At 55.7% G+C, this 57671-nt stretch carries 42 protein-coding genes and 2 pseudogenes (1 of these 44 running past the window's edge); 17 read left to right on the top strand and 27 right to left on the bottom strand.

Features of this window, described 5'->3' with window-relative positions; translation table 11 throughout:
- From VSR72_RS32575 to VSR72_RS32560, 4 genes are all read left to right on the top strand, one after another.
- Positions 1 to 214: the 3' end of an MFS transporter gene (locus VSR72_RS32575; RefSeq protein WP_342956375.1), read on the top strand. It extends 1100 nt beyond the left edge of the window; only the last 214 of its 1314 coding nucleotides appear in the window; its start codon lies off the left edge, out of view; it ends in the stop codon at positions 212 to 214.
- 160 nt (positions 215 to 374) lie between these two features.
- Positions 375 to 1955, top strand: coding sequence for a carboxylesterase family protein (locus VSR72_RS32570; RefSeq protein WP_342956374.1), 1581 nt, complete (start codon positions 375 to 377; stop codon positions 1953 to 1955).
- A 148-nt stretch (positions 1956 to 2103) separates the two neighbouring features.
- The gene (locus tag VSR72_RS32565; RefSeq protein ID WP_342956373.1) at positions 2104 to 3186 is read left to right on the top strand and encodes a porin; all 1083 of its coding nucleotides are present in this window, start codon (positions 2104 to 2106) and stop codon (positions 3184 to 3186) included.
- Between the two features lie 155 nt (positions 3187 to 3341).
- Complete coding sequence (locus VSR72_RS32560; protein ID WP_342956372.1) at positions 3342 to 4040, top strand: response regulator transcription factor; 699 nt, start codon at positions 3342 to 3344, stop codon at positions 4038 to 4040.
- A 288-nt stretch (positions 4041 to 4328) separates the two neighbouring features.
- Here VSR72_RS32560 and VSR72_RS32555 read toward each other — a convergent pair whose 3' ends face one another.
- Positions 4329 to 5945 carry an MmgE/PrpD family protein gene (locus VSR72_RS32555; protein WP_342956371.1) on the bottom strand — a complete coding sequence of 539 codons (1617 nt, stop codon included), beginning with the start codon at positions 5943 to 5945 and terminating at the stop codon, positions 4329 to 4331.
- Positions 5946 to 6147: 202 nt separating this feature from the next.
- Between VSR72_RS32555 and VSR72_RS32550 the strand changes: the two genes are divergently transcribed.
- A complete protein-coding gene (locus tag VSR72_RS32550) occupies positions 6148 to 7347 on the top strand; it encodes an alpha/beta fold hydrolase (protein WP_342956370.1) in 1200 nt (399 codons plus the stop codon).
- A gap of 112 nt (positions 7348 to 7459) precedes the next feature.
- Here the strand turns inward: VSR72_RS32550 and VSR72_RS32545 are convergent, their stop codons facing one another.
- The 9 genes from VSR72_RS32545 to VSR72_RS32505 all read right to left on the bottom strand — a co-directional run bounded on the left by VSR72_RS32545 (position 7460) and on the right by VSR72_RS32505 (position 19346).
- A complete protein-coding gene (locus VSR72_RS32545) occupies positions 7460 to 8461 on the bottom strand; it encodes an amidohydrolase family protein (RefSeq protein WP_342956369.1) in 1002 nt (333 codons plus the stop codon).
- 124 nt (positions 8462 to 8585) lie between these two features.
- Positions 8586 to 9935 carry an MFS transporter gene (locus VSR72_RS32540; RefSeq protein WP_342956368.1) on the bottom strand — a complete coding sequence of 450 codons (1350 nt, stop codon included), beginning with the start codon at positions 9933 to 9935 and terminating at the stop codon, positions 8586 to 8588.
- A 333-nt stretch (positions 9936 to 10268) separates the two neighbouring features.
- The gene (locus tag VSR72_RS32535; protein WP_342956367.1) at positions 10269 to 11426 is read right to left on the bottom strand and encodes a porin; all 1158 of its coding nucleotides are present in this window, start codon (positions 11424 to 11426) and stop codon (positions 10269 to 10271) included.
- Between the two features lie 349 nt (positions 11427 to 11775).
- Positions 11776 to 12702, bottom strand: coding sequence for an NAD(P)-dependent oxidoreductase (locus VSR72_RS32530; protein ID WP_342956366.1), 927 nt, complete (start codon positions 12700 to 12702; stop codon positions 11776 to 11778).
- 18 nt (positions 12703 to 12720) lie between these two features.
- Positions 12721 to 13098, bottom strand: coding sequence for a carboxymuconolactone decarboxylase family protein (locus tag VSR72_RS32525; protein ID WP_342956365.1), 378 nt, complete (start codon positions 13096 to 13098; stop codon positions 12721 to 12723).
- Positions 13099 to 13263: 165 nt separating this feature from the next.
- Positions 13264 to 14586, bottom strand: a complete 1323-nt coding sequence (locus VSR72_RS32520; RefSeq protein WP_342956364.1) for an MFS transporter — start codon at positions 14584 to 14586, stop codon at positions 13264 to 13266.
- 1126 nt (positions 14587 to 15712) lie between these two features.
- Positions 15713 to 17047 carry an MFS transporter gene (locus tag VSR72_RS32515; RefSeq protein WP_342956363.1) on the bottom strand — a complete coding sequence of 445 codons (1335 nt, stop codon included), beginning with the start codon at positions 17045 to 17047 and terminating at the stop codon, positions 15713 to 15715.
- A 130-nt stretch (positions 17048 to 17177) separates the two neighbouring features.
- Entirely contained in the window at positions 17178 to 18332 is a 1155-nt protein-coding gene (locus tag VSR72_RS32510; RefSeq protein WP_342956362.1) for a porin, read from the bottom strand.
- 255 nt (positions 18333 to 18587) lie between these two features.
- Positions 18588 to 19346, bottom strand: coding sequence for an alpha/beta fold hydrolase (locus tag VSR72_RS32505; RefSeq protein ID WP_342956361.1), 759 nt, complete (start codon positions 19344 to 19346; stop codon positions 18588 to 18590).
- Positions 19347 to 19843: 497 nt separating this feature from the next.
- Between VSR72_RS32505 and VSR72_RS32500 the strand changes: the two genes are divergently transcribed.
- The 3 genes from VSR72_RS32500 to VSR72_RS32490 all read left to right on the top strand — a co-directional run bounded on the left by VSR72_RS32500 (position 19844) and on the right by VSR72_RS32490 (position 22860).
- Positions 19844 to 20170, top strand: coding sequence for a carboxymuconolactone decarboxylase family protein (locus VSR72_RS32500; RefSeq protein WP_233852965.1), 327 nt, complete (start codon positions 19844 to 19846; stop codon positions 20168 to 20170).
- 49 nt (positions 20171 to 20219) lie between these two features.
- Entirely contained in the window at positions 20220 to 21122 is a 903-nt protein-coding gene (locus tag VSR72_RS32495; protein ID WP_342956360.1) for an NAD(P)-dependent oxidoreductase, read from the top strand.
- A 235-nt stretch (positions 21123 to 21357) separates the two neighbouring features.
- A complete protein-coding gene (locus tag VSR72_RS32490) occupies positions 21358 to 22860 on the top strand; it encodes an aldehyde dehydrogenase family protein (protein ID WP_342956359.1) in 1503 nt (500 codons plus the stop codon).
- Between the two features lie 119 nt (positions 22861 to 22979).
- On the opposite strand, the gene VSR72_RS32485 is transcribed toward VSR72_RS32490, so the two are convergent.
- Positions 22980 to 23885: a LysR family transcriptional regulator gene (locus tag VSR72_RS32485; RefSeq protein WP_342956358.1), complete on the bottom strand. Its 906-nt coding sequence runs from the start codon at positions 23883 to 23885 to the stop codon at positions 22980 to 22982.
- Positions 23886 to 24155: 270 nt separating this feature from the next.
- Between VSR72_RS32485 and VSR72_RS32480 the strand changes: the two genes are divergently transcribed.
- Positions 24156 to 25574, top strand: coding sequence for an MFS transporter (locus tag VSR72_RS32480; RefSeq protein WP_342956357.1), 1419 nt, complete (start codon positions 24156 to 24158; stop codon positions 25572 to 25574).
- Between the two features lie 348 nt (positions 25575 to 25922).
- Here VSR72_RS32480 and VSR72_RS32475 read toward each other — a convergent pair whose 3' ends face one another.
- The 4 genes from VSR72_RS32475 to VSR72_RS32460 form a co-directional block, all read right to left on the bottom strand.
- Positions 25923 to 27947, bottom strand: a complete 2025-nt coding sequence (locus VSR72_RS32475) for an acyl CoA:acetate/3-ketoacid CoA transferase (protein WP_342956356.1) — start codon at positions 27945 to 27947, stop codon at positions 25923 to 25925.
- A 582-nt stretch (positions 27948 to 28529) separates the two neighbouring features.
- A complete protein-coding gene (mdtD, locus tag VSR72_RS32470; protein WP_342956355.1) occupies positions 28530 to 29957 on the bottom strand; it encodes a multidrug transporter subunit MdtD in 1428 nt (475 codons plus the stop codon).
- Between the two features lie 257 nt (positions 29958 to 30214).
- Positions 30215 to 30976: an alpha/beta hydrolase gene (locus VSR72_RS32465; protein WP_342956354.1), complete on the bottom strand. Its 762-nt coding sequence runs from the start codon at positions 30974 to 30976 to the stop codon at positions 30215 to 30217.
- Positions 30977 to 31311: 335 nt separating this feature from the next.
- Positions 31312 to 32118, bottom strand: coding sequence for an SDR family NAD(P)-dependent oxidoreductase (locus VSR72_RS32460; protein WP_342956353.1), 807 nt, complete (start codon positions 32116 to 32118; stop codon positions 31312 to 31314).
- Positions 32119 to 32427: 309 nt separating this feature from the next.
- Between VSR72_RS32460 and VSR72_RS32455 the strand changes: the two genes are divergently transcribed.
- Together VSR72_RS32455 and VSR72_RS32450 are read left to right on the top strand one after the other, a co-directional pair.
- A complete protein-coding gene (locus tag VSR72_RS32455; protein WP_342956352.1) occupies positions 32428 to 33249 on the top strand; it encodes an SDR family oxidoreductase in 822 nt (273 codons plus the stop codon).
- Positions 33250 to 33369: 120 nt separating this feature from the next.
- The gene (locus tag VSR72_RS32450; protein WP_342956351.1) at positions 33370 to 34362 is read left to right on the top strand and encodes an amidohydrolase family protein; all 993 of its coding nucleotides are present in this window, start codon (positions 33370 to 33372) and stop codon (positions 34360 to 34362) included.
- Here VSR72_RS32450 and VSR72_RS32445 read toward each other — a convergent pair.
- Both VSR72_RS32445 and VSR72_RS32440 read right to left on the bottom strand, forming a co-directional pair.
- On the bottom strand, positions 34355 to 35254 hold the full coding sequence (locus VSR72_RS32445; RefSeq protein WP_342956350.1) for a LysR family transcriptional regulator: 900 nt from the start codon (positions 35252 to 35254) through the stop codon (positions 34355 to 34357). The genes VSR72_RS32450 and VSR72_RS32445 overlap by 8 nt on opposite strands.
- Positions 35255 to 35905: 651 nt before the next feature.
- The gene (locus VSR72_RS32440; RefSeq protein WP_342956349.1) at positions 35906 to 37681 is read right to left on the bottom strand and encodes an NAD(P)/FAD-dependent oxidoreductase; all 1776 of its coding nucleotides are present in this window, start codon (positions 37679 to 37681) and stop codon (positions 35906 to 35908) included.
- Between the two features lie 440 nt (positions 37682 to 38121).
- On the opposite strand from VSR72_RS32440, the pseudogene VSR72_RS32435 reads away from it, so the two are divergent.
- From VSR72_RS32435 to VSR72_RS32425, 3 genes and pseudogenes are all read left to right on the top strand, one after another.
- A pseudogene (locus tag VSR72_RS32435) lies at positions 38122 to 38316 on the top strand (isocitrate lyase); the annotation flags it as partial.
- Between the two features lie 411 nt (positions 38317 to 38727).
- Positions 38728 to 39051, top strand: coding sequence for a DUF4148 domain-containing protein (locus tag VSR72_RS32430; protein WP_342956348.1), 324 nt, complete (start codon positions 38728 to 38730; stop codon positions 39049 to 39051).
- Between the two features lie 128 nt (positions 39052 to 39179).
- Positions 39180 to 39476 (top strand): antibiotic biosynthesis monooxygenase, encoded by a 297-nt coding sequence (locus VSR72_RS32425; RefSeq protein ID WP_342956347.1) that lies wholly within the window; start codon positions 39180 to 39182, stop codon positions 39474 to 39476.
- Positions 39477 to 39597: 121 nt separating this feature from the next.
- On the opposite strand, the gene VSR72_RS32420 is transcribed toward VSR72_RS32425, so the two are convergent.
- Positions 39598 to 39837, bottom strand: coding sequence for a hypothetical protein (locus VSR72_RS32420; RefSeq protein WP_342956346.1), 240 nt, complete (start codon positions 39835 to 39837; stop codon positions 39598 to 39600).
- 1175 nt (positions 39838 to 41012) lie between these two features.
- Here VSR72_RS32420 and VSR72_RS32415 point away from each other — a divergent pair.
- The gene (locus VSR72_RS32415) at positions 41013 to 41216 is read left to right on the top strand and encodes a hypothetical protein (RefSeq protein WP_342956345.1); all 204 of its coding nucleotides are present in this window, start codon (positions 41013 to 41015) and stop codon (positions 41214 to 41216) included.
- A 239-nt stretch (positions 41217 to 41455) separates the two neighbouring features.
- Here the strand turns inward: VSR72_RS32415 and VSR72_RS32410 are convergent, their stop codons facing one another.
- Entirely contained in the window at positions 41456 to 42229 is a 774-nt protein-coding gene (locus VSR72_RS32410; RefSeq protein ID WP_342956344.1) for an SDR family NAD(P)-dependent oxidoreductase, read from the bottom strand.
- A gap of 430 nt (positions 42230 to 42659) precedes the next feature.
- On the opposite strand from VSR72_RS32410, the pseudogene VSR72_RS32405 reads away from it, so the two are divergent.
- Positions 42660 to 43300 (top strand): annotated as a pseudogene (locus VSR72_RS32405) (transposase); the annotation flags it as partial.
- A 79-nt stretch (positions 43301 to 43379) separates the two neighbouring features.
- Here the strand turns inward: VSR72_RS32405 and VSR72_RS32400 are convergent.
- The 3 genes from VSR72_RS32400 to VSR72_RS32390 are packed head-to-tail and all read right to left on the bottom strand — an operon-like array spanning position 43380 to position 46308.
- A complete protein-coding gene (locus VSR72_RS32400; protein ID WP_342956343.1) occupies positions 43380 to 44822 on the bottom strand; it encodes an NAD(P)(+) transhydrogenase (Re/Si-specific) subunit beta in 1443 nt (480 codons plus the stop codon).
- Positions 44823 to 45143, bottom strand: coding sequence for an NAD(P) transhydrogenase subunit alpha (locus tag VSR72_RS32395; protein ID WP_233852938.1), 321 nt, complete (start codon positions 45141 to 45143; stop codon positions 44823 to 44825). It abuts the gene before it with no gap.
- A gap of 19 nt (positions 45144 to 45162) precedes the next feature.
- Positions 45163 to 46308, bottom strand: coding sequence for a Re/Si-specific NAD(P)(+) transhydrogenase subunit alpha (locus VSR72_RS32390; RefSeq protein ID WP_342956342.1), 1146 nt, complete (start codon positions 46306 to 46308; stop codon positions 45163 to 45165).
- A 1941-nt stretch (positions 46309 to 48249) separates the two neighbouring features.
- On the opposite strand from VSR72_RS32390, the gene VSR72_RS32385 reads away from it, so the two are divergent.
- Positions 48250 to 49248: a LysR family transcriptional regulator gene (locus tag VSR72_RS32385; protein WP_342956341.1), complete on the top strand. Its 999-nt coding sequence runs from the start codon at positions 48250 to 48252 to the stop codon at positions 49246 to 49248.
- A gap of 357 nt (positions 49249 to 49605) precedes the next feature.
- On the opposite strand, the gene VSR72_RS32380 is transcribed toward VSR72_RS32385, so the two are convergent.
- The 5 genes from VSR72_RS32380 to VSR72_RS32360 form a co-directional block, all read right to left on the bottom strand.
- Complete coding sequence (locus tag VSR72_RS32380) at positions 49606 to 50451, bottom strand: fumarylacetoacetate hydrolase family protein (RefSeq protein WP_342956340.1); 846 nt, start codon at positions 50449 to 50451, stop codon at positions 49606 to 49608.
- Positions 50452 to 50768: 317 nt separating this feature from the next.
- Complete coding sequence (locus VSR72_RS32375) at positions 50769 to 51911, bottom strand: GntR family transcriptional regulator (protein ID WP_342956339.1); 1143 nt, start codon at positions 51909 to 51911, stop codon at positions 50769 to 50771.
- Positions 51912 to 52080: 169 nt separating this feature from the next.
- Positions 52081 to 53232: an L-lactate dehydrogenase gene (locus VSR72_RS32370; RefSeq protein WP_342956338.1), complete on the bottom strand. Its 1152-nt coding sequence runs from the start codon at positions 53230 to 53232 to the stop codon at positions 52081 to 52083.
- 123 nt (positions 53233 to 53355) lie between these two features.
- Positions 53356 to 54636, bottom strand: coding sequence for an MFS transporter (locus tag VSR72_RS32365; RefSeq protein ID WP_342956429.1), 1281 nt, complete (start codon positions 54634 to 54636; stop codon positions 53356 to 53358).
- Between the two features lie 2031 nt (positions 54637 to 56667).
- Positions 56668 to 57671, bottom strand: a 1004-nt coding sequence (locus VSR72_RS32360) for an aldehyde dehydrogenase family protein (protein WP_342956337.1), incomplete at its 5' end; no start/stop codon positions are given.

Genomic DNA, 57671 nt, shown 5'->3' with positions numbered 1-57671 from the left:
CGCTGTTATCAACTCGATTGGCGCACTCGGTGGCTTTGCCGGGCCATGGTTGATGGGCATCGTGAAGGACGCAACAGGTAGCTTTTCTGGTGGATTGCTGTGTTTGGCCATCGTTGACGTGCTCGCAGTCGCGGCAGTATTGAGCCTTCCGAAGAGTTCGAGTCATGACGCTTCAGAGGACGCATGGGGGTCGGGCGTCAAGAGGACTCGCTGACGCAGACAGTGTCGACGAGGCCCCTTTCGCGCGCCGGATCATTCAACATCTCGCGCACCACCAACGTTGCTGAGAAATTCGAACGGCAGCGTTGTTGAATAGGGGTCTCTAATTTTCGACAGCCTATCTTTAAAATTAAATGAAACAACGGAGACCGGACATGTCACTTAAAGACATATCGATTGCAGTTTGTTTGACCGCAATGTGCACATTTGGCACGGCAACCGCCGCGCAGCCCACCGCGACCATTGACATCGATAGCGGTCCTGTGCGCGGCAGTGACGACGGCACGATGATGACCTATCTCGGCATACCGTATGCCGCGCCACCAGTGGGCGATCTACGTTGGAGGCCGCCGCAAGCACCAGCACATTGGTCGAAGACCCTTGAAGCAAGCACGCCAGGAAACGCCTGCCCTCAAAACGGAGATCTGGGTGCGTTTGCGTCGGCGGGCGGTCGTGAGGACTGCTTGTACCTCAACGTCTATGCGCCGAGCAACGCAAGCTCAGCGAGTGCGCCCAAGCCGGTTCTCGTATGGATTCACGGAGGCAATCTCACGGTCGGGCGGGGAAACGACTACAACCCCAAATTGGTTGTGGCCAGAAATATGGTCGTCGTTACCATCAACTATCGACTCGGGGTGCTTGGATTCTTCTCCAATCCCGATATCGACAAGGAGGGGCATCCGTTCGGGAACTACGGTCAAATGGACCAAACATTTGCACTCGATTGGGTCCAGCGAAACATCGGCAAATTCGGCGGCGATCCTCACAACGTTACCATTGCCGGAGAGTCGTCGGGAGGGACCAGCGTCCTAGCGCAGATTACTTCACCGTGGGCGCAAGGTAAGTTCCAGCACGCGATTGTGATGAGCGGAGCTGCCGAGATCATCCGACATCCCTATTTCGGGGCGTCCCGCCCGGTCGAATATGCTCGCAACGTTGGCGAAAAGTTTGCCGATGCAGCAGCATGCAAGGGCCAAGGCGCAGCTTGCCTTCGAAAGTTGCCGGTTGAGAAGATCCTCGCGCTGCAAAAGGACTATATCGTCAACCAAACGATTATCGACGGTAATTTTATGCCAATGCATCCGGGTGATGCACTACGTACTGGCAAGTTCAACGATGTATCGATTGTCAATGGCACGACGCGTGACGAAGGGACTTTCTTCTCCGCACTGCCCGAGAATGCGACGGGCCAGGCGATGTCAGAAGAACGTTATCAAGGTACCCTCAAGGCCTTCTTTGGCGACAAGTTGGCGTCGTCGGTCGCAAAGGAGTACCCCTCCTCGAATTACGAGACACCTAGTGAGGCATTCGCAGCAGTTGCGACGGACTATCTGTTTTCTTGCCCGGCACTCCAGATTGATAACTGGGCCTCAAAAAAGACAACAGTCCACGCTTACGAGTTCGCGGACAGGACCGCGCCTTCGTATATCCCGCCGACCACCTTCCCTCTCGGGGCTGCACACACATCGGAGCTCGCATATGTATTCGAGGGATTTCACGGAGGTAGCCTTGGCGTCGCCAAACCGTTGAATGCATATCAAAAGAAATTGTCCGACGAGATGTTGCGCTATTGGACAACATCGAGTGACACCTCAAATTGGACGACGTGGCCTAAATTCGAATCGGAGCATCCTCAGATCCTCCAGTTTACCCTTCCAACGGATCGGGTAATAAATAGCGCCTCATACGCAAAATTCCATCATTGCGGTTTTTGGACCACGACTGGCGTATTTTAATCGCGACGTGACGAAATCAATTCTCGCTTGCGAGTAGCAAGCGAGAACCTCGATAGAATTTCCCCCAATAAACGTTCATCTACGACTTTGCTGTCAATTCGATAGAGATCTCGTAACCCTGTATTCGTTTTCGGATCACAAAAATATTATGTACAACGAAATGCGAAAAATTATCATTGCCTCATTTTTTGTCGGAACTGGGATTTGCAGCGTGGCCCACGCCCAAAGCTCCGTTACATTGTATGGCCGGCTAGACTCCGGCCTGGATTTCATTAGTAATGTTGCTCAACCAAATGGGACATCGAGAAATCTCTTCCGCTATGGTAACAATCAATACTGCATCAGTTGGTGGGGCCTGCAAGGATCTGAAGATCTTGGCAGCGGTTTCTCAGCTGTTTTTAGGCTCGAAAGCATGTTTTCCGCGGGTTCAGGTTCACTACCAACTGACGCCCTATTCGGCCGGTACGCATACGTCGGGGTCGCGAGCGATAAATACGGTAGCCTCTGGCTAGGCCGGGTTATGGCACTAACAGATGAGACAGGCTGGTTTCTCGACCCGTTCGGCGAGCAGGCAACTGGTATCGCGAACCTTGCCAAGGGTCGTGCGTGGGGCTCGCGGGCGAATACCGTCACGTATAATTCAAACAAGTACGGTGGTTTTAACTTCCGCTTGCAGAATGGATTCGGTAATCAAGCAGGAAACTTCCGTGGAAGTCGTCAGTTGAGTGCGAGTGCCGCTTACACTCTCACCGGTCTGAGCCTGTACGGTGTGTACGAAGAAATTCGCGACGCGAATGGTAAGTTCTCGAGCCTGTACGAGGCGTCGCAGGAATATATGGTCGGTGCCACTTACTCGTGGGGGCCATTGAAGTTCTATGGTGGCTATCAACAACTGTGGTCATCGGGTTCTGACACTACCGTCACGGCCGACAATCCCTTGGGCGCCACGAGAAATAGTCAGGAGTGGGTTGGGTTGAACTATCAGGCGACGGACGCATTGCAGCTGATAGCAGCAGCCTACCACGCAAGTGTCAATCATAACGGCGGAAGTGCCACGCTTGGTGCAATCGGTGCGAACTACTCCCTGTCGAAACGCACGTTGCTCTACAGCACGGTCGGCATGATGTTCAATCACGGAAACGCGGCATTCCCTGTCGAGGCGCAAGATTCACCGCCGCTGCCGGGTCACAATCAACAAGGTTTCTATTTTGGGATAAACCATTTCTTCTGACAATGCGAGTGCCGTCTCTCACATTAATGTAAATTGTACTTCTCGCGCGGAGAATGGCATCAATATTTCAATCCATGTATTAGTGAAAATCTCCTAGTCTTAACCGCCATTTCCGACGAGAAGTACGAGTAATCCATTGTTAGCTACCGGCTACTATGAGAATAGCTGTACTAGATGCCTGTCCAATCCAGACTGACTTCATCTGCTGGACCTTGGGAGCAGTCGGACACGCCTGCTTTCCGTTTGCCAATGTCGGAGAACTGGCAACGGAATTGCGCCGCCAGACATTCGACCTGCTTGTGCTCGAGTGGAACATGTCGTACATGACCGGCGACCACGCGCTGCACTGGTTCCGACAGAGCCATTCGGCTCGTTTGCCAGTGCTACTCATGGCGAACCGAAGCGATGAGACTGACATTGCAGCGATGCTAAACAGCGGCGCTGACGACTACGTCGTGAAACCGGTATCGGAACAGCTGCTGGTCTCGCGCGTCGATTCGCTACTGCGCCGCGAGTGTCAACCACTGCCCCCCGCGTTGGAGCAGACATTCGGCACGTATAAGTTCGATCTGGAGTTGCAGCAAGCGTCGGTGCGCGGCCGGACGGTCGCGCTCACGCAGAAAGAGTTTGACCTCGCGCTGCTACTCTCTCAGCACCTGAACCGTCCACTGTCGCGCGTGCACATCCTCGATGCGATCTGGAAGCAGTCCAACTATAACCCGTCGCGTACGATGGACACCCATATGTCAAAGCTGCGCTCGAAGCTCGAATTGCGGCCAGAGAATGGCTACCGGCTTACTCCGCTTTACGGCTATGGATATCGCCTCGACCAAGTCGATGGGGATGATGCGTGAGCGTAGGTGATCGCATTCGAGCTAAAGGACGCGTAGCCTGACCGCGGAGGAACATATTGGGGCAAGCCAACTAATCATGGCGACGCTATTCCCGTCCGTATTGACAATCGGCGCGATATGCGGCAAAAGTGTGTGTTTGCTGGACCGCACACCCATGCCGGCACACGTGACGGCAACATAGTCGTGGCCGCGCTAACGAGCTATGTCTATCAACTGCATCATGGCCACTTTCGCGACCATATGCAACGAGTCCCCACCGGTGTCAGGCAACGCCTGTCTCAGCTATTGTTAGCTCTTCGGCCACAAAGAAAGCTTCGGCGGCTCGTTTGAGTCTGCGCGAAGCAAGGGGCCGAGCACGCGGATGTCTGGTTCCTGCTCCAATTTCAGGATTGTTGCAATCAGCGACTCCGCACGCGACGAGCCCAGCACCGGCTCTACCAGGCTTCGAGCCTTCTTCGCAGCCCATTCTCTCGTATAGGGGTGGTTTGGCACGCCTGGCCCCGGAGAGACAGACTCCTGCGAGAGGCGTCTGCCGTCGGATAGGACGATCTGGATAGCCGGATCGTTGGATGTGTCTGACGCATGCGCAGCTCCCGTCGCGCCAATCACTGACCTTTGCTGAGGATCCCCTGCTGTCCGGCGGACAATCTTAATCAACGATCGCAGCCTTACTACTTCAGGATCCGTCAATCGGCTGTAGTCGTGGATAGATTTGAACGTCAGGCTACCGTCGGTAAGCATTAGCGCTACCGCGTGCTGGAGGTTGACGTCCGGTGGGCCGCTATTGTCGGTAATGGATCCTGGCGACCAGTAGGACACGACGATCTCCTTGATCTGCCGGGAGTCAATCGGACCGTGCTTCCTAAGAAGAGCGTCCAACGCGTCCAGCGGTGCCGCTATTGGACCGCCAACAGGCCAGTGCTTGAATAGCGCCTTCCGAATGTAGAAGTCTTCCCCGAGCTTGTAATTGAGCAGCTCTGGGTTGGCGGAGCTTGAGTAGGCTGAGAAGAAGGTCACGTCGCCGGACATGATGTCGCCGACACCGTTGAATCCCGAGAGAACGAGCAGCGCCGAGGTGACACCGTTGCGCGCGCCCATGCCGCCATTCATGAAAGCTTTTTCGATGTGATCCGGGTCGCGGCGGAAATCGTCGATTCCAGAGGATTGCTGCGCGGCATATGCGAGCGCCCACCTGGTCTGCTCTTTGGTCAAGCTGCCGGCGCAGATCGCAGCAGCTGCGGCCCCCCAGTTTCCGCCCATACTATTCGTTGGCGAACGAAAATCCATCTTCACCCCGGTCGCTTGCATGACTCTCGACCCGATGTCATACCCCAATGCGACAGATCGGAGAAAGTGAGTCCCACTGATTCCGTACTTCTCGCCGACCGCGAGCGCTGCAGGGATTACGTTGCAACCCGGGTGCCAGGGCCCGACCAGAACGTCGTCTGTCTCGTCGGCGTGACCCATGGTACCGTTGGCAAGTGCGGCCGTCACAGGGTCGCATCCGGACAGCGCTCCGATGACCGTCGACGTCGGCTTGCCGCCAAATTCTTGAGCAAAGCGAATAGCTGCCCGCCCGGCCTTAAGCTGAGAACCTGAAACAATGGCTCCAAGAGTATCCAGTAGTGCCCACTTCGTCATCTCCAATACGTCTGGAGGAAGAGGCAAATCGCGAGCATTGCTGACATATGTGCTAAACGTTGTTGTCAGCTGGCTTACTGGAGAATCGGCTGCGGTGCCGATGTTGCTGGCCCCCTGAGGCATTGGTCGACTCTGTGCAAAGACGTTCTTGCTACTGCCTAGCGCTGCCGCGGATGCTGCCACCAATCCACCAATACTCTTGAAAGCGCGGCGGCGTCCAGCAAAAAAACCATTCGGAATCGCGTCGTCCTGCTCGTTTGTCATACTGTCTCCCTTTAGGTATCTTCCCGATCGGCACCTTCTCCCTATCGTCCCGACGAAGCATTTTCATTCCTAAATTATATGCAGTCCTAGTTTTACCAATTATCTGGTTGCTGGTAAGCACCTTTGCGGTTTAAGCAAAGTAATCTTTCTCTCGATCGGGTATCGTTGAAGGGTCGGCTAGTGCCGGTCGTAGTGTCGAGCCGTGCACGAAGAAGCCATCGGAGAACCCACAACCGTCCCGCTACTTGCCTTTCCCCTCGCGATCATTGCCGGCGCGGAACAACTGTCGCGTCATCTCAAACGATCCTCCATAACGAAACACATGCAGGGCAAACAGATGCCATTGACGACATCGAACAATCCCATCAGCCTCGCACGGCAGGGAAGCTTTTACGTGGGCGGAAGGCAGGTCACGGCAGCTGGCACTTTTGAATCGACGTCTGCGATGCCAAGTAGTGCCGGTCAGACATACTGGGTCGACCAGATGTATGTGCAGTATCAAATACCCGTCAACCCGCGAAAACTACCCATCGTTCTCGTACATGGTGGCGGTTGTACCGGGCGCGTATGGGAGACGACGCCTGATGGCCGGGAGGGGTATGCGACCATCTTGCTGCGGCAAGGTTTCTCCGTGTTTATCGTAGATCTTCCGCGCGGAGGTCGTTCTGGCTTTCCAAGTTTCACAGGAGAGTTGGGGAAACTGGATGACGAGCAAAGGCTGGTGGAGCAGCGCACGTTCGCGCCAGGAAGGGAGCACGCGTGGACACGCTGGCGTTTAGGGCCTCGATATCCCGGGACTTTCCACAACCAGGCGTTTCCAATGAGCGCTGTCGATTCGTTCCTGAAGGGTATGCGACCATCAGTCACGGACGATCCGAAAGTAATGTCCGATGCGCTCATTTCGTTGCTGGAGGAGATTGGACCGGCCACACTTGTAACTCACAGCAACTCCGGGCTCTACGGCTGGTTGGCCGGAGCAAACTCAAACCTCGTCAGAGGGATTGTCAGCTACGAGCCCGCTTTCGTTTACCCCGAAAGCTGGAAGGCCTCGATTCGGACTGAAGAACGCCCTAGATCGAAAGCTGGAAAGCAACCTGCTGTCACATCGATTTCAGACGACTCATTCGCACGGCTGGTCGATGTACCGATGGAAATTGTGTTCGGAGACAATATTCCCCTCAACCCCGACCCGAATCCCCTTGCTGATGGTCGCCGTATACAGCTCTACGTCGCAGAAGAGTTCACGCAACTCGTCAATGAACAAGGCGGTAGGGCAAGTCTCTTGTCCTTACCGGAAGCAGGGCTGCGCGGTAACTCTCACTTCATGTTCTCCGATATCAATAGCATCGACGTCGCCGCGCTTCTATGCAACTTCCTTTCAAGACACAGGCTTGATGAGTGACTCGGCGAACAAGACACATCCTGCGCGCTGAATCTTGCTGCACCACTCACTTAACAGAGGCCTGATCTCCACGACTAGGCAACGACCATCTCCCGCTCCAGGCCGCCAATATTCATATTTGATAGACGCGTTTCGCAGTACCGGAGAATAATGCGACTTTTTCCGCCTCCGAAATGTCCCGAACACTCCACTTGAGCGCGTTCCATAGCGGTACGAACCCGCAGGAGCGAGCGTCAGCTGAGAAGTTACTTTCCGTCATGCACCGATCCGGACCAAAGGCATCGATTGCCGCCAGCACATAGGGGCGCCACAGCGCCGCAAGCGCCTCATAACCGATAGCTTCGTCTCGCTCTTCAAGGCCAAACCCCCAGTATGGAAGCCCCAACCCACCAATCTTGCACGATACGTTGGGCCTTTCAGCGATCTCACCCAGGCATCGGCGCCAATCGTCAAAAACTGCGGCGCGCCCGTCCGCGTCCATGTCGAGTGCGACTGCAAGCCCCATATGGTTAACAATAATGGGGAGATTGGGGACCGCATCTGCAAGCTTGGCTAGCTCCGGCAGTTGGTGATGAAAAACCGACGCATCGAAGGAGAGTCCACGCTTCTCAAGCTCCTTTAGACCCGCGATGAAGTTCGGATGCTCCATGATTCCGCGCGGAGGGCGCTGCTTAAAATACCGATACACCGCATCGTCAGGATGCTCGTTTGTGACTTGCCGGATCCCGCGAAACCGGTCTGGCGCGATGCTGATTGCTCGGTCCAGGAATTCGCCGATCGCGCTCCCCTCCCGCAGGTCGGCATGCGCCACAATCGCAGAACAAGCCCGGCACTGCCCGTATGCTCCACTGGCCGCCATCGCTGCCATGCCATTCGCGAATTCAATTTCTCCGAGTGGACGGAGTAGCTCCGGGCCATCGGGGCGAATAAACGCCTGCGTCTCGACGTAGACTGATGCGACGATATTGTGACCGGCAGTCGCATCTGAGAGATATTCGTCGAGCATGTACTGCAAGGTCGGGTGCATCCAAAGATGATGGTGCGAGTCGATTATTTCACGCTCAGGTTCAATGATTGGCTCAGCCCTGCCGTCTAGACGTTTATTTCGGGTCACAATGTCGTTTCACCTGCGGTTTAAGAGATAGTGGATCGGGCCTGAATTCGTGGACTGACCGACTCGATAGCAGTTATAGGTGCCGTGATCAAAAGCCAACCTTCAGCGGATCAGCACAAAAGGATCACGGGTTAGGACATTCTTTCTTATAAAGTGCGTCATTTTTCCCACTCTGCTTCGATAGCAGTACGCGAACCAACAAAATGGCAAGAACCGCAAGGGCGTCCATTCCTGCCACGAAGTAGAGACCTCCGGCGAAGCTGCCCGTGGCATCCTTGAGGAACCCCATAATCCACAAGCCAGCAAACCCTCCCAACGCGCCGATCGAGTTGATGACTGCGACGCCACCAGCCATTGCTTTTCCTGACATGAACGTAGAAGGGAGGCTCCAAAAAGCTGGAGCGCATCCGTACGAGCCGAAGGAGACCAAGCTGAAGGCAATCATCTTGACAGTCAAGTCCGACGACAAGGCTGCGATTACAAGCCCCACGGCTGCAACGAACATCGGGACGGCGACGTGAAAATATCGCTCCCGCGTGACGTCGGATCTCCAGCTGACATACAACATTCCGATGCATCCAGCAATGTACGGCAGAGCCGACACAACGCCCGTATTAAAGTGGCTAAGTCCGAAAGAGTTGACAATTTGCGGTAGAAAGAAACCGACACTGTAGACAGTGAGCACAATGTTGAACATGAAGAAACTGAGCAGCAGCACGGGCGGAGACAGCAACGCCTGAACAACGGTGTAGTCGCGAACATGCTCTTGTATGTCAACTGCCTCCTCCCTGAGCTTTTCGGAAAGCCAGGTAACCTCGTCCCTTGCCAACCATTTGCTCGTGGAGGGACTATCGGGAAGGTACTTGAGGACCAGCCCGGCAAGGACGATCGCTGGGATGGACTCGATGATGAACATCCATTGCCAACCCTGCAGACCCAGTCCGCTGACGTACAGCAAAGCTCCAGAAATTGGCGTGCCAATGAGAAATGTCAGAGGACCCGCGACGTTGAGGTAGCCCAGTACTCGGGCTCGATACTCAGAAGGAAACCACTGGGCGAAGTAGTAGACGATGGCCGGATAAAAGCCGGCTTCCGCCGCGCCAAGAAGCGCGCGCATTGCATAAAATCCGATTGGCCCCTTGACAAAGGCCATCGCGCCCGCGACCAGCCCCCATGTGAACATGATTCGGGCAATCCACCGCCTGATGCCGTATCGAAACATGAACAGGTTCGATGGAACCTCCATCGTGAAATACATAACAAAGAACAGGCCTGAACCGAATCCGAACATGGACGCTGTCAGACCGATATCTTTATTCATTTGCAGCGCTGCAACACCTACGTTTGTTCTGTCGAGGTAGGCGAAAAAGTAACAGAGGATCACCAATGGTAGAACCCGCCAGGTTACCTTCTTAATGGTCCTGCGTTCCACTCCGTGATCCAACACAGATTCGCGTTGATTCGATTCTTGCATTTTGTCTCCTGTAGTCACCCACCGGGTTATGCGCCCAGCTTATAGGGCTCCTCGTGCTTCGAGTATAGTGTCTCTATAAGAGCGAATCCCAGAGCGCTGCAGGCGAAGGAGGTCGGCACGACACGCAAAGATCACTGCGGCCGACTCATCGGAAATCGCTGACCTGCGCTTACCAAATGGACTAACGCTGCCATCTCTCCCGTCACAAGTCGTCAAGTTTCGGTAAGCGAGAACTAGGCCTTACACTCGGCTTACAATTCAGCGAAGTTAGACCACGGGGCGGTGACACGCTTTTCACTGTTGCCGCGCCCGCCCCTGATATCGGCCCCGTTTTCAGAATTTATGCCGCATCCCGATGCGGATCAAAGTCTGATTCTTGCTTGTCGATGCATCCGGCGCGAACGAACCACCCGCACCATAGGAGTCTGGCGCAATCGAAGCGAATGGAGCATCGCCTGCAGCTCTTTGATAGACGCCCAGGAGGTAGAGGTCAGTTCGCTTCGTCAAGAAATAATTTGCGATCAAGCCGATTTGATGATATTTGGGTTCAGCACCCGAAGCCTTCAGGTGCCCATCGGTAAAGACGTAGCTTCCGCCGAAGAAAATGTTAGGCCGGAAGTAATACCCCACATTGACGTCGTAATTAGAAAACGTCAATGAATCATTGCTCGTGTCAAATTTCGAATGAGTATAAACGAACGAAACCTTAACCGAACTGATTGTATAAGAGGCACCAGCACCAATGTTTTCTTGCCGCTTCACTGGGGTCGTTAGCCCGAGCGGTCCCAATGCAGACGTGGTAGAGAGGTTGAGATAGTCTCCCTGAATCGCACCGACAGTGGTTTCGTTAGGCGTGCTTAACCGAAAATAACCAGCACCGAACTGAAATCCTCCGCCCTGATACGCCGCACCAAGGCTCCAGGCTCGATTGCTTGCAAACCCTGAACCAGTGCCATCGGCATTGGAAGCGGCATTGCTGAAGCCGTATAACCCCCCAAACGTGAAGCCTCGAATGTTGGGGCTCGCATACTTGACGGAATTGTTAATGTGGAATGAGTTAATCAGGTCGTCGTTGTCGAACGGGTGCCCAACCCCGATATACACGTTACCAGAATTCACCGGCTGAACATAATCGACGATAGATTCGTACTGTCGACCGAGCGTCACCGTACCGTATTTGTCACTACTGATTCCGACGTAGGACTGACGTGCGAACATTCGATTAAGCGCTAGACTTCCGTTTGCGGCAGAAAATCCGTTTTCCAACACAAATACCGCTTTCAGTCCGCTGCCCAAATCTTCAGCGCCTCTCAAGCCCCAGCGAGAGCCCTGTAACACGCCACTGGTATTAGTCCAATTTGCGTGCCCATGGTCATTGCTGATGTAGCTGATCCCCTCATCAACAAGCCCGTAGAGAGTCACACTACTCTGCGCGTGCGCCGTACCTGCAAAGAGCGCGATCGCCGAAACACCAAAAATTCGTTTGTCCATAGCCTACTTCCCTCCTCCGTTCTCCAAAATTTTGATAGGTTCAAAAAGAACCGATTTTTTTACAGACTTTCGTTGACGTTAGTCACTCAGATTTAGAACCTAACAGTTCCGATTTGAGCGGTTATAATTAGTAATCCATAACATCTTCTAAGCCGTTTCTCGTATCTTATAATTTTATTATTTAATGATATTTTCGTTACCTTCCTGACCGGAAGCGAAGTTCTTATGCAGTCTTTACTACGGGTGTAACGTCGACGATTCCAGTAGGCGGCGCCTTAGGTCTGCAAGAGCTCGAGCTTTGCAGACGCTGGTGAGCGCGGCTTTTGACAAAGCCGCGCCTGCTTCAAATTTAGGTCTTCTGCAGCGCCGCTTCCAAAGCCTCATGGCTGACAGCGATCTTCACGCCCGCTCGCTCGAGCTGCAGCTTCATGAATGCGCGCGAGTCCTGTTCGCCCCAACCGCGGCCGAGGGCCTCTGTCATCTCTTCGAGCGTGAGATTGGCCAATCTCATCGGTACGCCTAGTTCCTTCGCGAGACCGGTGCCCAACATCATGTCCTTGTGGCCAAGCTTCAGTGCGAAGGCCGGATGCTCGAATTCGCCAGGAAGAAACTGCTTGGTCAACATAAGCAAGGGTGACTGTTTCCCCACCACGCCAAGCCGCATTGCTTCCCAGAGCTCCAGCGGCTCGATGTCGGCCTTGACCGCCATCGAGAACACTTCAGCCATGATGTTGAGGATCATGTAGCCCGCCATATTATTCGCGAGCTTGGCAACCGTCCCGGCGCCAATCGGACCGACGTGCCGGGCCTTATCAGCGAACTTTCGAAGCAACTCGGCGTGTTGCTCGACCACTTTCTTGTCGCCACCAATCCAGATTGCGAGATCACCGGAAGCTGCACCTGCCGGGCCACCGCTAACCGGCGCGTCAAGCATCTGGCCGCCCTTCTTGCTGAACGCGTCATGGATGCGGCGGTTGAGCGATAGCGAACTCGTCGACAACTCGAACAAGACAAGCCCGGGTTTCATGTTCGCGAGTATGCCCTGCGGCCCCAAAACCACTTCCTCAACCTGGACCGGACCAGGAAGCGAGGTGAAGACGACGTCTACTTCCTGTGCAATTTGGGCGACACTGGCCGCTTGATGCGCGCCCGCGTTCACCAATGCCGCGACGGCTTCCGGGTTTGCGTCGTAGACGAGAAGCGATACGTCACTCTTAGCGAGGTTCTTGGCCATACCTTGGCCCATTCGGCCAAGCCCAATAAATCCGACTTTCATACCTGCCTCCAATTTCCCTCAGACCCCAAGTTCTTCGAAAACTTTGCGCGCGACGCGGAAGGCAGTGACGCCCGCCGGCATTCCACAATAAACGGCCACTTGCAACAAGCACTCCCGGATTTCATCCTTCGTCACACCGTTCTTAAGAGCGATCTTCACGTGACCCGCGAATTCTTCTGAACGATTAAGTGCCGAAAGCATTCCGAGGTTCAGGATGCTGCGGCTGCGGCGATCGAGCCCGGGTCGACTCCATACCGCGCCCCAACAAAACTCAGTAAGTAGTTCGTGGAGCGGCACACTGTAGTCGTTGGGGTCACTGAAAACCTTGTCGACATATTCCTTTCCTGCCAGCTCCGTGCGAAGTGCAAAACCTTTCTCAAAATTCTCCGTTGCCATACCTTTCTCCCAACTTAAGTCTCAGAGCCGCGAGCGCCAACGCCCTACGGATGGTGGTTGAAAAACTTCTGTTTCGCGAGTCGCCGTGTTGTCTTGTCCCAACTCGGCCTTACCTCGAGCTGGATAGAGCCAACATGAGTACCCAAAAAGTGTCGAGAAAACGTCTCAGCGAGCTCGCCCAGGAACCAAAGCAGAATCAGGAGCCGCGTGCTCGACGGAATGTCGCAGACTAACGCCCCGGGTTTCAGGAACGAACTGGACTGCAACGAAAGCGAGTATTCCTACGACCGCCGTATAGACGCCCGGGGCTGTGTTAGAGCTAAACTTATTCACGAGCCAAGTAGCAATAAGCGGCGTCGTTCCGCCCATAATTGCGGCGCTCAATTGGAACGAGATCGCATGGCCAGTTCCACGATAGGCCGTGGGAAACACTTCGAGCGTCGCAGTCATCGCGCCGGCGCCATACAGTGCGATGCCTATGGCGAAGATGACCTGCCCGAGCAAAGCACCGGATAACGTTCCAGAGCTCGCCAGCCAAACGCATGGGTAGGCGCAGATTGCAATCCACAGTGAACCGAAATTCAGCAGCTTTTTTCGACCGATGCGGTCGCCAAGCGCTCCCGCAAACACGAAGACGATGCCGATTGTCATGATGCCTGCTGCATTCGTCAAAAGCGCTACTTCGACCGGAAGCTTCACTTGCGTCACAAGGAATGTGTACATGAACCCTTGGAGGAAGTACGCGCTAACTGCGGACAGGGGAACAAGACAGAAGACATACGCCATGCCTCTTGCCCCGGAACGGGCTGCCGTCGCAACAAGGTTTTCAACGCGAGACTCACGTGACGCCTGAACGTATTCGTCGGGGTCGTGAAGACGACGTCGAAACCAAAAGCCGATGAGACCAAGCACGCCTCCGAATACGAAGGGGACGCGCCAGACCCAATCCGCGAACACGGAAGGATCAGTCCACGACTTCAGGAAGAACAGCAGTATCGCAACGAACGTGTTGGACAAATAGCTGAAAAAGTAGATGACGCCAATCCACTTCCCACGCTTATCGTCGGGCGCGGATTCGATAACGTAGGCCGCGCTGCCGGTACTTTCGCCACCCAAGGCCATGCCTTGCGCGAGGCGAAAGAAAACTAAGAGGAGTGGCGCGACAATCCCAATTTGATGGTATGTAGGCAGCAGACCGATGGCGGCGGTAGATCCCGCCATCAGCCATACCGTGGTCGTCAGGACTTTGATCCGGCCGATGCGATCAGCCAACATTCCGAACAGCAGTCCACCAAATGGTCTGGCAAAAAGTGCGACCGCATACACAGCAAACGTACTGAGGATAGCAGCGGTTCGATCCACCCCAGGGAAAAATAGGGCGGCCAGGATTGGTACGGTCAACCCAAATACAGAAAAATCGTAGATCTCAATAAAGTTACCGATTGCGCCAGCGGCTAGCGTGCGCCGCACTTGCTTTTTATCACTCACGTCCCCTCCAAATTTGGAAGCTATGCAACCTAAACGCCGATACGACTGCAATTTCTCAACGCTTCTAATGCAATTTTTGTAGCCGAGAAACCACTCATCAAAACCTACAACAACCGTTGCGCCTCCTATATCTAACAGTTCGTAAATGCGACACGATTGGCAGGGACAGCATTCCACAACCGATGACTAAGCGTCAGCTTGTCGGCGTGTGCGCAGTAAGTATGCGGAGTACAAGGACCGCGTTCTCGGTCCGCGGGGTCTGGATGGGGGATGCAAAGAACCTCGGACACCGGGAGGGGAATCGCGTCAAGGGTCGTACGATACTCAATGATGTGGGACGTCTGACGCGAATTTGTCAGGGTCGACGTCGACCGCAGCGGGCTAAGCCTTTCTTTCCAGCAACAACCGCCACGGCAGGTACCATGAACAGGAATGTATGTGCTGTGAAAGTTTAAGTACACTCGCAGACAAAATTCAGCCCACGTGGTTGGATTAGCCATGCTTTTCTCGATTTAAGAGCCGACTTTTCTCTGCACCGCCCTTCGCACTGTGTCGTGCAATGCGTCTCCAAGCGACAGGGGCGTGCGCAGCCAATGAGTGCGTCCCATGGTACCTATGAGCCCTACATCCATCTACCAAGCAACGTGGCAAGCATCATTGCCTCCTGCGCAAAGGTCTCACGGGATTGGACGGATCAGCCCAACGAATGCGGAACGCATGGTGCTGGATTAGCGGTCAGACGGCCTTGACGCGATTCTTCAATTGGCTCCGAGGTTCTGGTGGCCGTTGACTCGATTTTCCTCAACGCGGAAGAGGAACCAAGACTCCCCAAATATGATTCGTGACCCGCCAAGCCTATTTCACTTTCGATCTGGCGTCCGTACACGTGACCCACTGATTGACTTCCCCTATTCGTGTGGCGTGCGTTTTATGATTGCAATTCGTGAACTGAGGTTCGAGTATGGCGGCGACCAACCGCGCGTGGCGCGTGCTCCTCGAGAAGCACGCGCCTTATACTAAGCAGATAGCACTTGAAGATGCAGGTCCATATGTCGCTGCGTCTTTACGCTCAGTCGCAGCACGTTACATCGGGATTTAGAAACAGGACGTGACGCCTCCATCGCGCCTACCTAGCCACTGCTCCAGTCGGATCTGCCGGACTGCCCTCAATCGACTGACGCAGTCGAATTCCCCTCGTTTCAGGCACAAACTGAATCGCGACGAACGCGATCAAGCCACAGACTGCGGTATAGATCCCGGGCGCCGTCGGAGTACCAAACTTCGCGACAAGCCAAGTCGCAATCAAAGGTGTTGTACCGCCCATTATTGCCGCGGCGAGTTGGTAAGATATTGCGTGTCCGGTAGCTCGATATGCGGTCGGAAACACCTCAAGCGTCGCCGTCATCGACGCGCCTCCATAGAGACCGACACCGATAGCGAATAGAATCTGTCCGAGCATTGCGCCCTCGACCGTTCCTAAACTCACCAACCAAACAGACGGATAAGCGCTGATTGCAATCCAAAGAGATCCGATATTGAGCAGGGCTTTTCGACCGAATCGATCGCTAAGCATCCCTGCAATCAAGATTGTGATTCCGATCGCCATGATACCGGCAGCATTAGTCAATAGCGCGATTTCGGGGGCGACTTTCACCTTCGTCACGAGGAACGTGTACATAAAGCCTTGAATGAAGTAGCCGCCTACTGCTGAGAGAGGTACTAGCAGGAACACATGGAGCATGCCCTTCGATCCAGACCGTGTTGCAGTCACGACAAGATTCTCGACTTTTGCCTCGCGAGTCGCTTCGATGTATTCCTTTGGATCCTCCAACCGCCGCCGAAACCAAAACCCGACGACTCCGAGTACGCCTCCGAAGACAAAAGGAATTCGCCAAATCCAATCCGTAAAGGCAGCAGGATCAGAGAACAATCTAAGTGCAAGCAGAAGCACAGCTACTGCTGCGTTAGGCACGTAGCTGAAAAAATAAATAAAACCAATCCACCGACCTCGCTGACTGTCGGGAGCAGACTCGATGACGTAGCTTGCGCTTCCAGACGTCTCCCCCCCTAACGCAATACCTTGACAGATGCGTAGCAGGACGAGAAGTGCTGGTGCAATGATCCCAAGAGTCTTATAGGTTGGCAGCAGACCAATGAGAGCGGTGCTCCCGGCCATCAACCAGACTGTGGCAGTAAGAACTTTGATTCGGCCAACCCGGTCCGCCATCATCCCAAAGAACAGGCCGCCAACCGGTCGCGCGAAGAACGCGACAGCGTAAACGCCGAACGTGCTCAAAATCGCTGCCATTCTATCGGTGCCTGGGAAGAAGTGCATCGCCAGGATAGGCACCGAAAGTCCGAATACCGAGAAATCGTATACCTCAATGAAATTACCGATCGCACCGGCACCTAGCGTGCGTCGCATAGCTTTCTTTGTACTCACGTCTCCTCCGAGTTTCATAGAACTGCTACAGCAAATAACTAGAGCTTAAGACGGCTCTCAGCAACATCGCGCGCGCTGATCCTTGTTATTCTCGAACCGGCAAGAGCTTCGTGGCTGAGAGCTTCCTCAAATCGCCCTCAGATGACGCTCAGAACTTGTGTCGGATACCAACGCGCACGAGAAGCTGGCTCTTGCTTGTCGAAGCGTCGGGGGCGAAGCTTCCACCCGCACCATATGAGTCCGGTGCGATCGAGGCGACTGGAGCGTCACCCGCAGCGCGTTGATAAACACCGAGCAGATAGAGGTCTGTTCGCTTCGAAGCGAAATAGTCGCCGAGCAAGCCAACCTGATGGTATTTCGGCTGAGCACCGGTTGAGTCGAGCTTGCCATCAGTGAAGGTGTACGTAGCTGCAAACGTAATATCGGGGCGGAATTGATATCCGACGTTCACGTCATAGTTTGAAAACGTCAGATTGTCACCAGCAGACGAAATCTTGCTATGACTGTAAACAAACGCATAACGGACCGCGCTCATCTGGTACGAAATACCCGTAGCGATAATCTCTTGGCGCTGAACAGCACCGACAAGTCCCGCGCTTCCGAGTGCAGACGTCGGCGAGTAATTGTTGTAGTCCCCGACAATGGCGCCAACCGCATTCGAGTTTGGCGAACTCAGGCGCAGATAGCCCGCAGCGAGCATCAACCCGCCAGTTTGATAGTTCGCGCCCACGCTCCACGCTCGATTGCTTGCGAATCCCGAGGTCTCCGCAGTTCCGGGCGAGTTACTGAACCCATACAGGCCTCCAAAGGTTAGGCCGTTGAAGTTCGGGCTGCTGTACTTAATCGAGTTATTAATGCGGAAACTATTGATGAGGTTATCGTTGTCGAACGGATGACCAACGCCGATATAGATGTTCGACGATGGAGTCGGTTGAACGTAGTCGATGATTGAATCGTATTGTCGACCGAGGGTGACGGTTCCGAATCTGGTGCTGCTCAGCCCAACATACGCTTGGCGAGCGAACATACGCCCTTGCGCGAGAGCGCCGCTAGAGATCGAAAACCCGTTCTCGAGCACGAACACAGCCTTCAGGCCACCGCCCAAATCCTCGGCCCCTTTCAGGCCCCACCGCGGGCCGTTCAGCACGCCGCTAGAGTTTGTCCAGTTCGCATGGCCACCGTCGTTGCTGATGTAATTTATCCCCTGGTCCAGCAAGCCATATAACGTTACGCTGCTTTGCGCATGTGCTGCGCTAGCCATGACGCTCACGACTGCTGCTCCAATCAGCTTGCCCTTTTCCATTTCGTCTCCAAGTATTTCGCATAACGTAATATATAAATTACATCTGCGATGGTTTGAATTTTTATTGCCTTCCTGCTGCGACTCGTTCACCGAAAACTACGCCTCCCCCCGTCCATTACAAACCTTGCAGCGAGGGGAGAAATACCGCCACTTTCTCCTATTACTTTTTCTAGCGCCCGGTCCTGTCACTGACTACGCGGAACCTTATTTCTCCGATCACGCAGTTGCCTTTCGCAACAACGTCTGCTGTTCGAACTAGTTGATGTCATCAAGCATACGAGCCAGTTCGTCTGGCCAAGTCAGCATTGCATCATGGCCAGTTTCGATCTCGAGGTAGTTCCACCCTCGTTGACCTCTGGCTACCTCACGCGAATGGGCCGTGTTCGGATGTAGCGGCTTCGTACACGCGATGTATGTCGCCGGAACACCATTACCAAGAGGGTGATGCAAAACAAGCTTGCTAAAATATGCGCCGAACGGATGCGCGGTCACGAGCCTTCGTGCTCGTTCGAGCATATCTGCGTCAGTGATTCCAAAATTCTCTGGAGGTGGTGGCGGCACGCCGATGCCCGTGCTATTGCACTCGCGCGCACGCTCGAGATAGCGTTCGATAATTTCTGGAGGAGCTGTGTCTGCCGGCGCCTGCCCAGACATGAGAACCTGGGCGTCCAAATACACTAAATGACGCAACCGATCCGGCATCCGATCTGCGAGTGCTGAAACGATCGAGCCGGCGAAGCTGTGTCCTACCAGAATTACGTCATTCAGCTCTTCATATATGAAGACCTGCTCCACGTCCTTAATCATTATGTCGAGCGTGGGGCGCGTCTCGATCAGGTGCGATCGCTCGCCGAGTCCGGTCAGTGTTGGGGAATACACCGTATGGCCTTTCGAGCGCAGGTGCGCGGCCACCTCCTTCCAACACCATCCTCCGTGGTAGGCGCCATGGACGAGGACGTAGGTCTTCGTCTTAGTCAGGGGATCCGGTTGAGCCCGGAAGTTCAGACTGGTCATGCTGTTCTCAGTTTAAGAGCCGACTTCACTCCCACGCGCCCCTTGCGCTGTCTCGCGCAGGTCGTGTCTCCGTTCCGACGGGGCGTTCGCAGGTTTATGGACGAGCCCATGGTACTCACCGGTCACCGCGCCTACCAGCAACCAACGCGGCAAGGATCATTGCCTTCTGCGCAAAGATCCAACTCGCGTCTTTCAGCTAGATAAATCTTTGAAGCTCATGCGCTCTGAGTGACGTCAGCACGGCACGACATCCCCTGACGTCAGGCTCGGAGCTACGAAATACGTGGGAAATTGGATGTGGCCCCGTCACCGCGGCCAGCGCAGAAGGGCGCCTTCGGGCTTTGCGCGCCGAGCAAAGCTACTTGCCATGCCGCCACCTCCCCGGTGTACGGAGGCGGCGATAAACTCGGACGGTGCTCAAAAAATCGTAGCCGTCGTACGCGCATACGATACCTCCCCCATCATGAGCACAGCAAATACGCAAATAGGAGACGCAGATGACTGAACTCACACCCTCGCAAAAGGCCAGACAGTCCCTTCAAGAAATCGCACCGAAGTTGGTCGAACTGGGCGACACCGTGCTGTTCGGGGACATCTGGGAACGCCCGCAACTGTCGAAGCGCGACCGAAGCTTGATCACCTGTACGGCTCTCGTCGCCTTTGGCTGGACGGAACAGATGAAGACTCATTTCCCACGTGCAATCCAGAACGGAGTCACGAAGGAAGAGCTCATTGAGATGATCACCCACATGGCGTTCTATTCGGGGTGGCCGAGCGCAAACGTAGCGGCATTCCAAGCCAAAGAGATCTTTGCGAATCTGTAACTGGCATCGCGACAGAGTCGACATCGAATTACGGTACGGAGTACACGGTATGAAAGTTGGTTACATTGGGCTTGGCGAGATGGGCGGAGCTTTGGCTCGGCGGCTTCAACTTCGACAGCCATTGTTTGTTTTTGACCTCAATTCGGCCGCGCTAAAAAGTCTTGCTGAAAGCGGCGCATCGCCTTGTTCCTCGGCACGTGAGCTTGCCGCGTCTTGCGACACGGTCTTCTTTTGCCTTCCGACTAGCGAGCACGTGCGTACTGCCCTATTCGGCGAGAACGGCGTCGCACAATCGCTAAAGCCGGGCACGGTCGTCATCGACCAGACCAGCGGCGATCCGAGCATCACGCGCAGCATCGCTGCTGACCTCGCGAAGCTTCAAGTCAAGTTCGTCGACGCCCCCGTGAGCGGCGGCCCGGAAGGAGCTCAGGCTGGTACGATCGCTATCCTGGTCGGTGCCGAGCCGTCCACGTTCGACGAGGTGCGCCCGTTGCTTGAACTCATAAGCCCGAATATCTCACACGCCGGCGGTGTCGGTGCGGGCCACGTCATCAAGCTGATCAACAATCTGGTCTCGGGCGCACAGAGACTACTGAGTCTCGAAGCCATATCGCTCGCGACAAAGAATGGGATCGATCCAGCGAAGGCTTGCGAAATGCTGGTAAGCGGCAATGCCAGGAATGCATTCCTCGAAAAATACCTGCGACAGCACGTGCTCACTGGAAAGCTCAATTTCGGCTTCACGCTAAGCCTAATGCACAAGGATCTCCGGCTTGCATGTCAATTAGGTAACGATTCCCGGGTACCGATGTTCTTCGGAAATCTGACGCGAGAAATGTATCAGATGTGCATTAGCGAGAAGGGCCCCGATGCCAATGTCCACGCCTGCACCCTGGTTATGGATCGCCTTGCAGGAACGCATCTGGTTCCTGCTGATAACGATCTAGAATAAATCGTAAGTGTCGGGCAAACATGCGATTCCCGACTGGTCGTATGTGCGTATCAAGTTGACGGCTCGCGCCGCCGCCCCCTCCTGTCGAGCAGTTGCCGGGAAGTCCCAGCATCAGACTTTCCCTCGTTGAAGCGTCGCTTGCATGGCTGGCGACCGTAGAGGCGCCGAGGCAACAGCGACACGGTTGGGGGCGCGGACCACGCATACCTTTACTTCCCTTGAGGGAGCAATGAACATGAACTTAGCGAACGCTGGGGAACGACAATCGATTAGCCTTGGCCATCATAAGGCTCTCGAATGGATCAAGGGCGGCCCGAAGCAGCTACTGATTGATGGCAAGTGGGTGAATGCCCAATCTGGGAAAACGTTCACCACCTATAACCCGGCAACAGAAGAAGCGCTTACGACGGTCGCAGAGGCGGACGAAGCGGATGTCGACGCTGCCGTCGCAGCAGCTCGACGTGCCTTTGTTGCGCCCTCGTGGGCCTCAATGACGCCGGACCAACGTACGGTTGCGCTGCTAAAGATTGCCGATGCGATCGAGGAGCACGGCGAGGAGCTTGCGGCCCTCGAGACATTAGATAACGGGATGCCCCTGTGGTACAGCACTAACACCGTGAAGAAGTGTGCGGAAGTGGTGCGATATTACGCTGGATGGCCAACCAAGATTCTCGGAACTACCAACCCGAGTGACCCGTCGTCCTTCATCTACATGGTCCGTGAGCCCGTTGGCGTTTGCGGCCTCATCAACGCGTGGAACACGCCCCTCATGATGGCGTGCATGAAAGTAGCCAACGCGCTCGCTTGCGGGAATACCGCCGTGGTCAAGCCAGCCGAATTGACTCCCCTGTCGACGCTTCGCTTCGGTGAAATCGTTCAGGAAACGGGACTTCCCCCAGGTGTAGTCAACGTTCTGCCGGGGCCCGGCGCAGTCGCAGGCGCCGCACTTGCCGCACATCCTGACGTCGACAAAGTCGCTTTTACTGGCTCCACCGCGGTTGGCAAACAGATTCTCGCAGCCTCGACTGGCAACCTGAAGAAGATCACCCTCGAACTCGGCGGGAAATCGCCGAACATCATTTTCCAGGACGCTGATCTGGATAGCGCAGTTGCGGCTGCGGTCCGAAGCTTCTGTGGAAACTCCGGTCAGATCTGCTCCGCCGGAACACGCCTGTTTGTACACGAGAGCATCCACGACGAGGTGGCTCGGCGGGTCAGCGAACTCGCGGCGACCTACAAGGTCGGTTCCCCGTTCGACGCTGACACCAAACTCGGCCCGCTCATCTCTCAGGATCAGCTACATCGCGTGATGTCATATGTAGATGCCGGAACCACTGAGGGAGCTGACCTCCTGCTCGGCGGTTCGCGCGTTGGCGATGTCGGCCACTTCATCCAGCCGACCGTCTTTGGCTCAGTCGCGAACTCGATGAAGATTGCCCGAGAAGAGATTTTTGGCCCAGTCCTCTCGGTCATTCCGTTCAGTGACGAGCAGGATGCAATCGCGAAGGCCAACGATACGCCATACGGCCTCGCAGCCGCGGTATGGACCCGTGACTTGACCCGCGCCCATGCCGTATCACGCGCGATCAAAGCTGGTCGCGTATGGGTGAACACATATGGAGAGGCACACCCGGTAATGGCTTCTGGCGGCTACAAGCAGTCGGGGCTCGGTCGGGAATTCGGTGCAGAATCCCTCGAGGCATACACGCAGACGAAGGCCGTTCTGGTGCGACTTTGATCGCAAGAGGTAATCCAGACTCAACGATCGACTAGGCGAGCAACAACAGGCGGCTATCATGACGGATGGTAAGCCGCCTGCTTTCTCCTCGTGACGCGAAGCGAGTCGCTACAGAACGCCTACGTCCTCGGCAGTGCAGGAAGCTTGAGCGCGCTGATAAGGAGTGCAAGAGCGGCGGAAGGCTGCTTTCTGTTGGCGTAATACAAGTGGAAGCCGGAATACGGGGCACACCAGTCCGAAAGTACACGCTCCAACGCACCATTAGTCAGGTCTGCGTTCACGTAATCTTCCGGGATGTACGCAACACCGTGTCCGGCTCTTGCGGCATTCAAGGCTGCCACCATGTTGTTGAACGTGAGTTGGCCTCCCACGCGAAGCCTCGCCTTCTTGTTACCGAGCGAGAACTCCCACGGCACCACCCTCCCCGTCATCGGCCGTCTGTAATTGATACATAGATGATCCGACAGGTCGTACGGCGTCGTTGGCCGTTGCCTTCCTGAAAAGTATTCAGGTGATGCCACAACGGCCATTCGCAACTCCGGTCCGAGCGGGACAGCGATCATGTCCTTCGGAACCTCGCGCCCGAGTCTTACCCCTAGATCGAACCTCGCATCGACGATGTCGACATCACCCGCGTTGAGCTCGACCTCCAGCTTGATAGAGGGGTGTCGACGCATGAATTCACTGAGTTTCGGCCAAAGGACGGTCGTAAACGCGTGCTCTGGTGTGCTGATCCGTATTGTTCCACTGGGTTCGCTCCCAAGCCGTTCAATAAAGCTCAACTGCTCGGCTATTTCCTCGAACGAGGTCCGGAGAGTCTCCAGTAGAAGCTGCCCTGCTTCCGTCGGTGCAACACTTCGCGTTGTCCGATGCAAAAGGCGCACACCGAGTCGCTCCTCCAGTCTTCGAACCGCGTAACTAATCGCCGACTGGGAGGTCCCGAGCCGCACCGACGCACGGGTGAAGCTCCGCTCTTCCGCGACAGCGGCAAAGGCGTTCAAGTCGACAAGTGCTTCCCGTTGCATGATTCGTTTCCAGGCCAAAAAGGGATGATGATCGAGCTATAAGTTTGGAACCGATGCTTGTTGGCTACAAGCGATTTATGAAATGCGGATATAGCCGCAACCCGAGGTGCAGAGTTACTCGTGAAGAGATAACGCCGTAAACTTTGAAGGCGCCGGCGACCGCGTTCGACCCGAAACAACGCGTCAACTACCCTCCTCGCAAGCCCGCACGTTTCAGCAGGACCTCCTCCACTTCTATCGGAACCTACTAAGGTGGCGACTACAGGCAGTATGAGCATCGACCAACGCAAACAGCGCACTGCTTCGCTATTGGTCATTATCGGCAGCTACCTAATGATTGTACTGGACACCTCGATCGTCATCGCAGGGCTCCCACACATCCGCGCCGACCTCGATCTCACACCTGCGCAACTCTCCTCCGTTCAAAGCGTCTACACGCTTTTCTTCGGAGCGTTCTTGCTCTTCGGCGCCCGTTGCGGAGACCTCGCCGGGGCGCGACGCATCATGCAGGTCGGTCTATCAGTATTCATCGTGTCCTCTGCAGCCATCGGAATGGCCCAGGACTCCCTTTGGCTGATAGTAGCGCGTGCGGTCCAAGGAATCGGTGCATCGCTCATCGCACCCTCTGCTCTCACCCTGCTGTCCCAGAACTTTGAAGAAGGCGAGGCGAGAAACAGCGCACTCGCGTGGTATGGGTCGACAGCAGGAATTGGCGCAAGCGTCGGCCTCGTGCTGGGAGGCGTGTTTGCGGAGACCCTTTCATGGCGCGCTGGATTCTTCCTTAATATTCCCGTAGGCATAGCCCTTCTTTGCATTACGCGGCGTTCTCTCAATGAGAGCCCGCGCTTCCCTACGCGCCTTGATACCTGGGGAGCGCTTCTCTCTACATTGGGGTTTGGCGCGATCATCCTCGCTGTAATGCGAACTGAAGTCGAGGGATGGTTGAGTGGCGGTGTGCTGCTGCCCGCAGCCATCGGCGTGGTAACCATCGTGGCTTTTCTATGGCATGAACGTCGAACTAGCCAACCTTTGATGCCAATGCGCGTATTCGCGCATCGTCGCAGGCTCGGAGCCTACATCATTCGCTTCCTGTTTCTGGGGCCGATGGTCTCCTTCTTCTTCTTCGGATCGCAGTTCATGCAAGACGGGCTGGGGTTTTCCGCAATCGAGGCCGGACTTGGCTTTCTTCCAATGACAATCGTGGCATTCGTCTCTCCCTTCTCTGTTCCAATGTTAGCAAGGCGAATGGGCGAAGATGCTGTTTTGCTCCTAGGTCTGCTCATCACGTGCATCGGCATATTGTGGATGAGCTTCCTGGACATTTCTGCGTCATTTTGGATGTCCATCGGTCTCCCCATGACGCTCATCGGAGCCGGACAAGGACTCAGTTTGGCCCCGATGACGTCTGCGGGCGTATCCGGCGTCGCAAAAAATGAGACTGGCGTAGCCTCCGGTGTACTCAACGTCGCTCACCAACTCGGGGCGTCGCTTGGCCTAGGATTGCTCACGTCCGTTGCGGTGTGGGCACAACGCGGAGTTGCCGACCATCAAACTGCACTCGTACATGGTACGCGAGCAGTCTTCATCGTCGGCGGCGCCATGCTGATCGCAGCAATGGTCGCGGTCGTTATATTTTTGCGCCCGTCTGGGAATCACAAGCCTTGCCTTAAAGCAACCGAATGTCGATGAGGTTCGCTGCGCCTCTTTGTGCGATGACTGGGCTACCTGCCGCAAGCGCGTAGGAATTGTGAAGCAGCCCCGTCCACTTGAGTCGTGCCGAGAGTCGCGCAAGTGGCATTGCCCAGCGCGCCATCCGTCGAACCATCAAAGTCGCACTGAATCTCCTCGACGCTATCCAGAAGGCCCAGATCTCTATCGTAAGTACATTTCGCTTTCAGACGCCGTCTTTAGTCGCGATCGTTACGGCCTTGATCGCCACGATTCTCGCGGAAATGTTGCCGGATTGGTCTCTGCGGTAGCTCGTGAGGATCGAACGCCCACCCAGTTTTCGTCCCCGTGGTGGTCGGGCTTGCTCGATCAGTCGGCACGCTTCATCCCATGCTCACGCGCCTCCTCCGGACTTTCATAGATATAAGGGGCGACGCCCCGGCGCTTGAGCGCATCACCGAGCTTCATTCGCAGAAAACTGCTCGTCGTATAGCGGCTGACGCCGTGGTAATAGTCGCGAACCAGCTGGGTGACCATCTCCGAGTAAGCATCCAGCATGTCGGGACGAATCGAGAAGTTATCGTAGTTCACGATGGCATGTGGCTTGACTGTCACACCGGCCAATTGCTTTTCGACCTCGGCACGGATTGCCTCGACGTCGTTTATATCAGTGACTTCGTGTCCCTCGAAGTTGATGAAGAACAGGTTCTTCTCAGGGTCATAGCTAAAACGCTCGCTTAGTTTGAGCCTGAGCAGAACGCTGCGCAAACTCATTGGTGCATCTCGAAAGATCCGCTCGTCCATCACGCGTGGCGGTGTCTTCATCACAGGGCGAAAGTCCATTTGCGCGATGACATCGCGCTCAACATCGATGCCGGGGGCAACCTCTATCAGCGTCAGTCCTTCATTCGTGAGTTCGAACACGCAACGCTCGGTGATATAAAGTACGACTTGTCCGCGCTCGGCAGCATATCGTCCGCTAAAGGTGCGATGTTCAACTGTATTAACGAATTTTCGGCAATCACCTTCACGACGGATCGCGAGCTTGCCGTGGTCGATTGCAATATCGAGCCTGCCGGCGGTGAAGGTGCCGACGAACACTACCTTTTTCGCAGCTTGACTGATGTTGATGAAACCGCCAGCACCCGCCAGCCTCGGACCGAACTTGCTGACGTTGAGATTGCCTTCCTCGTCTGCTTGCGCAAGCCCCAGGAATGCGATGTCGAGACCACCACCGTCGTAGAAATCGAATTGATACGGTTGGTCAACGATCGCCTGCGTATTTGTTGCGGCGCCAAAGTTGAGGCCGCCCGCGGGAATTCCCCCAATCACGCCGGGCTCTGTGGTCATCGTGAAGAGGTCGATGATCTGCTCTTCGTTCGCAACGTTCGCTATGCCTTCCGGCATGCCGATCCCAAGATTCACGACGCTGTTGGCCATCAACTCGAATGCGGCACGACGCGCGATGACTTTGCGTTCGTTCAATGGCATCAGCGCAATGGAGCTCGCTGCCACTCGCAATTCACTCGAAAACGCCGCGTTGTACTGAGTGCCGAACGTCTGCCAATGATTGGCCTGCTGTGCGACGACAACGCAATCCACCATAACGCCTGGTATCTTAACTTGACGTGAGTTGAGCGTGTTCGATTCCGCCAGCCGCTCGACTTGCGCAATCACGATACCGCCTGAATTGCGTGCGGCCATCGCGATTGCCAAAGCTTCCAACGTGAGCGCTTCTTTCTCCATGGTCACATTGCCATCCATGTCGGCCGTCGTGCCGCGCACAATGGCGACATCGATTGGAAACGCCTTGTAGTAGAGATAGTCTCTCCCGTCGATGGGCATGAGCCGCACGAGTTCTTCCGTCGTACGGGTGTTGAGCTTCCCGCCTCCATTGCGTGGATCGACGAATGTGCCTAGCCCGACCGTCGACAGCTGCCCTGGTCGATGTGCGGCGATATCGCGAAATAACTGCGATATGACGCCTTGTGGAAGGTTGTACGCTTCGATGCGATTTTCGATCGCAAGCTTTTGCAAGCCCGGCACAAGTCCCCAATGACCGCCGACCACCCGTTTGACGAGGCCTTCATGCGCAAAATGATTCAAGCCTTTGTCGCGACCATCACCCTGACCTGCTGCGTAGACTAGCGTTAGATCGGCAATTGGCTCATCGCCCTCTTCCCGTATTTTCTCGCGACCATCGAGAAAACGCTTCTCCAGCGCAATAGCGATTTCTTCCGCGAAACCTATCCCGACGAAACCACTTGTTGCAAGCGTATCGCCTGAGCGAATTAGACGCACCGCCTCCGATGCTGATACGACTTTGCCTCGCTCGACAACGCGCACGGACGAAACGAAAGTATGATGGCGGGCCTGAGTCGAGTTTGTCGTCATGTCTGCCGCGCGTTCGGATGAGCGCGCTCCTTGCAGTTGGTTAAGATCTGTCTGCGCTATCAACGCGCCAACATACAAAGCCCAATGCGCACCCCAAATCAATGACGCGATGGGTCGGCGCTTGCAGATAGACTGCGTCTTCGCCTGAGTTGTAGATCATGAGCGCGAAGAGCCTTTTTCACCATAAGGTCATGCCCGTGCTTGGCGACGGGCTCCGCCGTTGGCGCAGGGAGTGGACTGAAATTTGCGATCCATCTGATTTGCTCCGGAGGATTGCGATGAGCGACGTCGCTCTCAGCCCCTCGCGCTATTGGTCGCCTAGCGATTCATTAATGCAAGACAGGGCAATTACCCTGTTCTAGATCCGCGAAAGCGACCCGCTAGGGTCCCTGCCTTTCGCCCCGAGACCGCGCTCCCGCCCATCATGCTGTGGTTCTTCACTTGGAACTGGGAGGTCATTGCGTTGGTGTACTCGCGTCCGTCTATCCGCGGCTCGAACTCATATTCGCTCTAAGAAACGGCCGCGCGGATCGACCCGACTAAGGCCATGTGAAGAGGTGAGCATTGTCGAATCAGTACTCTTCAAGATCCTTGTTCGCTCGCTCGCGTCGAGAAGATCCAGGCGGACAAGGCGGTAAGCACACCCAAGAAAACGAAGGTTGCGTGAAATGCCGAAAGGATATGCGACGGATTATGCCTCCCGATGAACGCGGTAAGTTGCGTCAGCAACACGCCGGCGACGGTTACACCAAGACTCATGGACAGCATCTGTGTTAGAGAAAAGAGACTGTTTCCGCTTGAAGCACTGTCGTGATCGAGATCCTTTAGGGTAAATGTGTTCATGGCCGTAAATTGAACTGCATTGGCCATTCCGAACAAAGTGAATAGCAACACATGCACAAAAATTGGCTGACCAGGAGAAGCAAGTGCGAGAATCGCCATGGATGCGCCAACCAAGAGCGTGTTGCCAACGAGCACCCGTCGGTAACCAAACCGCGGAATCAGAATGATCGCGACTTTCCTCGAAACGATTCCGGCGGCTGCAACTGGAAGCATCATTAGCCCTGCCTGAGTAGGCGTATAGCCCAGACTCACTTGTTGCACGAGAGGAAGCAGATAAGGCATGCCGCCGCAGCCGATGCGCGCAAAAAGGTTCCCGGATAGCCCAACTTTGAAGGTGGGGATCGAGAACAACTTGAGGGAATACAACGGATCTTGCACAGCGCGTGCGTGCCGTATGTATGCAAGGATGCAGCATACTGCGAGCGCCACAAGGCCGCACACTGCTGCCCCTCGGAGCCCGAGTTCCGAAAATCCGTCGAGCGCGAAAGTGATCAGAAGCATGCTCAATGCCAACAGCGCGTACCCCCTCAGATCAAAAGGAAGAGATGACTTGGCGCTCTTTCCGCCAACCATCTGGGTGACTGTCATTACGCATCCGATAATTCCGACCGGCGCGTTAATCAAGAAGATCCAATGCCATGAGGCAACATCGACGAGCCATCCGCCGAGCATCGGACCAATTAGTGGACCGATCATTCCAGGGATGGAGGCGAAGCCAAGAGCGGCAAGTAGACGCTGGCGAGAAAAGGAATGGAGTAATGCGAGGCGGCCAACAGGGGAAAGCATGCCCCCTCCTACCCCTTGCACAACGCGGTAGATGACTAGTTGCGAGAGCGACTGTGCGTTGGCACAAAGCAGGGAACCTACCGTAAAAACGATGATTGCCCAGAAGAAGATACGACGAGTGCCCAGCCTATCGGCCAAGAATCCAGATAGCGGGATTGTAAGCGCCATCGTTAGCGAATAGGCGATTATTACCGACTGCATATGCAGTGGCGGTTCGCCCAAGCTTCTCGCCATTGCCGGCAACGCCGTATTGACGATTGTCGTATCCAGCGCCTGCATGAAAAACGACGCAGCGACCAACCATAAGGTAATGGTCAGCCGCCGCTCGTCTTGCACTTGATTCCCTTTCTGAATTTTTTCCGAGACCGGAGACTTGGACATGGCTTCAAAGGCTGGTTTCGTCGTTCAAATCCAACGCGAATCGAAGTAAGCGACCATCTCCGCGCGCCATCTCCGCATCCATGCTGGGTCGACAAGAGCGCGACTTGATCGTTAAACAAGGCACTCTTCGAGCTGGCTTGCGACGCCTGCAACAGGCGCTCGTTGTGTAAGAAGAGGACACTTGAGCCCTCCTCCGCGTCGCAAGCTCCATCACGTAGAGGAGTGATAGCTCGGTTGGAGCACCGGCGTTCGGATCTTCAACTAATATCTTCCAACATTCGCGTCAACTCCTCCGGTTCAGTCAACATCGCGTCATGCCCCGTCGCAATCTCTAGGTATCTCCAACCGTCTTGTGCCTTCGCATACTCGCGCGAAGAGGCGATATTTGCAAAATACGGCTTCGTACATGCGATGTATGTGACCGGCTTGCCGTTTCCGAGCGGATGCTCCAAGCTGAGCTTGTCAAAGTACGTGCGGTACGGATGCGGCGTGAGGAGCTTCTTGACCCATTCAATCATCTGTGGGTCTGAAATACCAAAGTTTTCCGGTGGACCGGGCGGGATGCTAACGCCTCCGGTCGCCATTGCTCTTTGCTTGTAGACCTCAATCGCCTCCGGCGGCGCTGTGTCGGCAGGAGCTTGTCCCGATTGCAGCAACTGCGCATCCAGATATACAAGATGTCGTAAGCGCTCCGGCACGCGGTCGGCCAGTGCCGACACAACCGATCCGGCGAAGCTGTGGCCCACCAAGATCACGTCGGAGAGCTCTTCATAGTGCAATACCTGCGCAACGTCCTGGATGAAGGTCTCAAGCGAGGGGTTTGCATGGAGAAGGTGGGAGCGCTCGCCGAGACCGGTGAGCGTGGGGGTGTATACCGTATGACCACTCGCTCGCAGGCGATTTGCTACGGTCTTCCAACACCAGGCGCCGTGATAGCCGCCATGAACGAGAACATACGTTTGCGAGGATTGACCCGCAGGCGCCTCGTCGGTAATGGATTGGTTGAGACTTTCAGGCATGCTTTTTCTCTCTGGATCAACTGATATATGCCTACCAGTTGGCACTTCCCGCAAAAGTGTGACTGTCGTTCTCCACATCGATCGGAGGCGCGAACGACACTAAACTTTATAGAATCGTACCGAACGAGGGTCGCGGCGAACATCAGAGGGGACGGTAAGCATCCTTGCCCCGCGCGCAATGATCGAAGCTCGCGATTCTCAGAGGATTCGCAGGCAAGCGGATGTACCTTACGGTAGCGGGAACGGGATTCTGCGATTGCAGAAGGCAGAAAGGCTGTCACTCCAGACGCAAGACCGGCACCTGAAGGTGCCGATCCCATCCTCTATCTCGACGCTTACCATCCGATCTTGGCGAGGGCCCCACCGTCGACCGGAAGAGATACACCCGTAACAAACGCCGCCTCCTCCGAAGCAAGAAACACAGCTGCGTTGGCAACGTCCCAAGCGCTTCCGCCTTGCTTGCGCAGCGGCACCTTGCTGTTGCGCTCGTTCACGATGTCTTCTCGAGTACGACCACTCAGGCGCATCCGGGTATCAACGGCCATTGAGGTTTCGATAAGCCCAGGAAGAATTGAATTAGCTCGAATACCATACTCCGCGTTGCGCATCGCGAAATACTGAGTGAAAGCAGTCAACCCTGCCTTACTGGTTCTGTACGCAATCAACGGCGTGAAGGTTTCGATGGCAGTGATTGACGACACACTGACGATCGCACCGGAGCCTTGCTTTCGCATAATCGGCTCAACGAATTTCGCCGCCATCACAGCGCCTCGGAGGTTGATCCGATTCACCCGGTCAAACGTTTCATCCGTAATCTGGTCGAGCAACTGCTCCCCGCCCATCACGCTCACGCCAACGTTGTAGACAAGGACGTCGATCCGCCCCCAACGGCTCATTGCTGCGTCCACGGCGGCACTCAGACGCTGCGTGTCCGTGACATCGGCCTCGAAAACATCAGCGTCAACGTTCGCCCCCCCCTGCTCCACGCTTTCCCGCGCTGCTGCTGCGTTGCGGTCGACGGCAAGCACAGCGGCACCCTCGCGCAGGAAGCTGATCGTCGTTGCTCGGCCGATTCCCATAGCTTCACCCGGGCTCTGACCAGCGCCGATGATGATCGCCACTTTTCCCTTCAACCGCTCCATCGAAGACTCCTCCATTCATTATCAATGCGAATACGCGCGTCATTAAAAGCCGACGCTACACAGACAATTATAGGCACGAGCGGGCTTGGAAACCGGATTCACCATTGCGTGCGGAGCAATGATGCTTGCCACTCGCCTGCCTAGTGAGGCGGAGCCTTCATTTCTATAATTTTGTCGTGAATTGAGGCTCGGGAGACGGGCCTTTTCCGCACGCGCAGCTTGCGCGCAATGGAAGAGACTGCACGCTGGGCTGTGCGCAGTCGATGCATCGCGCAGTGGGCGTAGCTCAATTACTATGAGGATATCGACATGCTGGATCTCAGCGGCAAGGTGGCTTTCGTGACGGGCGCGGCCTCCGTAGGTGAGGGTTGGGGCAACGGAAAAGCAACGGCAGTGTTGCTGGCACGTCGCGGCGCGAAGGTCTTCGGTGTTGATATCAACAATGACGCACTGCTTGGCACTTTTTCGGCGATGGAGACGGAGGGCCTGAGCGACCGCTGGAAAGGCCGAGTGTGCAACATGACGTCGAGTGATGATGTCAAGGCCGCGGTCGACGAATGCGTTTCGCAGTTCGGAAAAATCGACATCCTGGTCAACAACGTCGGCGGAAGCGCCCCGGGCGATCCTGTTTCCATGAGCGAGGAGACGTGGGATGGTCAAATGGAACTGAACCTCAAGACGACGTTCCTCGGTTGCAAACATGTGTTGCCTATTATGGAGCGGCAGTTCGCCGACACGGGCAAAGGTGGCGCGATCGTCAACATCTCGAGCATCGGCTACATGAGCCACCAGGTGGGTGGCCGGGTGCATGTGGCATACGCCGCGTCGAAGGCCGGAGTCGTATCCTTCAGTCGCGCAACAGCAATCGCTTATGTGAAGAAAGGCATTCGCGTGAACGTCGTTGTCCCTGGGATGATGCACACTCCGTTGGTTGAGAACCGGCTGATCAAGCAACTCGGATTTGACGACGCGAAAGACCTCATTGCACAACGTCACGCAGCGATTCCTATGGGTCGCATGGGTGACGCGTGGGACATCGCGAACGCTGTCTTGTTTCTGGTCAGCGACGAAGCGAATTACATCACCGCAACCCAACTGGTGGTCGATGGCGGCGTGACTGCTGCTCGCTAGCCTGTCAAGGCAAACAAGCTGATCCGAATTCCAGAAAAATCGTAAATCTCCATGACAAGCGCAGACCCTTTACATTTCGCAATAAGGCCTGATTGGCTTGCTTCGCGACATGAGGAACCAATGGCCGCGACTTTGCCAGTGATAGACGCGCATCACCACTTGTATGATCGCCCGGGTAAGCGGTATTTACTCGAGGACATGCTCGAGGACATTCGCTGCGGACACAATGTCCGGGGCTCTGTGTTCGTGCAAGCTCGAGCAATGCTGCGCGCTGAAGGTCCCGAGGAAATGAAGCCCATTGGCGAAACCGAGTTCGTCAACGGCATGGCTGCGATGTCGGCAAGCGGAACTTACGGAGAATCGCGCTTGTGTGCTGGCATCGTTGGTTATGCCGACCTGCGCTTGGGCCAAGCCATTCGGCCTGTACTGGAAGCTCACATCCGGGCTAGTGGTGGAACCTCGTTAGCCGGAGGTCGATTCTGCGGAATACGTCAACCGGCAACGTGGGACACTGATCCCAGTCTCTTCAATTCCAGCTATCCCACTGCCCCGGATATGTTCGAATTGCCAACCGTCCGTGCGGCGATTGGTGAGCTAGCCGAACTCGGTTTGACCTTCGACGCGTGGGTGCTCTTCGCCCAGATCCCACATGTGACCGCCTTGGCCCGCAGCTTTCCGCAGTTACGGATCGTGCTGGATCACTGTGGTGGCATCGCGCTGAGCGGCCAATACCAAGGCCGTACCGACGAGGTCTTCGCACGATGGAAGGATGCTATCCGCGAGCTCGCGGGATGCCCAAATGTGTCCATAAAGCTCAGTGGTCTTGGCATGCGCCTATCAGCTTTCGGCTTCGACTCACGTGATGCGGCCCCGTCGTCGGCAGAACTAGCCACCGCCTGGCAGCCTTGGGTCGAAACGTGTATTGAGACGTTCGGTTCATCCCGCTGCATGTATGGGAGCAACTTTCCGGTCGACAAGGGCAGCTACGGTTATGGGATTGGCCTCAATGCGCTCAAACTCTTGTGCGAGAAAGCGACGTCCTCTGAAAAGGAGGACGTCTTCTGGCGCACCGCGATGAACTTTTACAATCTACCTCAGAACCTGGTCAGCTGACTTCCTCGAAGATCTCAACGAGGAAGTCGACGAACACCCTTACCTTCCGCGAAAGTCCGCGACTACTCGCATAAACCGCGAATAGGTCGGCATGGTCAGTATGCGGCGCGACGGTATAGTCGCTAAGGACCTTCATCAAAGTGCCGTCGGCAAGATGATGACGCACCATGTAGTCTGGCACAACGATTAATCCCATATCCGCCAGCGCGCACCCAAGAAGCACGATGCCGTTGTCAGCGCGCACCGGGCCACTCACTTCGATTTCTTTGTACTCCTCGCCCTTCGTAAAACGCCATCGATTATCGTACGTTGGCGCGACGAAGACGATGCACTGGTGATTTCGAAGCTCCTCTGGATCTCTTGGCACACCATGTTTTCGAAAATAAGCCGTCGATCCGCACACAATACGGCGTGTCGGACTGATGCGACGGGCGACTATTTCGGCGTCGGGAAGGACGCCCAACCACACTGCAACGTCGATATTGTTGGCGATCAGGTCGCGCCGTTCATCCGTAAGCATCACGTCTACAGTCAACTCCGGATACCGCTCCAAGAGTTTCGGCAATGCAGGGATGATAAAACTTGCGCCGGCAGTAGGTCGAAGGGACACCCTAAGAACCCCCTTTACTTCCTCTTGCAGCGACTTGATCTCGGACTTTATCGAATCAAAGTCATTGACAATGGTCGATGCGCGCTCATAGAGTCGACGGCCTGCTTCCGTTAGAGATAGATTCCGGCTATTGCGATTTAATAGACGGGCACCAAGCTCGTCCTCGAGCGACTTCACCTGGCGCGCCACCGAACTGACTGCAGATGCTTCCCTCGCGGCAGCCGAAAAGCTTCCCGCCTCTACCACCTTTAAGAATGTCCTGACCTGCGTGAACTCATCCATCTAACGTCTCCGTGCCGCCATTGCAAACGGCGGATCATTATTGAGGCGTCGACCTGTCACGAACGACTTTCTGGTCTGAAGCTCAGCCAGCTCATTGCCATCCTTAGACGATGGATTGAGAGAGAACTGCAGCAACTCGGCCGTCAAGCGCTCCGACTGACACATCGCACCTTCTGACTCACTCTCCTGCGTCGGCGTCCGCGCGACGATTGCTCGGTAGTGTCCCCGTTATAGCAAATCAAACGCAAATGCGGGCAAGGGCAGACCTGAGCGGTGATGGCAGGAACCTCCACGTCACCCGCACTGTTCTAAGAATTATACAGGGGACAATACGCATTATCAGCGCGATAGGGAACCCATATTGAGAGGTCGGGCCGTTCGCGGGATAGCCGATCACGGCGCTCTCCAGGACACAAGGAATGTTTCGGCGGAGCGCGACGGGTCGTCGCCTGCGAAATGTTCCTTTCGAAGCGTCGGTCCAGCACGGCAGCGCGACGGATGGCATGCCGCGCAAACGGAAAAACGAACAGCCCAGCGAAGTTTGGCCGATTCGGCCCGAAATCGCAGAGCTGTTCGCCGCCTATCATCTGGACAACAGCAGGTAATTGCGGCTGAGGTCCGGCCCCACTTCTCCGTGGACTGTTACGCGAGTCAGGACACGAGACCTGCTTCGCGCGCCTTGATCTGCAGCGCGACATAGTGCGACCACACGCGACCCTGCGCGAAGCCACCGCCCGTTATCCACAGACCCTTCTGCGCAGTCGGCTTGTACATGTTGGCCATCTCGCCGGTGCTGTCCGTACCCCAGATCGGCCCGATCTTCTGCACAATCTCCTCGCCCAGCAGCTCCCGCACCACGTCCGTTGGCGGGTGATAGCCCGTCGCCGCCACCACCAAGTCCGCCTTCTCGATGTGCCCGTCCTTCATCAGCGCGCCTTCCGGCACGAAGCGGTCGAGGTCCTCGTAGTGAATCAGACCCACGTCGCCGCTGATAATGAGGTCCGAGCACCCCACATTCAGGTAATAGCCGCCGTGGTTGCGGCGAATCTTCATCTGGTGGCCGCCGTTCTCCGGGCCAAAGTCCAGCTTGAACCCCCGCGCCTGCAGGCCTTCAATCAGGTCTTTATCGATTTCAATCATGCGCTGCGTGGCCAGCTTGTACCCGCGCAGCAGCACCTCTGCCGTATTGCTGGTCGCGATCAGGTCGCAGTCCTCCAGCGGCAGATTCTCGTTGTAGTAGATCGCGTGGTTGATACTGGCCGCCTTCACGCTGAACACCGTCAGCGAGCCGCGCTGGATCATCTTCACGTTCGCGCCGTGACCGTGAAGGTCCTGAGCAATATCGTGCGCACTGTTGCCCACGCCGAGCACCAGCACGTTCTTGCCCTTCCAGGGCGCACCGCTCTCGAAGCCCTGCGCGTGGATCACCTTGCCCGCGAAGTCCTTCAGCCCCGGCACCTCAGGCATCTTCGGCTCGCCGACCACTCCGTTGGCGAACACAATGTGACGCGGATGCAGCACGCGCTCGGTGCCGTCCGCACGACGCACCCGCGCCGTCCACTCGCCGCGCGCTTCATCGTAGCGGCCCTGCACAAATGTGGTGTTGGTCCAGACGTTGCATTCCATCGCGACGGCATACGCCTCCAGCCAGTCACCCAGCATGTCCTTGGGCAGGTACTTCGGCCAGCTCGACGGAAACGGCATGTACGGCATGTGGTTCAGATGGATCTCATTGTGCAGCGCGAGCGCACTGTAGCGCTTGCGCCAGACATCACCGACCTTGGGCAACCGCTCGACGACGAGCGCATCCACGCCCAGCAGACGCAGGCGAGCGGCAATCGCCAGACCATTGTGCCCGCCGCCGACAATCAGCACCGCCGGCTCGCGGTCAGCGTACTCCTGTTCCTGTGCGCGCCGCTCACCCCAAGCCTGACCTCCAAAGGTGCGCTTGCTAGCGCCATCCGGACGCTTCTTGTCTACCGGCTCCTCGAAGCCCTTGAGCTCGCGCAACGTGGTGCTGATGATCCATGCCTTCTGTGTCTCGACGATCGGCAGCCGAAGAATACCTACGCAACGACCCACCGCCGTCTCGAACTGGAAAATGGCCTCGATGATCTCCACGCCGGCGCGCTTCACGCGCCGCGGAGGGGTGCGGCCTTCGGCAATCTTGAATGCGTTCGCCTGCACACGCGGCTGCTCGCGCAAAAGCGTCGACACAACCGCCTCCCGGGAATCCGATGGTGTCAGGTTCCACGTGAACGCGAACATATCCCGCCAGTGCGAGTCTTCAATGAACAGCCGCTCCAGCCCGGAACGGTCACCCGCGGTAAGCGCTTTTTCAAAAGACCCCAGCCACAGCGTCACGCTCTCCGCAGGCGTCAACGCACGAGCTTCCTCGAGTTGCGTTTCGGTCGTCGCATCGTACATTTCCAGTTTCCTCTTCCATTATCCCGGAGCAAAGCTTCCGTTGCAGATTGCACGGAACTTCCCGATGTCGAGGATTCTAGAAACCCACCGCCGCGCCAGCTAGATAATCACATGCGAAGGATCATTGCCCGTAGAGCTAAGATGAATCTGCCCAACGCTGGTTACACTCGTGTAACGAATTCGAAGCAATCGTGAAGACGGTGGTGATCGCGTTTCATAACCGCAAACGCTAGGAGATTTGTATGCCGCACTCATACGAGGCAAGCCAACTTCAACAGCTATGGGTAACCGAATCGCGCTGCAAGGGCAGCAAGCGTGGCTACTCAGCTGAAGACGTCGTGCGACTTTTGGGCTCGGTACAAGTCGAACACACCCTCGCGCGGCTCGGAGCGGAAAAACTCTCGGCGTCAATTGACGAACAGCCGTTCGTCAGCCAGAACATGAGCGCGTTCGTCGAAATGCAGCGGGCCGAGTTCGCGGCTGCGGAAACGGGCTTCACCGCTGTGAAGCACCAGCGCGAAGTGGGCACCGGCTACTTCGACGCCGCGACGCAGACGGTCGAGCGCAAGGCCTCGACCACGGCTCCGCACGGCTCGACGGAAGACGAGCAATTCTTCGACGAACGCGGGGCTTAGCGCATCGTCAATTTGAGGACAACCTCCCCGCGAACAGTTAGGCCACCTCCATTTGCCTCATCGTAAAATTCGAGGAAATAAGATTGTTTCCGACCTCGCCTGCTGATATTCCGGAAGATCGCATTAACGAAGTCAGGCTTCGCACTACCAATGTCGGCAAAGGTGTACATCACTGATAAGAGCGACGGGACTTACTGGACAGCTATGCAATCAGCGGAAGAATGAAATTGCCGGCAGGATCATCGACGGCTTCGTCGGCTATTACGTGGCACCCTTGCAGTACTTCAGTATCGCTGTTTCTATATCTCGAACCCGGCGTCGTGATTCACGCCATTTCACTTGACGAAATGGTCGACTCGGCGCGTGTTTCTACAAGGAAAAACTCTCGCGACTGCGAGCTTGGAGGAGCGTATGAAAACGAAGAAACTTTGGATCAGTCTTTGCATCCCTTGTCTAGCAGCTGGGCTTGCGCTAACGCCTCCCGCGAGGGCGCAGTCAACAGCCGAACAGGCGGCGCCTGCATCTCACAGCACACCGTCCAAAGAGGAAGCCAAAGCTCAACGAAAAGCTGAGCGAAAAGCCCATCGCGCAAAGAAAAACGCAGAACTGAAGGAGCTGGAAAAGCACGGATACAGTCCCGGTGGCAATCAGACTCAATATCCTCAAAACCTTCAAAATGCTCAACAGAAGTCTGAAGCCGAGCAAAGAATGAATAAGCCAGCATCGGCACCCTGATTGGGTCATGTTGAATTCTGTTCTTGCGCTGTAGGCGGGAGCCGATGGAAGAGCTCCCGCACGTCTATCACGTATCGTTCGTCCAAAGGCGCTGACGTTACCTTAGGTTCAACGGAAAGGAAAAGAGCATGATAATCGAGCTTGCCGATATCAGGATTCACGTTGATGAACAGGAGACCTTCGAGCGAACAATATCCCACGCGGTGCGGAATATTCTCTCAAAATCAACCGGCTTCTTGAGCTACGAGATTATTCATTCTATTGAGTCTCCTGATAGATACGTTCTGCGCGTATGTTGGGAGACGGTCGAGCACCACACACTCGGATTTCGCCAGTCTACGAATTACGAAGAGTGGCAAAAACTAGTTAGTCCGTTTTTTGCGCAACGCCCCCTCGTAGAGCATTTCGAGATGGTTTCGCGTTGACAGCTTTATTTGCGCGTGGACTGCGATTTAACCGTGTTGGAGCCGCTTAGTGAGCGACTCCAACACGGTCACTGACTCGATGCATTCACCTCTAGCCAGTCACACCCTAGCGTCGCATGAATTAGAACGAGCCTCCACTAGCACTGTCATCTTTGTCTGCACCTGATGTGGCATCAGCCGTCGCTCGTGAACGCTCGCTAACGCGAGCGAGATGGTGCTTTAGAACACGGCCAACTTCGGCATCAGGACTGTTGAGTACTACGCTGATATCGCACGACTCTGCGATGACTTGTGCCGCTTCATCCAGCATACGTGCGAGTTTGCTGTCATGCGACGATTGATTTATTTCTGCATTCGCCATTCCGGATCTCCTTAAGAAAGACTGTGGCATCAGTGCTGGGCAGCGTCGCACGCGAAGAGGCAACTGTCAATTGATGTGGACACTATGTGAGACCCTGTATTGCCCCGAGTCTTGCGTGCGGGAAAGCGAAGTCACCTGTATCTCCCGCGAGAACCGGACCGCTTTGAACTTATGAATTACAGATATAGGCAGATGCAGTAAATATGCATAATTCGGAGAAGCGTCTTTCCGCAATATCGCACCGGAGTCGTCGCAACCGTGTGATCGCGGAGATGTTTTGTGCTGCGCGTTCAAGATCATAAGATGGTCGCCGTTATCTCAGAATTCTGATGGGTCCCCCACATGCAGCTTTCGTGTCGCTCACGGAATCGCCCGTGCAGCAACCTGCCGCTGCCGGGCGGCGATTGTTAGCCTTTTTACATCCGCTTCCAAGACGACACCGCTCCTCAAAATCGATAGTGGCCGGAACAATGAAGTCGCGCTTCGGCATTCCGTGCGCCGCACCGCTTTTGCAACGGCGGGTGGCGACGAAGATAGCTCGTATCGAAACGCTTACTCACCTCACACACTTCATTGACTCCAACTTCATGCCTATTCATCCTTGGGGTACGTTGCGTAGCCGATTCAATGAGAAGGGGCGACCCGCAATGACGGCTTTCTTTGCCGCGCTTCTGGACGACGGCTTCCCAGGGACAGTCGTGGGCAGACTGGCCTGAGCATAAGCCGGGGCAAACCAACCTTATGGATCTACGTCTCCCAACGCCTGATCTGACCGACGGTGTCCGCATCGATCGGTATCACCATTGTGCATTCTGGGCCTCTCTCTCGCAGTGTACTAAGCACCCTGTGTGTGAACCTCCTTTGACTATTCCGACCGTCGAATCGACCCATCCTTCCGAGCTGTTGGTTAGACGGGGATGACACTCGAGAAACATCGTACGCGGCGACCTGCGAAGCGCTGCACGATGCAACGGAAGGTTCCCACCTGACGCAAAGGTCCCTGCCGCAAAAGGAGGTATCAGACCTGCGTGCCGCACACTAGAATTTTCTCTAACAGATCAACAAGTCCAACGGACAGTTGGTCTAAAGCGGTCGATAAACGAATAGTTTTTTGTCCGCACACCCGAGCTATTTCAGTTAATGGCCTACGGGCGCCCCCTTGGAGAGAGGAAGTTATGGCAACCGAACGCCGTTCTCTGAAAGAAGCAGTAGAGACATGGCTAACGCCGAACGGCGCAGTACCGATAGCTATCGAACTGCTGCGTCAACCGGGGCACCGCAGGTACGTAAAGATTGAAGCGAGTCGAGCGACCGAAGCGCTGTTCTTCTACTTTTTTCGCCACCCCGACGGTGCATGGCGCGTTTTTCCTCCCAATTGAGGGTCTCGGGACGCGCGACGCTGTATTCGCTCAGGCGTCAGCTTCGCTTCGGATTTTACGAGCGCGTTTCGGACACCAGACGGTCGCTTCTAGACTTGTGAGTCAGTGCGCTTCGCATAGGAGTAGTTAGGCATCTTACTGACCTGTTCGTAGTGTCCGTTGCCAACGACCGAGCCGACGGTTTCCTGCACGTTCAAGTGCGATAAGAGCTCCACGCACTGAACGTCGTCAGGAGTTGCTCAACGTTGCGCCGTTTGCGGAATACCGGTAGTGGAGCCACCATCCACGGGCAGAACTACACCGGTAATAAAACTCGCATCCTCTGAGAGAAGGAACGCGATAGCAGCGGCGACCTCATCTGGACGTCCCTCGCGGCCGAGAGGATGTGCGGCACGAATACGTTCAACGTCTGCTGGATCTGCGAACATCGGACCCGTCATTGGAGTACGGATAGTACCGGGTGCCACTGCGTTCGCGCGGATACCAAGTGGTGCGAGTTCGAGCGCCATTGCTCTGGTCAAGCCACAAACGCCAAATTTGGAGGCAACGTACCCGAGGCGGCTCTCGATGGCCATTATCCCAGCCGCAGAACTCACATTTACGATCGAACCTGCACTGTTCACTTCTGCAAGTGCTCGAGCAAAGTACTGACAGGTATTGAAGGTGCCATCAAGATTCACGTCGAGCACGCGGCGCCATACTTCGGGCTCAAAACTCAGAAGCCTCCCAACACCACGTACCCCAGCTGAATTGACCAATCCGAACAGGGCTTGCGATTGCCTCCCAGCGGTCGCGATCATTGACTCGACCTGAGCTCGGTTTGACACGTCCGCACAGACGCCAACTATCCGTCCGGCATGTTCGAATTCGCGCACCACCTTGTCTACTTCTTCGGAATTGACATCAGCGGCCACGATCGTCGCGCCTTCCGCGATGAGACGGCTCACACATGCCTTGCCTATGCCACTAGCTGCGCCAGTGACGATGACAGTCTTTCCATCGAATCGATTCATTACAGTCTCCAGAATTCGAGTACCCATCGACGCGTGAGGCGAAACGCCGATTCCTGGCCGTGGTCAAGACCTCTTTCCCTATCGACCAAGACGGATAAACTTCAAAACAAAGCTTTGGACTGGTCTCCTACGCCGGATGAAGCGGCTTGAATGACCGTTTGTGGTTTATTTTATTTGATCGTGCGTTCAGGCAGTAGCCGGCAGAATTGGCATGTACTTATGTATCGGGAGCATGAATCGGCGAGTCGGAGAGAATGAACAACTCGCTCAATTGGCTTTCGATCTCGCGCGCTAGTCGCGCGTTGTGCGGCCGAACAACTCATCATCGCGAACGAGCGCCCGCGCCATCTCGGTTTTTAATAGCTACGCCGCGTAAAGAAAACGCCACGACGGAATCAGCATACGCCCCCCTTAGCTCGGGCGTTTGCCCATGAGCCTGGTGCCTTCGCGGGCAGCCTGGCGCCCGGCCGCCGAGGTCTGCGTAATTCTGCTCACCGAGCAGTGTAGCTGGGTGCGGCACGTGCGCGAGGCGCTGGGGCAGATGAACCACCAGCTTGCAGCGGTGCTCGCCGATGTGATGGGAATGACACGGCAGGCGATCGTCGCCGGCGAGTGCAACCCATAGGTGCTCGCCCGCCCCCGCCACGGCCGCGCGAAGGCAAGCGCCACCGAAATCAAACCGGCGCTGACGGGCAATTCGCGCGATGGGCACGTGTTCGTGCTCGGTCTGGCACCGGCGATGTTCGACAGTCTCGCACAGCGCATCCTCGAATGCGACGCGAAGATCGACGCGCTGCTAGCACCGCTCGGACGCCACGACGTCACGGCAGTTGGCCCCCGCAAGCTGCGCGGGGGTGGACCTCACGCGTATCAGCGACCGGTTGGTCACACCGCCGTGATGGCGCTCCTCTCGGAGATCGGATCGGGCCAGATCTGAGCCGATTGGCGAAATTCAAGCACTTCAGCTCGTGGTGCGAGCTGTATCCGGGTACAAAGATTAGCGGCGGCAATATACTAAGCGCGCGCACCCGACGCTCCGCCAATCGGGCACGGCGCTGAGGCTTACGGCCGTGAGCGTCACCCAACGACTTTGCGCTCGGCGCGCATTATCGGCGCCTCTGCGACCGAAGGACCGTAGCCCATTTCGTGGCTATTCGACCGCCTTCATCATGTCCTCCACCACCTTCTTCGCATCTCCGAACACCATCATCGTCTTGTCCATATAGAACAGTTCGTTGTCGAGACCAGCGTAGCCCGCCGCCATCGACCTCTTATTAACGATAACCGTCCGTGCCTTGTACGCTTCCAAGATAGGCATACCCGCGATCGGCGATTTGGGATCAGTTTTCGCCGCCGGATTCACAACGTCATTCGCCCCAAGCACCAGCACCACATCCGTCTGGCCAAACTCACCGTTGATGTCCTCCATCTCCTCCACCATCTCGTAAGGTACCTCGGCTTCGGCCAGTAGTACGTTCATGTGCCCCGGCATTCGCCCCGCGACGGGGTGAATCGCATACCGCACGTCGATGCCCTTCTCCACGAGTTTGTCGGTCAGCTCCTTCAACGCGTGCTGCGCGCGCGCCACGGCAAGACCATACCCCGGCACGATCACGACGCTCTCTGAATTGCCAAGCATGAACGCGGCATCATCGGCGGAACCGGACCTCACCGGCCGTTTCTCCGCAGACACGTTCGCGGTCGCACCACCCGACTCACCACCAAAGCCGCCGAGAATCACGTTGAAAAACGACCGGTTCATCGCCTTGCACATGATGTATGACAGGATCGCACCCGATGAACCCACGAGCGAACCTGCGATGATTAGCATCGGATTGTTCAGCGAAAAGCCAATGCCGGCTGCTGCCCAGCCAGAGTACGAGTTGAGCATCGAAACGACCACCGGCATGTCCGCGCCGCCGATAGGAATGATGATTAGCACACCGAGCCCGAACGCGATGACCGTCATGATGATGAACGGCAGCCACGAGTCCGTCAGCATAAAGATCACGCCGAAGCCGACCATCGCGATGGCGAGCAGCAGGTTGATCCAATGTTGTCCCGAATATCTGACGGGAGCCCCCTGAAACAACCGGAACTTGTACTTGCCCGAGAGCTTACCGAATGCGATGACCGAACCCGAGAACGTTATCGCGCCGACAAACGTGCCGATGAACAGCTCAACGCGATTCCCGTACGGAATCGGCACGTCGGGCGCAGCGAGTCCGAACGCGTACGGCTCCGCAACCACCGCGTACGCGATACAGACAGCCGCAAGACCAATCAGCGAGTGCATCGCCGCAACAAGTTCAGGCATTTTGGTCATCTCGACTTTCGCGGCGACGTACGCGCCCGCACCGCCACCGACGATTAATGCCGCGCATAGCAACGAAAGCCCAAGCGTCAGATTCGCTTGCAGATAAGCAGCCTGCTTCACGATCAGCGCGAGCGTCGTAAGAATGGCGATAGCCATGCCAACCATGCCGAAGGTATTGCCAATGCGCGCGACCTTCGGATTCGACAAGCCCTTCAAAGCTTGGATGAAACACACCGAGGCAACGAGATACAGAAGTGTGACGACATTCATGCTCATTTAGACGCACTCCTTGCTCGTGACCTTCTTCGATGCCTTCTTCTTGAACATTTCAAGCATTCGCCTCGTGACAAGAAAGCCGCCGAACACGTTTACCGCTGCGAGCAGTACGGCGAAGGTGCCGAAGGCCTTGCCCGCGACGCCGACCGTGAGACCCGCCGCGAGCATCGCGCCGACGATGACGATCGCCGAAATCGCGTTGGTCACGGCCATGAGAGGTGTATGCAGCGCGGGGGTGACGTTCCAAACTACGTGATAGCCGACATAAACGGCCAGCACAAAGGTGATTAAGTTGATCACTGTGTGATTGATGACATCCATGTGCGTCTCCGTGTCGGCGTCAGGCCGGCGCTCGGGCGATCTGTCCGTCGCGGCACTGGAGCGTAGCCGCGACGATGTCGTCCGCAAGGTCGATGTTGAGGGTACCTTCCTTCGTCAGGATGAGCTTCAGGAAGTCGAGAAGATTGCGTGCGTAGAGCGCGGAGGCGTCGGCTGCGACCATCGAGGCGAGGTTCGTGTGGCCGACGATATGCACGCCGTACCTCATTACCACCTGGTCGACTTCTGTGAGAGGGCAGTTTCCGCCTTTCCTGCCTTCGAACTCAGGACCGCGTCCAGCGGCGAGATCGACGATCACAGAGCCAGGCTTCATGTGCTTCACCGTTTCCACCGAAATCAACGTCGGCGCGGGACGCCCCGGAATCAATGCTGTCGCGATGACGATGTCCGCCGCCTTCGCCCGCTCATGCACTTCCGCCGCTTGCCGCATGAGCCAGCTTGGCGGCATCGGCCGCGCATAGCCACCAACACCTTCCGCAGCCGCGCGCTCCTCATCCGTTTCGAACGGCACGTCAATGAACTTCGCACCGAGTGACTCGATCTGCTCCTTCACGGCCGGTCGGACGTCTGACACTTCGACCACCGCGCCCAGACGCTTAGCCGTCGCGATCGCCTGCAGGCCCGCGACGCCCGCGCCAAGCACCAACATGCGTGCCGCCTTGACGGTGCCGGCGGCGGTCATCAGCATCGGCATGAAACGCTGGTAATACTGGCAGGCCATCAGCACCGCCTTGTATCCTGCGATGTTTGCCTGCGACGAGAGAACGTCGAGGCTCTGCGCACGGGTTGTGCGCGGCGCTGCTTCGAGTGCGAAAGCGGTGACGTTAGCAGCGGCGAGGCGCGCCGTGTTCTCGGTGTTGAAGGGATCGAGCATGCCAACGAGCACGGCGCCCGGATTGAGCATCACCAGTTCCCTATCGCTCGGCGATTGCACCTTTAGGACGATCTGAGCGGAAAAAGCCGTAGCAGCGTCAACGACATCAGCACCCGCCTGAACGAACGCGTCGTCGATATAGTTTGCCGCCAAACCCGCACCACTCTGAACATGAACGTGATGTCCTTGCGCGACTAGTTTTTGGACAGTCGCGGGCGTGGCTGCGACGCGTAGCTCATGCTGTTGAGTTTCCTTTGGTATTCCTATCTTCACAGTTTATTACTCATCTCAAGTAAGTTCGTGCGACTAACGCCTCGGAGGTGCCGCACTCGAAGCCATCACTATTGACGAGCCGTGATCGCTAGGAGTCGGTATCGTGCACCCTCTGCGTTTCCCGCGGCGATGGCGTTCCCAGGCCTCTCGCCATACCGCTGAAACGTTGATTGGAGCGGGCCTTGGCAGAAAATTGCTATCCATCGTCGATTGCAACCAATGTGCAGGTAGGTGCCTTTATGTACCTGCTTCGAGCAAGTGCGGTATTTTGAGGGCGATCGACTCAGAGCGAAAGCTTGTGACATCCAACCTTATAGCCTGCAGTTATGTCATAGGAGTTCCGCACTGATGTCGCTGCGATATCCGACTTGCGTTATGGAGACGACCTGCTTCGACCTCAGGGAGCCGCCGGGCTCAAGAGGATTTCGACGAGAAGCGCGATATTGAATAGCGAAGAGATAAACCGCCTCTGGGACGGCACACCGAGAAGTTATTTCCAAGTCTTGACCGACCCTCGCAAGCACTGGCTGGTGGTTGCCTCTTGGGGATCAAGAACGAGGCAGGCCGTCATCGACTCCGATAGGAGTGGCTCAGCCAGACCTCAATTGACCCAATTCCTGTGCATGTCTTGCTCGGCGAGTTGTATCCACCGAGCAGGGCGAATCCGCCCAAGTCTACGTATCTATTGTGGCTAGCGTGACAGCTGCAATGACGCGCCCGCCGAGCCATCTTTGGACGCTCTGACAGCGGCGATAGTTACCCCCCGTTCGACAATAACCTGTGGTTATATCGGATGTCGCCCTAATCTAGTTATGGGTCGCCTAAAAACCTAGACTGACAGCAAACAAGCGAGCTACTTGACGAATCATTCGCGAACAGCGGAGCCGAGCATTGAAAGTAGATTAAGCAGCCAAGGTAGGAGACATCTTTACGTATGACCCTACACTTCGCATAAGGGTTTTTACTAGTGCCGGATAACTCTCCAGCAACTAGCGGTTTACTGCCGATGAGGGCATTAGTTTTCGAGGAGCACCAACTACAACCGGTAGGGCCGGCCGGAGGTTCTTGAGATAGTGCTTGCCAATTCGATGGTCGCGCACAGATCACCGCTGACGGTCGGTAAGCGACAAACGAGGTCTTGAAACGGAGAGGCCAGTTCTTACACGAGAATCATTACGAATCTCAACGAGAACAATATACATCCCAGACAGGATGAGTTCGAGGCGTAGCATGAAGATGGCACCGAAAATGAAAATTAATAGTTCACGCCTTATCTACATGCTTATTAACTTGAACCAAAAAATTAAATACAGTGATTCGGCGCCGGATTCCGTGTGTGGCGACATTAATCGAAAGATCGCACACAGGAAGGAGGAGTAAGCACTGCAATCTGCACACGACCAAAACGTGGGTGCAAATCCCGTCAAGATTTCTGCTTTGGAACAGACGACACTCCTTCGGAATGTCCTGCAGAAATTAGTTGACTCGTGGTTTTCGTTTGACCGGAAGCCACAGAAGGTTCGCAGGCATTTTAGTGGGTTCTACAGCGATAACTATCGATCTGGAAAATCGATAACTACAGACTTGAACCGCCTGTTCGAAGATCTGGGGGATCTAACGCTGGTCAGGTCGTCGCGACAGGCACGATTGCCGATGACTGCCTCGCGCTCGGTGTGCGCCCCGATTTCGCCAAGCCGACGAGGAAGCTAAAATATTCTATCTGGCGTCGGAAATATCGAGGACAGGACCGTTTGAAAGCGCGACGAGTGGATCGTCTACATACGGCCGCGACGCGCTGCAACGGATCCACGGTTCGACGGCCGAAGTTAGACGCTGGCCAGTCTCGCCCTACTCTGTCACAGCGGGTCAGACGAAAGGCCTTAGTCTTGTTACCCGCAGGTGTGTGACCGCAGGACACCAGGTTAAAGTGGATGCAATGCCATGTCGATCTTAGCGATGCAGGATAGCACTAATCTTGAGACAAACGATTCTGACCAAGGCGTAGGTATCGCGACGTCTAGACTGTCGATGGATCCTCGCAAGCTGCTGTATATGGTTACTGCCATTGAAGAGGGTAGCTTTTCGAAAGCGGCGAAAAAGTTGGCAATATCTCAACCGGCTTTGACGAAGTCGATGGATCGCCTCGAAAGTGATCTTGGCATGAAGCTGCTTTGCCGTGCGCCGACCGGCATCGTGCCCACCCCGCTGGGCGAACTTGTCTACTCACACGCGAGACATATTAGAGATGAAATCGGTCTCGCGGAGATGCGCCTTCGCAGCGATTCCGCACCGACAAATGTCGTGACGATTGGCACATTACCTAGCCTCGCAAGCCGGGTGCTGCCTCTCGCGGTTGCTCGTTGGAGGGAGCACGCTCCGGACGTCATGTTGCGAGTGGTAGAGAGGCGCCAAATCGATCTGTTATTGGGACTGTTTCGACGAGAATTTGACTTTATCATCGCTCGGACCGAGTTTTTTGACATCTTTCCGGAAGGACTGAAACAGCGGGTACTCTTCCGTGATCGGCTCTGCGCGTTCGCACGGCCCAACCACTATCTGTTTGGATTGGCCGAACTGACATGGGCAGATCTCGCACAATTCCCATGGGTTAGCCCGATGGTCGGGTGGCATCAGCGAGCAGTATTTGAGAAACTTGTCGAAGCCGAAGGCGTTCCACCGCCACAACAGTTCATCGAAAGTGGTTCCATTGAGTTTGCGAAAACGTTGCTCATAGAAAGTAACCACCTAGCCCTCCTCCCCGCCCACTCTGTAATTGCCGACGTAAAGGAAGGTCGCATCAAGGCGTTGCCGATTACTTTTCCAGCACTGAAACGGAACATCGCGGTCATTTTTCGCGAAACGGCTCCATTGAACGAAGTGCATCGCACCTTTATCACCTACTTGGAAACAGTTGGTAAGGAGCTCTGTTCCGATCCATAACTTGTCCATTGAACCAGATGAATTGCACCGGATTCGCCGCGATGGATCTGAGTACTTCCATTTCAATGGAGGCCCCTGCATGTAGTCGGCAGTCCCACTGCCTTGCGGCAGCGGGGCCCGACGAACGCAGCATGAGACTTTCACTGCACTGCTCTTGAGCACAGCGTCAAGCGTCGTGCTGACGCCGCTCTCGCCAACTGCGCGAGCCATTCGCAAGCATCACATCGTTGATTCGCCTCATCGTGGGGACAAAGGCCGCTTTCTTTGGACAATCACCCAGCTTCGCGGTTCGACAAGTCCCGGGCTGAGCACGTGGTTGGGCGTGCTCACACTTTGTCTGACCAAGCGACATTAGACCTACTCGCGACGTCCGGCCTCGATGACATTTGACAAGGTGCCGATTCGTGAAATTTCGATTTCAACGAAGTCGCCTGGCTTCATAAAGACCGGTGGATTTCTGAACGCACCGACGCCACCCGGAGTCCCCGTCGCAATAACATCACCAGGCGAAAGCTCGCAGACGGAAGAAACATACTCGATTAGGTCGGGAATCTTGATCGCGAGATCGGAAAACTGGGCACGCTGCATCTCGAGACCGTTTAGCCGCGTGACTATTGTTTCGCTGTCGATATTGGGCATCTCGTCTACCGTCACCAGCCACGGACCAATCGACCCACTACGGTCAAAGTTCTTGCCCGCCCAGTACTGGCTCGTATGTCGCTGATAGTCCCGAATTGAACCATCATTGAAGCACGTGTACCCGGCAACATAGTTCATCGCTTCCCTGGCGGAAATGTGATGGCCCCGTTTGCCGATAACGATTGCAAGTTCACCCTCAAAATCGAAACGGTCGGACACCCTCGGAGCAATTAGCGGTTGGCCGTGACCGACCACCGAGTTTGGATGACGCGTGAAGATCGCGGGATGCGCAGGGACGTCCCTGCCAGTTTCGATAATATGACTCAAATAATTGAGCCCGACGCAGATGATCTTGTCCAAGTCGACCGGCGGGAGCAGCACTACCTCATTGAAATTGCGAGCCTGCGCACCGTGAAAATCTCCCATAGAACCACCGCTGGAAGCGAATTCCACAACGTTGGGAAACGCTGCGCGCAGAGTAGCGCTTGCATCGAGGATGGTATTCCCATCGACGAGCCCATAAGAAGTGACGCCGTCTGGAAGGACGTAAGAAGCCAAACGCATGATTACCTCATCAGTATAACTAACTATATATTAAGAAAAACGGCAGTGCGATCGCCGATCTATCGGAGCGAGACGAACAGCACACACGACTTGCTTCGAACTACGTTGCGAACTCCGCCACGCGAACCAACTGAGGGCACATATTTCGCGGCTGCGATCACCCAATCAAAAGAGACTATCGGTTCTTGTTTTGGCTCAGGCTGTAATCTGGCGTCGGATGTGCCGGCCTATCTCCAGGTCTGCGCATGAAGGCGCTCCAGGCGTACGCTGATACTGTTCAGCTTGTGAACTGCACGACACTTTCAAGGAGGCGATTTTTAAGCCAACGTGAAATATGCAGGGAAATCGGGTTGCTTCATCTTCTTGACGATCTCGAATCGTTCGGCCCACCGTCGCTCAGCCTCAAGAATATGCTGCTCTAACTTTTTGGCCGCCAGTTCCGCGCGCCCCTGGAGAACCATGTCCAGGATTTCCAAATGCTCACCGAAAGCATCTTCAACATGCAGGTGCTCGATAAGAGCCTCCTGCAATAGCTTTCCTGAGTTCTCGACGGCCGAGTTGCTGAGCCAGCGGGTCGGCTCGAACAAGACATGAGTTCGCGCCAGCGCGAGCCCGATTTCGGTATTCGGACAGTGTGACAGGAAGTCAATGTGCAAATCCTTTTCCGCATCGTACAGCTCTGCTCCACTGAGCCGATTTGACGTAGACCAATCGGCAAGCCTCCCCCTAATTGCACGCACCAATGGCTCCGGCGCACAGGCGACCGCTCCTAGCAGCGCCGTAGGCTCCAGCAGACGTCGTATTTCAAGAAGATGCTTGATTCGGTCGGGGGTTACCTGATTTGCAACCCAATGGCCCCCGCTATTCTTGGACAGAAGGCCGCTACTGTGCAAGCGGGCCATTACTCCGCGAACCACGGTTCTGCTAATGTCAAAATGTGCGGCGATTCCTTCTTCCGTCACGCGAATTGACGCGTAAAGGATCTGCATAGCCAACTCGCGCTCAATCTCCTCGTACAGACTTTGCCACTGTGGAGGAGCAGTGACGTCGACCTTTTCGAGATGCGCTGCCCGACCCAAGCCTTCCGGAGAATCTTGCCCCTCGAGACCTGGAACACGGTATCCCCGGCCATCATTCGGCACAATCAGTCCGTCGTCGCAAAGCGCAGCGAGTGCCAGTCGTGCCGGAGAGCGACCGATTTCGAATGCCCTTGCAAGATCGGACTCCAGGAGTTTTTCTCCCGGCTTGATCTTTCCCTCTTGAATCATCGCGCGCAATGCATCATACGTACGACCTTGCGTAGTCCCAGCCTGATGCCGGTCCGTTGCAGAGCTAGCGTTGCGCGCCCCCTCTTTCGACGCCTCCCGGATCTCGGCTGAAGAAGAGCGTTGCGCGCCGTCGGCCGAGGTGCGCCCACCGGTCTTCTGCGTTTCACTCTGCTCAAGGGAGGATTGACTCATCTCGATTGCGTCCGTCTAGGTGATGTCGATTAGAAGGTTTGGGCTAATGAACCGGGTAAGCACGGCCGACGAATAGCTGCAACAAGCGAGTACCCAGGACATTCAAAATGCCGCAGATTAGTGTTCGAGGCACCACAAAGTCGTACCCCATTTGGAATTCAGCAGAGATCTACGTCAGTATCGACGAGTCGATCTTACGAACGTCCGTGCACCCTGTCAGTGCCATTGTAATACGGAGTTCGTTCTGCAATATCCTGATCACTTGAGCTACACCTTCCCGTCCCCCACAAGCAAGCCCATAGGCCCATGCCCGCCCGATGAGGCAGGCGTCAGCGCCGCTGGCCAATGCCCGAAGGATATCGACCCCGGTGCGAATTCCTCCATCAACCAGAACAGGAATCCTTCCAGAGACCTGCTGCGAAATTTTCGGAAGCATCGAGATCGTCGAAGGCGCGCCGTCCAGTTGCCGCCCTCCATGATTCGAAACGATGATACCGTCGGCCCCGGCACGAACCGCTTCCTCTGCGTCAACTTGGTCGAGAACACCTTTGACTACGATTGGCCCGCTCCAATGCGAGCGTACCCATTGCAAGTCGTCCCACGTCAGCTTTTGTTCATAGTTCTTGAGAACCCAGGAACTGAAATTTGCCAGCGCTTCAGCCTCCTTGATGCCTGGCGCGAAGTTTCCGAAGCTGTGAGGCCGCCCTTTCAGCATCACGTTGACAGCCCATTTCGGATGAGTCAACGTGTCCCAGGCGAGCTTGATGAATCGCGCGACGCCAGGATCCCCTCGAAAGCCCGTACGATAGTCGCGGTACCTCGGGCTCGGGACGGGCAGGTCAACCGTGAAGACAAGCACGGGGCATCCGACATCTCGTGCGTGATCCAGCAAGTTGGCCATATATCCGCGGTCTTTGATCATGTACAACTGAAACCAGGGCGGCGTCCCGCTTCCTGATCGCACTTCGTCAATGCCACAGATTGAGAGGCTCGAGAGGCAAAAAGGCAGACCTGCATCGCGTGCGGCAAGTGCTGCCTGGACCTCTCCGCGTCGGTCATACATTCCCGCGAACCCCACCGGACCAAGAATCAAGGGCAGGGCCATCTGTTGCCCGAACAACGTGGTTCCCAAGGTGCTCGTGGATACATCACACATGACGCGCTGGCGCAACGATATCTGCCGCAGGTCTCGTTCGTTTGAGCGGAGCGTATCTTCGCTCATCGCTCCTCCCTCAATGTAGTCAAACATAAACCGCGGAAGCGCTTTTAAAGCCCCTTTCCGAAAATCTTCAATGTCGACCAGCTTTTTCAGACGGTTCATCGTGTCTAAATATCTTAGTGATTCGTAGGTAGCGAATTGAGGGCGACCCGTTCAAGCAACCAGCGATTCCAGAAGCCTCACGCCATAGAATGCCTGGTTACCGTGGACGATGACACGAGAACTTCAAGGCAACGCATTTGAAGATTGCGTTGAGTCAACCACGCCCCGCTGAACGCGCGGCGCACGCACAAAGACCAGTACCAGCAACGCCCCAGAGGCGGCAATCAGCCCCGTAAGCATGAATGCACTGCGGAAATCACCCGACCACTGAACAAGATAGCCAGTCAACAGTGGCGCCACAATCCCTGCGAGATTTGAAACAAAGTGCACAAAACCACCAATGGCTCCCACACGTGCTTTCTCGACTGTATCAAGCACAATCGCAAAGTAAGTGTTGTAGGTGGCCGCCATAAAGAATGCACCGAGTGACATCAGGACGACCGCGCTTGTTGCGTCTTTGACGGTAGCCATCAACGCAATGCAGATGGCTCCCGCTGCCAGACATGTGGTCAAGATTAATTTTCGGGAGAAAATCGCTCGTCCAGTGAGCCTGAACAGGAGGTCGCTAACAAGCCCTCCGATGATCAATCCAACGATGTTGCCTACCCACGGAAAGACCGTTGCCACCGCCATCGACTTGATCGACAGGCCATGCGCGGTGGTCAGATAGCTTGGAAACCACGTCAGGAAGAAGAACTGCACATAGGCATATCCGAAGAAGGCATACGCTGTGGTAATTGTCGAGGGCTTCAGGAGGTAGTACGCGAGGGACTTCTGTGCTATCGGCGATTCAACCGTTCCAGAGCGGCGGCTATTTTCTTCAGATTGTTCGCCGGAACGCGAAGGGCGGTCAGCTGCGAACGCTGCCCAGAGTAGAACCCATAGCACTCCTAAAATAGCAATCGAAATAAAAGCGAAATGCCAGCCTTCCCGAACTGCCAGGAATCCTACGACCGGACCGGCGAGCGCCGCGCCCAACGGCATACCGGCATTTGAGATTGCGATTGCCGTTGCTTGCTGCTTCCTCTCAAACCAGTTTGAAACCAGCTTATTGATGTTCGCAACGAAGGGGCCCTCCCCCATTCCAAAGAAAATTCGGATGGTCACAAGGGCTACGAGTGAAGTAGCCGTAGCAGTGAGTCCGCAGAACAGTGACCAGAACAGCATGGCCCCGATCAATACCCTTTTCGGCCCTATACGGTCAGAGAGATAGCCGCCGACAAAACAAAGGGGCGCGTACCCAATGAAGAAGCTGCTTAATACGATCCCCAAATGTGATGGATCGAGCTTTAGGTCCTTTGCGATCAGTGGCGCTGCAATCGAGAGCGCAGCGCGATCGAGGTAGCTGATAGCTCCTCCCAGACACAACAAAGACACAACTATCCAGTGCTTCCTCACCTGCATCACGCTTGTCTCCTTCGTTATGGTGCGATCAACGGTGGATTCCGCTGTACGATTCTTTGTACATTGGACCCAATGTGCAAAACATCGTACGCGTGAGGTGGCATCGTGTCAACGACTCTCTCAAACACTGCGGCGTTCGTTGGCACTCTCGCGGAAAACTAGTCGAGGTCAAACTCGTCAGCCTGTTGATGAGCGATCTGCTCTGGTCGTTGGCAGTTGCATGTGCGCCGACGCTCGTGAAGTTCAGCCCAGAAAGGGACGCTCGGTCCATTTGAACAGTGGTGTTGGCACCGGGGATTGACTGAAGGCATATTGAAAGGTCACTATGCGGCGCAACGCGCGAAGTATCGCCTTGCTGTCCTCCGTCAAGCGCTCAACGTCCGACGCGTGCCCGAGCACGTGTACCGCCGCATTCCCAGTTCGCAAGATAGCGGCTCGATTACATCCGATGCAGATCCGATTGCATCAGCGTCGACGGAACCACAATGACTGAAAACACCGCACGCCAAAGAACATGGCGAACAGGAGGATTGCCGCTAGCGGATCGAGAATGGCCAACGACTCCAGTACGCCCTGCCGGGGGCGCATCGGAATCCAGCTCAAGGCTCCCAAGAAGCCGAGCCGAGATCAGGCGCCTGGACGTCATCGCCACGTTTCCCGCAACCCGCTTCGGCACGCGGCTACGGTAACGAGAGGTCTCGCTCTGCCAGGCTGCATTCAGGTGCCTCGCGGGGGGCACAATAAGCACCTGGATCTGAAGCGCGATGCGCAACTTGATCTAGGCACGCTCGCCAGATGAAAGAGGCACCCTATCGCGATGCCCCCCAGCTACACTGAAACGTCAGCATGTCGAGATATGCAACAGACCTCGGGTAGGCTATGACCCAAGGTCGTCCAACCTATGCGCCTAGCGACGGACAACCAAGTCAATCATAGTGCACCTGAGAACTCGAGTCCGCGAAGTCCCGGATAGCCTGCTTGCCAATGCCCGAGTGCGCGCCCGCGACATGCACTGAAAGCGCGTCTATCGACCCGCCCGCCCCCTGGTCAGCAAAACATGAGATTCGCGCACGAGCATACCTCCCAAGATTGAGCATATGCTTTAACGAAAATATCCTTCTTAGGGGAATAGCGTAGATATCCTCGATCGAGAATAGCAGGTATAGCCGAAGGCCCCACCGCATTCAATGCGGCGGTCCCTTCAGCCATCCCGACATGGATGGTTCCGACAGACTCTCGGGTTGCGGCTCTATCTTCGCCACCGCACCGGACTGTCTCAACCCTACCCCGTGGTAGTCCGGATTTCCCCAGCGCGCCACCGGTCTCGCCCGTCCGCGCTAGCGGTCACCACCGAAGCTCTTCAGTCGGAAGAGGCGGCCCTAACGTCGGTGACAGTGTGCGCAGTCGACGTGTGACATAGCATGTATATCACTGGGTAAGACCTACATCGAGGTCAATCAGGAGGAAAACACGAATGTCTATCGGACGCTACAAAAACTCTCAAATGGCACGTGAGATTTTTCTACAGATTTTTATGTAATGATTTACGCAGGCATGTGAGGGAAGCTCGAATGCCGCGAACGAATTTCGTGACCCTCCTCAAATGGTCCTCCTTCGCGCCCTTGGTCAGCCATCAGCTTGACTTCATCAGCCGCCGGCGCGCCTGGCACCGGGCGTCGGTGCCGCTGAACATGCATGATGGCGTTGCTGTCTCACTGATGGGATGCGACGGCTTGCCCTGAGATCTCTTCCGGGCCGGCCTGAGGGAATGAAGTTCGATGGCGCAGGTATCCCGAAGAACCTTCATGACGCGGCGTCGGCGGCCGACGCCTTCAATGGCACAAGCTTGCATGTCTAGATACTGACGTGAGCTGGCTAGAGGCCTCGAGGCTTCGATTATGGATAGCTTTATGGATAGCGGCCGGCAAGCACACTATCGCCATTTCACCACGGAGCGATGTTGGCAGTCAGCTCTCGAAGGACGACTGACTTGACGACCTTCGCGCTGACAACCTAGGGATGACTGTAGAGTTATGTATTGATGTACACGCACTTCGAATACAGGTACGTGTCTAGGTGCGCGCGACCTCCCTTCGCACCGTAACCACTCAGCTTTGTTCCGCCAAATCCCACGAGTGGATCGATCAAGCCATAACAATTAACCCACATTACGCCAGTATGAATGCCTTTAACTACCCGGAGTGCCTTCGAGATGTCGCGCGTCCAGACTGCGCCGCCGAGGCCATACTCGGTATCGTTTCCTAGCGCGATCGCTTCCTCGACGGTGTCGAAGGGAATGACCGATAGTACGGGACCGAAAATCTCTTCGCGGGCAATCCTCATCTCGTTATGGACGTTCGTGAACACCGTCGGCGAAACGAAATATCCTTCAGCGAGCGACCCGCGTAGGCGCTCGCCACCGCAAACAAGCTTGGCTCCTTCATCTGCCCCGATCTGGACGTAAGACATCACTTTTTCAAGCTGTGCGCTAGAAATCAAAGGACCAAGCTGAGAGTTCGGATCAAGGCTGTGGCCCACTCGGATCGATTTCGCGAAGATGGCGACACGCTCGCAAAACTCCTTTACGATCTCTCGCTGCACGAACACACGCGTTCCCGCAAAACAGATCTGCCCCGAGTTAGCGAACACGCCCATCGCCGCTCCCTCGACTGCTCTATCCAGATCAGAATCGGCGAAGATAATATCGGGAGACTTGCCTCCGAGCTCCAACTGGAGCTTTTTTATATTTACAGTAGACGCCTCGATAATTTTCCGGCCGGTCTCAGTGGACCCCGTGAATGCAATGCGATCGACATCGGGATGTCGCGCTAGTGCGGCGCCTGCGACACTGCCACGTCCGGTTACGACGTTGACTACTCCCGGCGGGACGCCTGCCTCGTGGAGAAGTTCGACGGTACGCAGCACACTGAGCGATGCATCCTCAGCAGGTTTGAGGACCACTGTGCAACCGCTTGCCAAGACTGCACCGATGAGCCACCACTGGCTGCCCAACGGGCCATTCCACGGGATGATCC

The organism is Paraburkholderia sp. JHI869, from assembly GCF_038900775.1.
Taxonomy (GTDB): domain Bacteria; phylum Pseudomonadota; class Gammaproteobacteria; order Burkholderiales; family Burkholderiaceae; genus Paraburkholderia.
This window is presented reverse-complemented; position numbering and strand designations above follow the sequence as displayed.

Bases quoted from the DNA above. Each gene is read 5' to 3' on its own strand.
- VSR72_RS32380 (WP_342956340.1), bottom strand. From the start codon at position 50,451: ATGCGTTTGGCTTCTTACGTCCTTCCAGACGGCGTCACTTCTTATGGG.
- VSR72_RS32415 (WP_342956345.1), top strand. From the start codon at position 41,013: ATGGCAACCGAACGCCGTTCTCTGAAAGAAGCAGTAGAGACATGGCTA.
- VSR72_RS32425 (WP_342956347.1), top strand. From the start codon at position 39,180: ATGATAATCGAGCTTGCCGATATCAGGATTCACGTTGATGAACAGGAG.
- VSR72_RS32490 (WP_342956359.1), top strand. From the start codon at position 21,358: ATGAACTTAGCGAACGCTGGGGAACGACAATCGATTAGCCTTGGCCAT.
- VSR72_RS32385 (WP_342956341.1), top strand. From the start codon at position 48,250: ATGTCGATCTTAGCGATGCAGGATAGCACTAATCTTGAGACAAACGAT.
- VSR72_RS32455 (WP_342956352.1), top strand. From the start codon at position 32,428: ATGCTGGATCTCAGCGGCAAGGTGGCTTTCGTGACGGGCGCGGCCTCC.
- VSR72_RS32400 (WP_342956343.1), bottom strand. From the start codon at position 44,822: ATGAGCATGAATGTCGTCACACTTCTGTATCTCGTTGCCTCGGTGTGT.
- VSR72_RS32480 (WP_342956357.1), top strand. From the start codon at position 24,156: ATGAGCATCGACCAACGCAAACAGCGCACTGCTTCGCTATTGGTCATT.
- VSR72_RS32430 (WP_342956348.1), top strand. From the start codon at position 38,728: ATGAAAACGAAGAAACTTTGGATCAGTCTTTGCATCCCTTGTCTAGCA.
- VSR72_RS32510 (WP_342956362.1), bottom strand. From the start codon at position 18,332: ATGGAAAAGGGCAAGCTGATTGGAGCAGCAGTCGTGAGCGTCATGGCT.
- VSR72_RS32570 (WP_342956374.1), top strand. From the start codon at position 375: ATGTCACTTAAAGACATATCGATTGCAGTTTGTTTGACCGCAATGTGC.
- VSR72_RS32440 (WP_342956349.1), bottom strand. From the start codon at position 37,681: ATGTACGATGCGACGACCGAAACGCAACTCGAGGAAGCTCGTGCGTTG.
- VSR72_RS32370 (WP_342956338.1), bottom strand. From the start codon at position 53,232: ATGAACCGTCTGAAAAAGCTGGTCGACATTGAAGATTTTCGGAAAGGG.
- VSR72_RS32365 (WP_342956429.1), bottom strand. From the start codon at position 54,636: ATGCAGGTGAGGAAGCACTGGATAGTTGTGTCTTTGTTGTGTCTGGGA.
- VSR72_RS32375 (WP_342956339.1), bottom strand. From the start codon at position 51,911: ATGAGTCAATCCTCCCTTGAGCAGAGTGAAACGCAGAAGACCGGTGGG.
- VSR72_RS32500 (WP_233852965.1), top strand. From the start codon at position 19,844: ATGACTGAACTCACACCCTCGCAAAAGGCCAGACAGTCCCTTCAAGAA.
- VSR72_RS32475 (WP_342956356.1), bottom strand. From the start codon at position 27,947: ATGACGACAAACTCGACTCAGGCCCGCCATCATACTTTCGTTTCGTCC.
- VSR72_RS32525 (WP_342956365.1), bottom strand. From the start codon at position 13,098: ATGGCAACGGAGAATTTTGAGAAAGGTTTTGCACTTCGCACGGAGCTG.
- VSR72_RS32450 (WP_342956351.1), top strand. From the start codon at position 33,370: ATGGCCGCGACTTTGCCAGTGATAGACGCGCATCACCACTTGTATGAT.
- VSR72_RS32465 (WP_342956354.1), bottom strand. From the start codon at position 30,976: ATGCCTGAAAGTCTCAACCAATCCATTACCGACGAGGCGCCTGCGGGT.
- VSR72_RS32555 (WP_342956371.1), bottom strand. From the start codon at position 5,945: ATGACAAACGAGCAGGACGACGCGATTCCGAATGGTTTTTTTGCTGGA.
- mdtD (WP_342956355.1), bottom strand. From the start codon at position 29,957: ATGTCCAAGTCTCCGGTCTCGGAAAAAATTCAGAAAGGGAATCAAGTG.
- VSR72_RS32560 (WP_342956372.1), top strand. From the start codon at position 3,342: ATGAGAATAGCTGTACTAGATGCCTGTCCAATCCAGACTGACTTCATC.
- VSR72_RS32535 (WP_342956367.1), bottom strand. From the start codon at position 11,426: ATGGACAAACGAATTTTTGGTGTTTCGGCGATCGCGCTCTTTGCAGGT.
- VSR72_RS32565 (WP_342956373.1), top strand. From the start codon at position 2,104: ATGTACAACGAAATGCGAAAAATTATCATTGCCTCATTTTTTGTCGGA.
- VSR72_RS32495 (WP_342956360.1), top strand. From the start codon at position 20,220: ATGAAAGTTGGTTACATTGGGCTTGGCGAGATGGGCGGAGCTTTGGCT.
- VSR72_RS32445 (WP_342956350.1), bottom strand. From the start codon at position 35,254: ATGGATGAGTTCACGCAGGTCAGGACATTCTTAAAGGTGGTAGAGGCG.
- VSR72_RS32540 (WP_342956368.1), bottom strand. From the start codon at position 9,935: ATGCAAGAATCGAATCAACGCGAATCTGTGTTGGATCACGGAGTGGAA.
- VSR72_RS32505 (WP_342956361.1), bottom strand. From the start codon at position 19,346: ATGACCAGTCTGAACTTCCGGGCTCAACCGGATCCCCTGACTAAGACG.
- VSR72_RS32530 (WP_342956366.1), bottom strand. From the start codon at position 12,702: ATGAAAGTCGGATTTATTGGGCTTGGCCGAATGGGCCAAGGTATGGCC.
- VSR72_RS32515 (WP_342956363.1), bottom strand. From the start codon at position 17,047: ATGAAACTCGGAGGAGACGTGAGTACAAAGAAAGCTATGCGACGCACG.
- VSR72_RS32395 (WP_233852938.1), bottom strand. From the start codon at position 45,143: ATGGATGTCATCAATCACACAGTGATCAACTTAATCACCTTTGTGCTG.
- VSR72_RS32485 (WP_342956358.1), bottom strand. From the start codon at position 23,885: ATGCAACGGGAAGCACTTGTCGACTTGAACGCCTTTGCCGCTGTCGCG.
- VSR72_RS32460 (WP_342956353.1), bottom strand. From the start codon at position 32,118: ATGGAGCGGTTGAAGGGAAAAGTGGCGATCATCATCGGCGCTGGTCAG.
- VSR72_RS32410 (WP_342956344.1), bottom strand. From the start codon at position 42,229: ATGAATCGATTCGATGGAAAGACTGTCATCGTCACTGGCGCAGCTAGT.
- VSR72_RS32420 (WP_342956346.1), bottom strand. From the start codon at position 39,837: ATGGCGAATGCAGAAATAAATCAATCGTCGCATGACAGCAAACTCGCA.